This is a genomic window from uncultured Zoogloea sp., assembly GCF_937894855.1.
Classification (GTDB): domain Bacteria; phylum Pseudomonadota; class Gammaproteobacteria; order Burkholderiales; family Rhodocyclaceae; genus Zoogloea; species Zoogloea oryzae.
In genome coordinates this window covers 1-43,974 of the sequence record NZ_CALAYQ010000072.1, presented here as the reverse complement: position 1 = coordinate 43,974, position 43,974 = coordinate 1, and the positions used below count along the sequence as shown (strand labels likewise).

37 protein-coding genes are annotated in these 43,974 nt (G+C 68.3%); 16 read left to right on the top strand and 21 right to left on the bottom strand.

Annotated features, from left to right (window positions below; genetic code table 11):
* Positions 1 to 664 (bottom strand): PEP/pyruvate-binding domain-containing protein (locus Q0672_RS09450; RefSeq protein ID WP_298621743.1); only part of this gene is annotated, 664 nt, incomplete at its 3' end.
* Positions 665 to 892: 228 nt separating this feature from the next.
* Here Q0672_RS09450 and Q0672_RS09445 point away from each other — a divergent pair.
* The 3 genes from Q0672_RS09445 (at position 893) to msrB (ending at position 3,452) form a co-directional block, all read left to right on the top strand.
* On the top strand, positions 893 to 1,717 hold the full coding sequence (locus tag Q0672_RS09445; protein ID WP_153161601.1) for a pyruvate, water dikinase regulatory protein: 825 nt from the start codon (positions 893 to 895) through the stop codon (positions 1,715 to 1,717).
* 101 nt (positions 1,718 to 1,818) lie between these two features.
* Entirely contained in the window at positions 1,819 to 2,988 is a 1,170-nt protein-coding gene (locus Q0672_RS09440) for a DUF2863 family protein (protein WP_153161600.1), read from the top strand.
* Between the two features lie 59 nt (positions 2,989 to 3,047).
* Complete coding sequence (gene msrB, locus Q0672_RS09435) at positions 3,048 to 3,452, top strand: peptide-methionine (R)-S-oxide reductase MsrB (protein WP_298621742.1); 405 nt, start codon at positions 3,048 to 3,050, stop codon at positions 3,450 to 3,452.
* A 50-nt stretch (positions 3,453 to 3,502) separates the two neighbouring features.
* Here the strand turns inward: msrB and Q0672_RS09430 are convergent, their stop codons facing one another.
* Genes Q0672_RS09430 through Q0672_RS09420 form a run of 3 tightly spaced genes read right to left on the bottom strand, consistent with a single transcriptional unit; the run spans position 3,503 to position 7,540 of the window.
* Positions 3,503 to 4,189: a DUF599 domain-containing protein gene (locus tag Q0672_RS09430; RefSeq protein WP_284188723.1), complete on the bottom strand. Its 687-nt coding sequence runs from the start codon at positions 4,187 to 4,189 to the stop codon at positions 3,503 to 3,505.
* Complete coding sequence (locus tag Q0672_RS09425; protein WP_298621741.1) at positions 4,186 to 5,139, bottom strand: alpha/beta hydrolase; 954 nt, start codon at positions 5,137 to 5,139, stop codon at positions 4,186 to 4,188. The genes Q0672_RS09430 and Q0672_RS09425 overlap by 4 nt, the downstream gene beginning before the upstream one ends.
* 58 nt (positions 5,140 to 5,197) lie before the next feature.
* Positions 5,198 to 7,540 carry a DNA internalization-related competence protein ComEC/Rec2 gene (locus Q0672_RS09420; protein ID WP_298621740.1) on the bottom strand — a complete coding sequence of 781 codons (2,343 nt, stop codon included), beginning with the start codon at positions 7,538 to 7,540 and terminating at the stop codon, positions 5,198 to 5,200.
* 116 nt (positions 7,541 to 7,656) lie between these two features.
* Between Q0672_RS09420 and Q0672_RS09415 the strand changes: the two genes are divergently transcribed.
* Both Q0672_RS09415 and Q0672_RS09410 read left to right on the top strand, forming a co-directional pair.
* A complete protein-coding gene (locus Q0672_RS09415) occupies positions 7,657 to 8,196 on the top strand; it encodes a DUF2062 domain-containing protein (RefSeq protein WP_298621739.1) in 540 nt (179 codons plus the stop codon).
* The gene (locus Q0672_RS09410; protein ID WP_228111879.1) at positions 8,193 to 9,299 is read left to right on the top strand and encodes a TrkA family potassium uptake protein; all 1,107 of its coding nucleotides are present in this window, start codon (positions 8,193 to 8,195) and stop codon (positions 9,297 to 9,299) included. Before Q0672_RS09415 ends, Q0672_RS09410 begins: the two co-directional genes overlap by 4 nt.
* Before the next feature lie 79 nt (positions 9,300 to 9,378).
* Here the strand turns inward: Q0672_RS09410 and Q0672_RS09405 are convergent, their stop codons facing one another.
* The 3 genes from Q0672_RS09405 to Q0672_RS09395 all read right to left on the bottom strand — a co-directional run bounded on the left by Q0672_RS09405 (position 9,379) and on the right by Q0672_RS09395 (position 13,502).
* Complete coding sequence (locus tag Q0672_RS09405) at positions 9,379 to 11,400, bottom strand: methyl-accepting chemotaxis protein (protein ID WP_298621738.1); 2,022 nt, start codon at positions 11,398 to 11,400, stop codon at positions 9,379 to 9,381.
* A 172-nt stretch (positions 11,401 to 11,572) separates the two neighbouring features.
* The gene (lolD, locus tag Q0672_RS09400; protein ID WP_298621737.1) at positions 11,573 to 12,256 is read right to left on the bottom strand and encodes a lipoprotein-releasing ABC transporter ATP-binding protein LolD; all 684 of its coding nucleotides are present in this window, start codon (positions 12,254 to 12,256) and stop codon (positions 11,573 to 11,575) included.
* The gene (locus Q0672_RS09395) at positions 12,249 to 13,502 is read right to left on the bottom strand and encodes a lipoprotein-releasing ABC transporter permease subunit (protein WP_298621736.1); all 1,254 of its coding nucleotides are present in this window, start codon (positions 13,500 to 13,502) and stop codon (positions 12,249 to 12,251) included. The genes lolD and Q0672_RS09395 overlap by 8 nt, the downstream gene beginning before the upstream one ends.
* A gap of 188 nt (positions 13,503 to 13,690) precedes the next feature.
* On the opposite strand from Q0672_RS09395, the gene Q0672_RS09390 reads away from it, so the two are divergent.
* The 3 genes from Q0672_RS09390 to recJ all read left to right on the top strand — a co-directional run bounded on the left by Q0672_RS09390 (position 13,691) and on the right by recJ (position 18,026).
* Positions 13,691 to 15,136 carry an SH3 domain-containing protein gene (locus Q0672_RS09390; RefSeq protein WP_298621735.1) on the top strand — a complete coding sequence of 482 codons (1,446 nt, stop codon included), beginning with the start codon at positions 13,691 to 13,693 and terminating at the stop codon, positions 15,134 to 15,136.
* Between the two features lie 176 nt (positions 15,137 to 15,312).
* Positions 15,313 to 16,338, top strand: a complete 1,026-nt coding sequence (locus Q0672_RS09385) for a hypothetical protein (protein ID WP_298621734.1) — start codon at positions 15,313 to 15,315, stop codon at positions 16,336 to 16,338.
* On the top strand, positions 16,335 to 18,026 hold the full coding sequence (gene recJ / locus Q0672_RS09380; protein ID WP_153161587.1) for a single-stranded-DNA-specific exonuclease RecJ: 1,692 nt from the start codon (positions 16,335 to 16,337) through the stop codon (positions 18,024 to 18,026). Before Q0672_RS09385 ends, recJ begins: the two co-directional genes overlap by 4 nt.
* A gap of 79 nt (positions 18,027 to 18,105) precedes the next feature.
* On the opposite strand, the gene Q0672_RS09375 is transcribed toward recJ, so the two are convergent.
* From Q0672_RS09375 to Q0672_RS09350, 6 genes are all read right to left on the bottom strand, one after another.
* A complete protein-coding gene (locus tag Q0672_RS09375; protein ID WP_153161586.1) occupies positions 18,106 to 18,474 on the bottom strand; it encodes an RNA-binding protein in 369 nt (122 codons plus the stop codon).
* A 118-nt stretch (positions 18,475 to 18,592) separates the two neighbouring features.
* On the bottom strand, positions 18,593 to 18,862 hold the full coding sequence (locus Q0672_RS09370) for a cytochrome C oxidase subunit IV family protein (RefSeq protein WP_298621733.1): 270 nt from the start codon (positions 18,860 to 18,862) through the stop codon (positions 18,593 to 18,595).
* 5 nt (positions 18,863 to 18,867) lie between these two features.
* A complete protein-coding gene (locus Q0672_RS09365) occupies positions 18,868 to 19,464 on the bottom strand; it encodes a cytochrome c oxidase subunit 3 family protein (protein ID WP_298621732.1) in 597 nt (198 codons plus the stop codon).
* A gap of 179 nt (positions 19,465 to 19,643) precedes the next feature.
* On the bottom strand, positions 19,644 to 20,222 hold the full coding sequence (locus tag Q0672_RS09360; protein ID WP_298621731.1) for an antibiotic biosynthesis monooxygenase: 579 nt from the start codon (positions 20,220 to 20,222) through the stop codon (positions 19,644 to 19,646).
* A gap of 13 nt (positions 20,223 to 20,235) precedes the next feature.
* Positions 20,236 to 21,672: an NAD-dependent succinate-semialdehyde dehydrogenase gene (locus Q0672_RS09355; RefSeq protein WP_298621730.1), complete on the bottom strand. Its 1,437-nt coding sequence runs from the start codon at positions 21,670 to 21,672 to the stop codon at positions 20,236 to 20,238.
* Between the two features lie 25 nt (positions 21,673 to 21,697).
* A complete protein-coding gene (locus Q0672_RS09350; RefSeq protein WP_298621729.1) occupies positions 21,698 to 21,964 on the bottom strand; it encodes a hypothetical protein in 267 nt (88 codons plus the stop codon).
* A 129-nt stretch (positions 21,965 to 22,093) separates the two neighbouring features.
* Here Q0672_RS09350 and Q0672_RS09345 point away from each other — a divergent pair, with 129 nt between their 5' ends.
* Positions 22,094 to 23,011, top strand: a complete 918-nt coding sequence (locus Q0672_RS09345; protein WP_298621728.1) for a LysR family transcriptional regulator — start codon at positions 22,094 to 22,096, stop codon at positions 23,009 to 23,011.
* On the opposite strand, the gene Q0672_RS09340 is transcribed toward Q0672_RS09345, so the two are convergent.
* From Q0672_RS09340 to Q0672_RS09315, 6 genes are all read right to left on the bottom strand, one after another.
* Complete coding sequence (locus Q0672_RS09340) at positions 23,008 to 23,538, bottom strand: DUF6306 domain-containing protein (protein WP_298621727.1); 531 nt, start codon at positions 23,536 to 23,538, stop codon at positions 23,008 to 23,010. The genes Q0672_RS09345 and Q0672_RS09340 overlap by 4 nt on opposite strands.
* A 13-nt stretch (positions 23,539 to 23,551) precedes the next feature.
* Positions 23,552 to 24,163, bottom strand: coding sequence for a hypothetical protein (locus Q0672_RS09335; RefSeq protein WP_298621726.1), 612 nt, complete (start codon positions 24,161 to 24,163; stop codon positions 23,552 to 23,554).
* A 102-nt stretch (positions 24,164 to 24,265) separates the two neighbouring features.
* Positions 24,266 to 26,788 (bottom strand): hypothetical protein, encoded by a 2,523-nt coding sequence (locus tag Q0672_RS09330; protein ID WP_298621725.1) that lies wholly within the window; start codon positions 26,786 to 26,788, stop codon positions 24,266 to 24,268.
* A gap of 74 nt (positions 26,789 to 26,862) precedes the next feature.
* The gene (locus Q0672_RS09325; RefSeq protein WP_298621724.1) at positions 26,863 to 28,023 is read right to left on the bottom strand and encodes an NnrS family protein; all 1,161 of its coding nucleotides are present in this window, start codon (positions 28,021 to 28,023) and stop codon (positions 26,863 to 26,865) included.
* A 93-nt stretch (positions 28,024 to 28,116) separates the two neighbouring features.
* A complete protein-coding gene (locus Q0672_RS09320) occupies positions 28,117 to 28,644 on the bottom strand; it encodes a hypothetical protein (protein WP_298621723.1) in 528 nt (175 codons plus the stop codon).
* A gap of 149 nt (positions 28,645 to 28,793) precedes the next feature.
* Complete coding sequence (locus tag Q0672_RS09315; protein WP_298621722.1) at positions 28,794 to 30,788, bottom strand: diguanylate cyclase; 1,995 nt, start codon at positions 30,786 to 30,788, stop codon at positions 28,794 to 28,796.
* A 175-nt stretch (positions 30,789 to 30,963) separates the two neighbouring features.
* Between Q0672_RS09315 and Q0672_RS09310 the strand changes: the two genes are divergently transcribed.
* From Q0672_RS09310 to Q0672_RS09295, 4 genes are all read left to right on the top strand, one after another.
* Entirely contained in the window at positions 30,964 to 33,072 is a 2,109-nt protein-coding gene (locus Q0672_RS09310) for a TonB-dependent receptor (RefSeq protein ID WP_298621721.1), read from the top strand.
* A gap of 320 nt (positions 33,073 to 33,392) precedes the next feature.
* On the top strand, positions 33,393 to 35,672 hold the full coding sequence (locus Q0672_RS09305) for a TonB-dependent siderophore receptor (protein ID WP_298621720.1): 2,280 nt from the start codon (positions 33,393 to 33,395) through the stop codon (positions 35,670 to 35,672).
* Between the two features lie 89 nt (positions 35,673 to 35,761).
* On the top strand, positions 35,762 to 36,442 hold the full coding sequence (locus Q0672_RS09300; RefSeq protein WP_298621719.1) for a Fe2+-dependent dioxygenase: 681 nt from the start codon (positions 35,762 to 35,764) through the stop codon (positions 36,440 to 36,442).
* Between the two features lie 26 nt (positions 36,443 to 36,468).
* Positions 36,469 to 37,551 (top strand): alpha-hydroxy acid oxidase, encoded by a 1,083-nt coding sequence (locus tag Q0672_RS09295; RefSeq protein ID WP_298621718.1) that lies wholly within the window; start codon positions 36,469 to 36,471, stop codon positions 37,549 to 37,551.
* Between the two features lie 88 nt (positions 37,552 to 37,639).
* Here Q0672_RS09295 and Q0672_RS09290 read toward each other — a convergent pair whose 3' ends face one another.
* Positions 37,640 to 39,766, bottom strand: coding sequence for a methyl-accepting chemotaxis protein (locus Q0672_RS09290; RefSeq protein WP_298621717.1), 2,127 nt, complete (start codon positions 39,764 to 39,766; stop codon positions 37,640 to 37,642).
* Between the two features lie 229 nt (positions 39,767 to 39,995).
* On the opposite strand from Q0672_RS09290, the gene Q0672_RS09285 reads away from it, so the two are divergent.
* Positions 39,996 to 40,760 (top strand): sulfite exporter TauE/SafE family protein, encoded by a 765-nt coding sequence (locus tag Q0672_RS09285; protein WP_298621716.1) that lies wholly within the window; start codon positions 39,996 to 39,998, stop codon positions 40,758 to 40,760.
* Positions 40,761 to 40,801: 41 nt separating this feature from the next.
* On the opposite strand, the gene Q0672_RS09280 is transcribed toward Q0672_RS09285, so the two are convergent.
* Positions 40,802 to 41,851, bottom strand: coding sequence for a patatin-like phospholipase family protein (locus Q0672_RS09280; RefSeq protein WP_298621715.1), 1,050 nt, complete (start codon positions 41,849 to 41,851; stop codon positions 40,802 to 40,804).
* 220 nt (positions 41,852 to 42,071) lie between these two features.
* Here Q0672_RS09280 and Q0672_RS09275 point away from each other — a divergent pair, with 220 nt between their 5' ends.
* Entirely contained in the window at positions 42,072 to 43,463 is a 1,392-nt protein-coding gene (locus tag Q0672_RS09275) for a toll/interleukin-1 receptor domain-containing protein (protein ID WP_298621714.1), read from the top strand.
* Positions 43,460 to 43,974: WD40 repeat domain-containing protein (locus Q0672_RS09270; RefSeq protein WP_298621713.1), on the top strand; the 515-nt coding region annotated here is incomplete at its 3' end. The genes Q0672_RS09275 and Q0672_RS09270, both read left to right, overlap by 4 nt.

Sequence of the window (43,974 nt, the reverse complement as noted above, 5' to 3'; positions counted from 1 at the left end):
CGCCGAGGCCGTAGGAGGCGGTGATGAACACCACGCCGTCGAAGCCGGATTCGGTGTCCATCGTGAACATCACGCCGGAGGCGCCGATGTCGGAGCGGACCATGCGCTGAACGCCAGCAGACAGGGCGACTTCAGCGTGGGTGAAGCCCTTGTGCACGCGGTAGGCGATGGCGCGGTCGTTGTACAGCGACGCGAACACTTCCTTGATGGCGTGCAGGATGTTCTCGTAGCCGTGGATGTTCAGGAAGGATTCCTGCTGGCCGGCGAAGGACGCATCGGGCAGATCCTCGGCGGTGGCGGAGGAGCGCACGGCGAAGCTGCCATCACCTTCGGCGGTGAGCAGCTCGTAGGCGGCCTTGATCTCGGCTTCGAGTTCCGGCGGGAAGGGGGTGTCGACGATCCACTGGCGGATCTGGGCGCCGTTCTTGGCGAGGGCCACGACGTCATCCACGTCCAGGGTCGCCAGGGCGGCGCTGATGCGGTCGGCCAGGCCCTGATGGGACAGGAACTTGCGATAGGCGTCGGCGGTGGTGGCAAAGCCGCCGGGCACGCGCACGCTGGCGGGCAGCTGGCTGATCATCTCGCCGAGGGAGGCGTTCTTGCCGCCAACCTGCTCGACGTCGGTCATGCGGAGTTCTTGGAACGGAATGACGTTACGGGCCATGAAAAATCTTCCTGGGAGAAATTGAAAACAGATTTGGAATGCTTTTCTGCTGCGCATTGTATGAGGTTTGCTGCTGCGCCACATTGAGGGTTTATCCCAATGCGTGCAGCCTGCCACGCACCGATCCGGGGCGACTTCGCCGGCTTGCGGGGGCTGGAATGGGATAAGATGCTCCATTGCCCGGCACAGGCCGCGCGCGCGATTCCGTATATTTCTGCTGCCACATCCATGAGCCAGACCCGCCACGTTTTCTTCATCTCCGACGGCACCGGCATCACCGCCGAAACCCTCGGCCACAGCCTGCTTGCCCAGTTCCCCGACACCCGCTTCCGCAACCACCGCCTGCCGTTCATCGACAGCACCGACAAGGCCCGCGACTGCGTGCAGCGGATCAAGGACGCGGCCATCGAAAGCGGCATCCGCCCGATCGTCTTCAACACCCTGGTCGATCCGAGCGCCGTGGCCGCGCTGCGCGAGGCCGACGCCCTGTTCCTCGACCTGTTCGAGAAGTTCATCGAGCCCCTCGAGAACGAGCTGGGCCAGCGCTCCACCCACGCCGCCGGCCGCTTCCACGGCATCGCCGACAGTCAGGACTACAAGAAACGCATCGAGGCGATCAACTTCACCCTCGCCCACGACGACGGCGTCTCCCACGCCGATCTGGCCGAGGCCGACGTGATCCTGGTCGGCGTGTCCCGCTCCGGCAAGACGCCCACTAGCCTTTATCTGGCGATGCAGTTCGGCATCAAGGCCGCCAACTACCCGCTGATCCCCGAAGACTTCGAGCGCAACCGCCTGCCGGTCGAGCTCACCCGCTACCGCGGCAAGCTGTTCGGCCTCACCATCGGGCCGGATCGCCTCTCGCAGATCCGCCAGGAGCGCCGGCCCAACAGCCGCTATGCGTCCCTCGAAAACTGTCTGCACGAGATCGAATCCGCCCAGCGCATGATGAAGCGCGAAGGCATCAAGTGGCTCGACTCCACCGCCAAGTCCATCGAAGAAATCTCCACCATCATCCTGCAGGAAGTCCGACTCGACCCGCAGTCCTACTAAAAGGAAAGACCGCCGCGCGCCCCGCCCGGCCTGCCCGATGGCAGCCGGGGATCGTGGCGCCCGCGGCGCGGTCAAACCTCTGAATCAACAAGGAGAGCCCGATGAAACGTAACCGACTCGGTCGCCGTGGCGGACTGCCCCGCGACGCCGAACAACTCCTGTGGCTCGCCAACGGCCTGGCCGAATCCAGCAGCCGTGCCGAAGACCACTTCTGGGACCAGCGCCTCGCCGGTGCCGTGGATGCCCTGCTCCGTGCCGAGGACGAAGACGCCCTCAACACCGCGCTCGACCACCTCTCCACCGCCAGCGCCCACGCCTACGACGAGCTCGCCGACATGATCGAGTCCCGGGCCGAAGGCGCGCTGAAGTCCGACGACCAGCACGACGTGCTCCTCATCGCCTGCCCGGTGATGGCCTGGAGCCGCTACCGCATCCCCGCCACGCCCATCGCCGCCGCGGTGATGGCCAACCTGCGGGTGCATCTCAAGGCCCACATCCTGGCCAAGGACGTGAAGCTGGCGCTGGCCGACTTCCTGTTCAGCCCGGATCAGCTACCCCAGGGCTACTGCGCCACCGCCGACTTCGCCACCCACCTGGGCAAGGCCGCCGGCACCGACACCGACCTGCACATCAAGACCGACAACCTGCCCGAGACGGCCCAGTTCCTGTCCGACAACCGCTACCTGCTGGGCGCGGTGATCGTGCCCAAGGGTGCGCCGATCTTCCGGTGGCAGGAAGAAGACTGCACCCGCGAGCAGGCGCTGGACCAGTGGCGTGCCCAGGGCGGCGCGTGCGTCGCCCCGCTGCTCACCGGCTGCGCCTTCGAGGTCGTGCTGCCCAACGCCTACTTCGCCGCCAGCCGCGAGGCCGACAAGGCTTCTCGCCCGTACTCGATCCAGGCCTCGGTAGCCTTCCTGTCCACCACGCTGGATACGCCGGCGGCCGGCCTGCGGGCGGTGGTCGCCCCGTTCTTCGAGCGCCAGGTCGAGGAGTTCCGCATCGGCTTCACCCGCCGCGGCGGCAACGACGTGGTGCATGGCGTGGTGTGGCCTCTGCTGGGCGCCGAGGACGAGAGCAGCGAGACCCTCGCCGAGATCGAATCGACCCTGCGCAGCTGCGGTATCGCCGACATCCTGGTGCTCGACAACGAGTTTCCGATGGAATACTGCGACGACTGCGGCGCACCCATGTACCCCTCGCCCGAGGGCGAAGCGGTACATGCCGAACTGCCCGAAGAGCAGGCCGAGCAGATGCCCAAGCACCTGCACTGAGCATCAGCGGGCCGGCTTCAACCGGCCCGTTTCGTTTTCCCCCAACCCGAGAGACTGCCATGAGCCGAAAGATCGAAAAGACCGACGCCGAATGGCGCGCCCAGCTGAGCCCCGAAGAGTTCGAAGTGACCCGCAAGAAGGGTACCGAGCGGGCCTTCACCGGCCGCTACTGGGATTGCCACGAACAAGGGCAGTACCGCTGCGTGTGCTGCGGCGCCGACCTGTTCTCGTCCGAGCACAAGTTTGATTCGGGCTGCGGCTGGCCCAGCTTCTACGCCCCGGCCGCGCCCGAAAACGTCGAGGAAGCCGAGGACCGCAGCCACTTCATGCTCCGCACCGAGGTGCTGTGCCACGACTGCGGCGCCCACCTGGGCCACGTCTTCGAAGACGGCCCGGCCCCCACCGGGCTGCGCTACTGCATCAACTCGGCGGCGGTGAAGCTGGAGCAGGACGGCGACGACTGAATGATCGAAGCCCCAAAAGCCGAACAGCCCGCAAAGGGCTGTTCTGTTTTTCAGATGCGCATCGCGTCCAGCGTCTTCGAGCGGAAATCCCGCCGGTACAGCACCAGCACGATGCAGCTGGTGGTGGCAAAGAACAGCCACGGCTGAACGAACCACGACACCGCCGCCAGCCCGAAGTAATACGCCCGGATGCCCCGGTTGAACTCGTCGCCGGAGAGCGAGTTGATGCGGGCAAAGCGCTGGGCGAACTCCTCGGTGCCCTCCCCCGGCGGCGGCGCCGCGCCGATCAGGATCGACAGCATGTTGAACTGGCGCAGCGACCAGGTGAACTTGAAGTACGCCACGATGAAGATCGTCAGCAGCAGGAGCAGCTTCACCTCCCACACGTCCCGCGACACGTGGCGGGCAAAGGGCAGGTCGGCCGCCGCATCGATGAGCTTGTCCATCGCCCCGAGAAGCGCCAGCAGGCCGGCGATCACGTAGATGGTGGTGTTGGCGTAGAACGACACGCTCTGCATCAGGTTGCCGATCAGTGCCGAATCGGCCACCCGCACCTCACGCCGCAGCATCTGACGGCCCCACTCGAGGCGGAAATGGTGGCTCGCACCGAGCAGCCCCCGGGTGCTGCCGCCCTTCCCGTGCTCCACCACCCAGCCGTAGCCGATCCAGCACATCAGGAACCAGCCCAGCGCGATCCAGTCGGGCAACGAGAAGGCCGCGAGCCAGCCACCGCTCATGCGCGCCCCGCCAGCAGGAAATCACGGACCGGCGCGATCTGCGCCGGGTCCATCAGCGTGGGGGCGTGGCCGACATCCGGCACCTCGACGAGGCTCGCCTTCGGCCCACGGGTGCTCATCTGGCGGGCCGTATCGGCCAGCAGCAGATCGGATTCAGCCCCGCGCACCACCAGCGTCGGGCAGCTGATTGCTTCGTACACCGGCCACAGATCCACGTCCGCCAGCAGCGGCGTCTTGCGGAAGGGTTCGCCGATGCCCGGGTCGTAGCGCATCGCCCAGCCGCCCTCCACCGGCTTCACCGAGGTTTCGGAGAGATGCCGCCACTGGGCGTCGGTCAGCCGGCCGAAGGGCGCGCTCACCTCGCGGATGTAGGCCTCCGCCGCATCGAAGCTGGGGAACACCGGCGCGTTGCCCACGTACTGCCCGATGCGGCGCAGGGAGCTGACGGTGATCACCGGGCCCACGTCGTTGAGCACCAGCCGGCGGATCGGGTTCTCGGGCATGCTGGCGACGAGCATGCCGATCAGCCCGCCCATCGAAGTGCCCACCCAATGCACTGTCTCCACGTTCAGGCGGGCGATGAGGGTGATCATGTCGGCCACGTAGGTGGGCAGCTGGTAATCATCCTTCACCGCCAGCCAGCCACTCTGGCCGCGCCCCACCACGTCGGGGCAGACCACCCGGTAATACGGCGCCATCGCCCGGGCCAGGTCGTCGAAATCCCGCCCGTTGCGGGTGAGGCCATGAACGCACATCAGCACCCGCGGATTGGCCGGGTCGCCCCATTCGGTGTAGGCCATGCGGTGAAAACCGTGGGCGCCGATGCACTGCACGCTGCGCTGGCGCGGCTCGAACCAGGTTGGCGCAGGCGGTTCGGAGGTGGGTTCGATGGGCGCGGGTGGCGCGGGCTGAGCACTGAAAAGCTGGCGGAGGGCGGCGAGGAGGCTCATGGTCACTGAAGCAGATTCGAGACCACCAAGCATAGCACCTGCCGGCGGCGCGCCGGTTTCAGCGGCCGTGCCAGTAGCGCGGAGCAAGCGCCCGGGCGCCCACGGGTTGCGGCTCGGGCTCGCCCAGGGTGAACAGGATCGCGCCCCCTGCGTCGGTGCGCAGCATGCCCGCCCCCGACGCCGCCCACCGCGCCCACACCTCGCCGTTGGGATGGCGGAAGCGGTTGAGATAACCCACCGGAAAGATCGCCCAGCGCGGCCGGGTCGCCGCCACGAAGGCCGCGGTCGACGAAGTGCGGCTGCCGTGATGGGGCACCACCACCACGTCGCTGGCGAGGGCGTCGGCATCCCGGGCGAGCAGCGCCGCCTCGGAGACCGCCTCGATGTCGGAGGTGAGCAGCAGCTTGCGACCGCCCGCCTCCACCTGCAGCACGCAGGCGATGTCGTTGGTCTTCTTCGGCACCGCGTCGCTCGCCTCGGCCGGGTGGAGCACCCTGAAGCGCACGCCATCCCAATCCCAGCCCTGCCCGGCCGCGCAGGGCACATCCCGCGGGCCGGCGATCACCCGCGCCGGGTGGTTGGGCGGCAGCGAGCTGCGCACCTCGCCCACCGGCAGGCCGGTGAGCACTGCCTCAGCGCCACCGGCGTGGTCGTTGTCCTGATGGGTGACCACCAGCGTGTCGAGCCGGCGCACACCCAGCGCCCGCAGGTAGGGCAGCAGGATGCGCTCGCCGCTGTTGGCGTCGGCCGAAAACGCCGGGCCGGTGTCGAAGATCAGATCATGCCCGGCCGTCTGCACATGCACCGCCAGCCCCTGCCCCACATCCAGCACCGCCACCTTTGCCTCGCCCGGCGCCGGACGGGCCGGCGACCACAGCAGCAGCGGGACCAATGGCACCAGCCCCACCCAGCGGGCCGGCGTGCCGCGGGGCAGCAGCGCCCAAAGGCAGCCGAGCGCGGCCAGCACCGCCAGCGCCGGCGGTGGTGCCGCCTGCTGCCAGGCCGCCCACGGGAGATCAGCCAGCCAGCGCACCGGCACCATCGTCAGCGCGAAGGCACCATGGGCCAGGTCGGCGAACATCTGCAGCGGAAACACCGCATACGCCAGCGCCAGGGGCGTGACGACGAAGCTCACCAGCGGAATCGCGATCGCGTTGGCGAGCGGCGACACCACCGAAAACTGCTGGAAGAGCAGCAGCAAGGCCGGCAGCAGCCCCAGCGTGATCGCCCACTGGGCGCGCAGGGCGCCAAGGATGCGGCCATCCTGCCCCAGCCGCCCGCTGCTCACCAGGAACAGCAGCGCAACCGCCCCGAACGACAGCCAGAAACCCGCCGCCAGCACCGCCCACGGGTCGATCACCAGCACCACGCCAAGGGCCACCGCCAGCACCCGGCCGGGCGCCGTCTCGCGCCGCAGGCCGATCGCCAGCGCCACGCAGCCGAGCATGTAGAGCGTGCGCTGAGCCGGCACGCCCCAGCCGGCGAGCAGGCAATAACCCAGCGCCGCGATAAAACCCGCCGTCACCGCCGCCTGCTGGGCCGGCCAGCGCAGGGCCAGGGCCGGCGTGCGGCGCCAGATCGCCCCCACGCCGGCGGCAAACAGCGCCGCCACCATCGTCACGTGCAGCCCGCTGATCGCCACCAGATGGGAGATGCCGGTCGTCGCAAACACCTTCCATAACGCCGGCGGAATCGCGCGCTGATCGCCCACCGCCAGCGCCACCAGCACGCCAGCGTAGGGCGCATCCGGCAACGCGGCCTGGAAGCGCGCCCGCAAGCCTTCGCGCAGGCGCTCGACGCCATTCATCAGGCCTGGCACGAAGGCATCCACCCGCCGGTTGGTCTCGGCCGGGCGCACGCTGCCGGTGGCCCGGATGCCCTGCTGGAGCAGCCAGCCCTCGTAGTCGAAACCGTGGGGATTGACGTTGCCGTGGGGCCGCTTGAGGCGCACCGTGAGCTGCCAGCGCTCGCCGGCGTGGATCTCGGGCAGGCTGTGCAGCTCGTCGTCCCGATAACCCTTGTACCAAGCCAGCGAGATACGCCGCGGCACCGGCGCCGCACTCTCCTCCACCGCAAAGACGAAGCGCAGGCCGCGCTCGAAATCCTGGGGCAGACTGGCGATCACGCCGGTCATCTGCACATCGCGGCCTTCCAGTTCGCCGGGCAGCGCGTCGGCAAGCCGCAGCTCGGCCCGCCAGCCGGCGTAACTCCAACCGATCGCCGCGCCCGCCATCGCCAGCAACAGCCCACGAACGACGCCGCGCGCCGAAAGGCGCCACGCCAGCACGCCCAAAAGCAGGCCCACGCCCAGCGCGCTGCCCATTTCAAGCGGCGACGGCAGCGCCGCCCCGAGCTGGCACGCCAGAATGCCAGCCGCAAATGCCACAACGATAATTCCCATAACCCGGAATCTAGCCGAAAACGGGCGTGCCGTGCGGCCGACGCCAACTCGGGGCGAGTTGGTTAGAATCCCTGATGGAGACAAGGTCATCATCGTTCGGCGATGACCACAAAGACATGCGACGACTGCTCAAGCGCTACCTGCCGGACCACGAGACGCTCGCCGCCAACCGCTGGCTTGCGCCCTTTGGATCGACCCTGTTCCACCCCCGCCTGTGGCACCTCAACCGCCACTCCGCGGCGGGCGCGGTGGCGGTCGGCATGTTCTGCGGGCTGATTCCCGGCCCCTTCCAGATGCTCGGCGCGGCGCTGTGCTGCATGGTTTTTCGCGTCAATCTTCCGCTGGCGCTCTTCACAACCCTCTACACGAACCCGTTAACCATCCTGCCCCTTTACGTGGCGGCCTTTGCCATCGGCGAGTGGATTCTCGGGCCCGGTGCCGGCCACTTCACCGCGCCGCCCGAATGGGGCGCAGGCAGCTTGGCCAGCTGGCTCGACGCGCTGCTGGCGTGGGTCGCCGGGCTCGGCAAGCCGCTCTTTCTCGGGCTGGTGGTGCTGGCCTCGGGGCTGTCGCTCGCCGGCTACCTGCTGACCCGCGTCGCCTGGCGCAGTTATCTCATCCACCAGTGGCGCAAGCGCCGGAACAGTCTGACTTGAAGATCGCCTATCTCATCGCCCTGCTGCGCCGCCTGCTGCACCTCCGGCGGCGCCCGAAGGCCGTTGCAGTCACGCCCAACGGCCGGCGCACCAGCCAGCTGCCGCGCATCCTGCTGCGCATCTACTTCGCCGCCGGCTTCCTGGTCGCGCTGATGGCCGTCGGCACCGCCGGCTTCTATTACGCTGGCGGCGACAATGCGAGCTTCTCCGACGCCTTCTACATGACGATCATCACCGTCACCACGGTGGGCTATGGCGAAGTCGTGCAGATCGACGGCTTTGCCGAACGCCTTTTCGCCGGCCTCATCGCCCTGGCCGGCTTTGGCGCCGTGACCTTCCTCTTTACCAGCCTGACCGTTTTCTTCCTCGAAAGCGACCTCGATTACACCCTGCGGAGACGACGCATGGAAAAGCAGATTCGCAAGCTCCACGGCCACTACATCATCTGCGGTTTCGGCCGGGTCGGCCGCAACGTGGCCAACGAGCTCACCACCACCCATCGCCACTACGTGGCCATCGACGCCGACGAGGCGGCCATGGAAGCCCAGCGGGAACGTCTGCCCGGCCTGGTTTATCTGGGTGGCGACGCCAGCGACGACGATCTGCTGATATCGGCCGGCATCATGGATGCCCAGGGCGTATTTGCCGTCACCGGCGACGACAGCCGCAACCTGATGATCGTGTTCACCGCCAAGCAGCTCAACCCCAGCATCCGGATCGTTGCCCGCTGCCACGAGGTGCGCAACGCCGAGAAGCTCCGCAAGGCCGGCGCCGACAGCGTGATCTCGCCGGATTTCACCGGCGGCATGCGGATCGCTTCCAGCATGATCCGCCCCCACGTGGTGTCCTTCCTCGACGAAATGCTGCGCTCCGAACTCAAGCTGCGCCTGGAAGAGATCCGCGTGCCCGACAACTTCGAGCCCCGCGCGCTGGATACCCTGCGCCTGCGCAGCCCCAACTACGTGCTGCTGGCGGTGCGCAAGGATGGCGAAGTGGTCTTCAATCCGACCAAGGAATTCATGCTGGCTCCAGGCCAGCTGGTCATCGCGATGGCCTCACCGCTGGGCCGGCAGGAACTCGAAAGCGCGCTGCTGCCCGACTGAACCGGCCCCACAAACAGAAACGCCCCGGCATGCAGCGTCGCACACCGGGGCGTTTCCGTTTCGGGCCGAAGCCCGGCGATCAGATCTGGAAGTGAGACACCTCGGCCCGCAGCTGCTGGGCCAGCCCTTCCAGACGATGGGCGGTGTTGGCGGTATCGCGCACCGCGGCGCTGTTCTGCTCGGCCATCTGGGCGATGCGCTCCACGTTGCGGGCGATCTCGGTGCTCGCAGCCCCCTGTTCCCGCAGCGCGGCGGAGATGTCGGCGACCGCGCCCACCACCTGGGTGGCGCCGGCGTGGATCTGGTTCATTGCGTTACCGGCCTGACCGGCCAGCACGACGCCATCCTGCACCCGGGTCACGCCATCCTGCATGGTCGCCACGGCCTTTTCGGTGCCGTTCTGGATCGACACCACCATGCCGGTGATCTCGCCCGTGGCCTTGGCGGTACGCTCGGCCAGCTTGCGCACCTCGTCGGCCACCACCGCAAAGCCGCGGCCGCTCTCACCGGCCCGGGCCGCCTCGATGGCGGCGTTGAGGGCCAGCAGGTTGGTCTGGTCGGCGATTTCCTTGATCGAATTGACGATGGCCGAGATCTGGGTGGATTGGTCGCCGAGCTGCTGGATCACCTGGGCCGAATCGCGCACCGAACTGGCAATGCGCTCCATCTCGGTCACCGTCCGGGCAACCACCGCGCCGCCTTCCGACGACAGCCGGCCCGACGACGACGAGATGCCTTCGGCCTCGGATGCGCTGCTGGCGATCTCCTCGATCCCCACCGTCATCTCCTCGACCGCCGCCGCCATGCTGGAGGCCGCACTGCTCTGCTGCTCGGAGCCCGACGAAACCTGCGACGCCGAATGGGCCAGCACCTCGGCGGCCTTCGCCACATCGTTGGCGCCGCCCTGCACCTTGCCGATCACTACCGCCACCGCCTGGGCCATTTCGTTGAACTGGTCGGCCACCAGACGCAGTTCGTCCTGCGCGGAGAACTCGATGCGCGAGCGCAGATCGCAGTTGGCGAGCGCCTGGGCGCCGGACTTGAGCTCATTGACCGACTGCAACACCGCCACACAGAAGCCGGCGGACAGATAAAGCAGCAGCAGCAGGGCCGCCCCCGCGATGACCGCGTCGATGGTGAAGGCACGCTGGTGGGCGGCGATACGCGCCTTCAGCAGCGCATCCACCGACGGAATGAGCTCGTCGTAGGTCTTGGCGTAGGTCATGTCGATGGCCTGGGTGACGAGATCAAAATACGCCTTGGGCGCCATTTCGAAATCGCCCTTCAGGATGCGCTCCTGCAGCGCATTGATGACCTGCGAGGCGACGGCGTTGAACTCCTTGCCGAGCTTCTCGAGGGAGCCGCGGAGCGCCGGATTGGCCACCGCCGCCCGATCGAGGTTCTCGTTGAAATCCGCCAGGGTCATGTTCAGCTCGCCCAGCTGGGTGCTGATGTCGAAGCGCCGCTGATCGTCCAGGGCCTTCGCGGCGAGCACGCCGGTCCCCATCGCGCGCAGGCGGCCGAGGCGTTCCGAAACATCCGGCACCCGGCGGACCACGTTGTCGATCAGGTAGTAGGTGTCGGCCGACGGGTCGAGGGTCAGGTTGCCGTCGTCGCCCAGGTCATGCAGCGTGAGCATGACCTTGCGGATCAGGGCGGTGTGGGCAAGCAGGTTGTCCCGCGGCTTCATCTGCAGGCCGCCCGACTCCAGGGCCGACCAGTCCTTGCGCGCATCCGGCCAGCGTTTGACGGCCGATCGGGCCGACATGCCGGCAAAGGCTTCGTCTGCAGCCTTGAAGGCGGCCGCCACGTCGGCGGTCTTCTTCTGCAGCGGCGCGCGCATGTCTTCGTTGCCATTGAGCAGGCCGGAGGACAGCCCCCGGTGCTGCTGGCTCGTCTGAATCACCTTGAGCAGACGCGGTACCACTCCCAGCGCCTCGACCTCCCTCTCGGCGAAGTCGATGTTCTCGCGAAGGGTCAGGGCAAGCTGGGCCAGCAGGGTTCCAATCACCAGCAGCGCGATCACCCCGAGCAGGGCAAATTTCTTGGGGTAGCGCATGCGGTTGAGCAGAGCAACCGCGGGGGCGAATAGTGCGTTCATGGTGTCTCCGGTAAATCGCCGCCGGGACCACCACGGGCCCGGGTGCGCATATATCGACACCCCCGCCCGTAAACTTAAGAAACCCTAATTAAATAATGGTTATCTGAAAAACCATGCGCAGCCAGCCGGCGGGCTATCACGATTTCCACCTCGCATCCGACTGTCTCACCGGTCACGCACCGTATTCGAGCACCCCGTCCTGCAGACGCAGTACGCGGCTCGCCCGGGCAGCCAGTTGCGGATCATGGGTGACGATCACGAAGCCCGTGCCCTGCTGTTCGGCGAGCTCCAGCATCAGCGCAAACACCTTCTCGGCGGTCTGGCGATCCAGGTTGCCGGTGGGCTCGTCGGCCAGCACGCAGGCCGGCTTGGTCACCAGCGCCCGGGCGATGGCCGCCCGCTGGCGTTCACCGCCGGAGAGCTCGCCCGGCGTGTGATCGAGCCGATGCCCCAGGCCCACCGCCTTGAGGGTTTCGGCAGCCCGGGCCAGGGCCTCGTCCTTGGGCATGCGCCGCACGAAGAGCGGCATCGCCACGTTCTCGACGGCCGAGAACTCGGCCAACAGGTGATGAAACTGGTAGATGAAGCCCAGCGACTCGTTGCGCAGGCGACCGCGCTCAGCATCCGAGATCGTCGAGAAATCCCGCCCCAGCAGCTTCACCTCACCCGCCGACGGCACGTCCAGCCCGCCCAGCAGATGGAGCAGCGTGCTCTTGCCGGAGCCCGACGAACCCACCACCGCCACCCGCTCGCCCGGCGCCACCGACATGGTCACGCCGCGCAGCACCTCGACCGCGTCCACGCCTTCGCGGAAGGACTTGGACAGCCCACGGCATTCGATCACGGCATCACTCATAGCGCAGGGCCTCCGCAGGGTTGAGACGCGACGCCCGCCAGCTCGGGTAGAGCGTCGCCACGAGGGTCAGCACGAAGGACACCACGGTGATCGCGATCACGTCGGACCACAGCAGCTCGGACGGCAGGTCGGAGATGTAATAGACGTCCTTGGCCAGGAACTGCACGCCAAAGAACTGCTCGATGGCCGGCACCACCACGTCGATGTTGAGCGCCAGCGCCACACCAGCCGCCACACCCAGACCGAGCCCGATGAAGCCGATCAGCGCGCCCTGGATCACGAAGATGCCCATGATCGAACCCGGGCTCGCCCCCAGCGTGCGCAGGATGGCGATGTCGGCCTGCTTGTCCTGCACCGCCATCACCAGCGTCGACACGATGTTGAAGGCCGCCACCGCGACGATCAGCAGCAGGATGATGAACATCACGTTCTTCTCGATCTGCACCGCGCGGAAGAAGTTGGCGTGACTGCGCGTCCAGTCCGACACCATCGTGTCGGCGTCCAGATAGCGCGGCAGCTCCCGCGCCACCCGCGGCGCCTCGAAGAGATCGTCGAGCTTGAGACGCACGCCGCTCACCCGGTCTTCCATGCGGTACAGCGTCTGGGCGTCCTGCAGATGCACCAGCGCCAGGCTGGAGTCGTATTCGTACATCCCCACTTCAAAGATGCCCACCACCTTGAACTGCTTGACCCGCGGCAGGATCGCCGCCGGCGTCACCAGCCCCTGGGGCGCGATCAGCGTCACCTTCTCACCCGTGGACACCCGCAGCGCCCGGGCCAGATCCGCCCCCAGCACGATGCCGAACTCGCCGGCACGCAGGTCGTCGAGCTGGCCGAAGCGCATGTGCTTGGCAAACTCCGCCACCTTGTCCTCGGCGTCGGGCAGGATGCCGCGCACCAGCGTGCCGCGCACGGTCTGGTCGAAGGACAGCATGCCCTGGGCCTGCACGAAAGGCGCCACCGCCCGCACGCGCGGGTGCTTCGCCGCCTCGTCGGCGATGCGCTGCCAGTTGGCAAGCTCGCCGTCGTAGCCGCTCACCTGCACGTGGGACGCCACGCCCAGGATGCGCGTGCGCAGCTCGCGCTGGAAGCCGTTCATCACGGACAGCACGACGATCAACGCCGCCACGCCGAGGGCGATGCCCAGCATCGAGACCAGCGAAATGAAGGAGATAAATCGATTGCGGCCCTGCGCCCGCCGCTTGGAGCGGGTGTAGCGCAGGCCGACCAGGAATTCATAAGACATCGGCAATGGAACCAGAAACGCCGGCACCCGGCGCAGGGGCGCATTGTGCCGCAGATATCCGATTTGAACGAGAGGCGCCATCCGCCCCGCCACCGTGACGCCGTGCGCTGCCGCCCACCGGTCGCTTTTGCCAAGCCCTCGCCGACTGCCGTAAGCTCCCGTCAGCCCAACATCATCGGCCAGCCGCCATGCGCCTCAGCAAGCCCGCGATCTTCCTGTCCCTGTGTCTGGCCTCGATGGCGGGCCTTGCCGCCGACACGGCCACCCTCACCGCGCCCGAAAAGCTCCGCGCCGATCCAACCCCCTACGCGGCGGTCGTGGGCGCCGTCCATCGCCTTGCCACGGTGCGCATCGTCGACGAGCGCCGCGACTGGTATCGGGTCGAAGCCGACGGCGGCCGCAGCGGCTGGCTGCCCCGCCAGAGCCTGCAGCTCGACACGCCTGCGCCGGCCGCCGCCAGCGCCAGTCAGCCCAGCCCCGGCAGTGACGCCCGCCTCGTGCCCCGCAGCACGCCCCGCGCCTCCAATCACGCCCTGCTCCTCAGCCTCGATCCCGCCCGCGCCAGGGCCGACGGCGAAGCCGCTGCCGCCATCGCCCGGCTGATGGGCGTGCCGGACGCCAACCTCCAGCAGCCACCCGCCGCGCAGCTCGACGCCGACGGCCTGCGCCGCGCCCTGGCCGCCCTCGACGCACGCCTCGGCACCGACGACCGGGCCTTCATCCATCTCTCCGGCGCCGGCGGCAACCCACCCTGCGCCGACGCCATCCCCACCGCCGGCCGCGACGCGCTGCCCCTTTCCGAATTCAGCGGCTTCCTCTGCAACCTCGCCCGCAAGGCCGACAAGCTGGTGGTGGTGGCCGACGCCGGTGACAGCCGCTGCCCGGCCCCCGCCATCAACGCTGCAGCCACCGGCAACATCCTCACCCTCTCCGGCCCTCGCGGCACCACCCAGGCCCTCCGCGACTGCCTCGACGGCCGCACACCGCTCACCGCCAGCGCCGGCATCGCCACCGGCGAAGACTGGCGCCACTGCGCCCAGGCCGCCCTCGGCGCCGGACGCATCACCCTCGGCGGCAATCCGTCCCTCGCCCCCGCGCCCGGCCTCGTCGTGGCGACGCCGGCCTCGCCCCGCAAGCTGCTGCAGGCGATCCACGCCCAGCGCAGCGAGCGCCGCAACGTCACGATCGCCGGCCTGCGCGGCAGCTATCGCGCCGGCGAGACGATCCGCGTCTCGGTCAGCGGCCCCCAGGGCGGGCAGCTCTACCTGCTCGCCGCCCGGGACGACGGCTTCGTGCTGCTCCATCCCTCGCCCGCCGCCCCCGCCGAGCGCTTCACCGGCAGCCAGAGCCTGAGCCTTGCGGCCCGCGACATGGGCAGCGGCAACGTCCGCCTGCTGGCCCTCGTCAGCGACAGCCCGCGCAACTTCATGCGGGCCGGTTTCAGCGGCTCCGGCAACGTGGCGACGGCGCCGGCCGACGCCCGCAGCCTGCGCGACCTGCCCCTCGAAATCCTCGGCGGCGACACCAGTCTCACCTGCCAGCGGGCCGAAACCCGCAACCTCGGCGCAGCCCAGGCCCGCCAGTGCTCCACGGCCTTCGGCTCGACCATCGCCGACCTCACCATCAGCCCTTGAGTGCCCCAAGGGCCGGCTTCGCCCAGCCCACCCGCCATGAGGGCTCAAGGAAGCCTGGGACGGCCCGGCGCTTCCTTGAGGGCGGCGCGGGTGGCGGGCGGCCCGTGCTAGACTCGGCACCCGAATTTACATTCCCCGACCGGGCTCGCCAGCCCGGTCGCCACGCCGTCGCACCCATGCAGTTTCACCTTGTCCTGCCCGGCCTCGCCTGGCCCCGCAGCGGTGCCAGTCACGCCGCCGGAGACCTGTCGCTGCCTGCGCTGTCCGCGCTGCTGGGCCACGCCCACGCCAGCTGGCAACCCGCCGTCGCGCCCGAAACCTGGCTCGCCGCCCGCTTCGGCGCGGACGATGCCCGCCTGCCCTACGCCGCCCTGCGCCGCGCCGGCGAAACCCCGCCCGCGGCCGACGCCCACTGGCTGTGCTGCGACCCGGTGCACCTGCACTTTTCCCGCGACAAGCTCCTGCTGGCCGACGCCTCGGGCCTCGGCATCACCACCGACGAAACCGCCACGCTCATCGCCGGCCTCAACGACACCTTCGCCGACATCGGCCGCTTCGAGGCCCCCGCGCCGGATCGCTGGTACGTCGCCCTCGCCGACGAGCCGCGCCCGTTCTTCCACCCGCTGCCCGACGTCAATGGCCGGCCGGTGCAGCTGTTCATGCCCGAAGGCGAGGACATCGCCCGCTGGGCGCGCCTGTCGAACGAGCTGGAAGTGTGGCTCTACAACCACCCGGTCAACGCCGCCCGCGAAGCCGCCGGCCAGCGCGTGATCAACGGCGTGTGGCTGTGGGGCGCCGGCCCCGCGGATGTCCGCCTGCAGGCCCCCGCCCCGCGCATCCAGGCCGACGCGCCCTTCGCCCGCGGCCTCGCCCGCTTCGCCGGGGTTGATCCCGAGCCCACCGAGCGCTACCTCGACGGTACCGGCTTTGCGGTGGTGAGCAGCCTCCAGCGCCCGGCCCTGCATCTGGATGCAGCCGCCTGGCAGGCCGCCCTGCAGCAGCTCGAGCAGCACTGGTTCGCACCGCTCCTCGCCGCCCTCAAGGCCAAGCGCATCCGCACGCTCACCATCAGCGCCCCCAGCGACAAGCACTGCCTGGAGCTCGAGATCTCCGCCGGCAGCCTGTGGAAGTTCTGGCGCAAGCCCCAAACCCTCGCCGCCGTGCTCGCCACGGCGCCGCAACCCGCCTCCACCACGCCATGACCCGCATCCTGCCCCGCCCGGCCCCGGCCCGCGCCGTCACCCGCCTGATCGAAGCCGGCACGCACCCGCTGCTCGCCCGCATCTACGCCGCCCGCGGCATCCAGAGCAAGGACGAACTGGACTACAGCCTCAAGGCCATGCTCCCGCCGGCCCAGCTCAAGGGCGTGCGCGAGGCGGCCGAGCTCCTCGCCGACGCCATCGAGGCCGGCGCGCGGATGCTCATCGTGGCCGACTACGACTGCGACGGCGCCACCGCCTGCGCCGTGGGCATCCGGGCGCTGCGCATGTTCGGGGCCGAGGTCGGTTATCTGGTACCCAACCGCTTCGAATACGGCTACGGCCTCACGCCGGCCATCGTCGAGCTCGCCGCGCCCATGGCGCCGGACGTGCTCATCACCGTGGATAACGGCATCGCCAGTGTCGATGGCGTCGCCGCCGCCCGCGAGCACGGCATCGCCACCGTGATCACCGACCACCACCTGCCCGGCGACGAGCTCCCCGAGGCCGACGTGATCGTCAATCCCAACCAGCCCGGCTGCGAATTCCCCAGCAAGAGCCTGGCCGGCGTGGGCGTGATGTTCTACACCATGCTCGCGCTGCGGGCCGAGCTGCGCGACCGGGGCGCTTTCGAGGGCAAGGCCGAGCCCAACCTGGCCGATCTCCTCGACCTCGTGGCGCTGGGCACCGTCGCCGACGTGGTCAAGCTCGACCACAACAACCGCATCCTGGTCGCCCAGGGCCTCCAGCGCATCCGCGCCGACCGCATGCAGCCGGGCATCCGCGCGCTGTTTGCCGCCGCCGGCCGCGACGCTGCCCGCGCCACCACTTTCGACATGGGCTTCGCCCTCGGCCCGCGCCTCAACGCCGCCGGCCGGCTGGCCGACATGTCGCTGGGCATCGAGTGCCTCATCACCGATGACATGGGCCGCGCCCTCAACATCGCCCAGGAGCTCGACAAGCTCAACCGCGAGCGCCGCGCCATCGAGGCCGAGATGCAGGAAGGCGCGATGGCCAACCTCGACGCCATCGACCCGGGCGCCCGCTCCAGCCTCGTGCTCTTCGAGCCCGACTGGCACCAGGGCGTGATCGGCATCCTCGCCGGGCGCATCAAGGAGAAATTCCACCGCCCGACCATCGCCTTCGCCCGGGGCAACCCCGGCGAGCTCAAGGGCTCCGGCCGCTCGATCCCCGGCCTGCACCTGCGCGACGCGCTGGACCTCGTCACAAAGCAGGCGCCGGGGCTGGTGCTCAAGTTCGGTGGCCACGCGATGGCCGCCGGCCTCACCATCCGCGAAGACGACCTGCCGCGCTTCGAGCAGCTTTTCGAGGGCATCGTGACCAGCCTCATCGACCCGGCCAACCTCACCCGCAGCCTCGAGACTGACGGCGCGCTGGAAGACAGCCTCTACAACCTCGAAACCGCCCGCCTGCTGGAGCGCGAGATCTGGGGCCAGGGCTTTGCCGCGCCGGTCTTCGACGACGTCTTCCGGGTCGAGAACCAGCGCGTTCTGAAGGACAAGCACCTCAAACTGCAGCTCAAGAAGGGCAACACCCGGCTCGAGGCGATCCAGTTCAACCACGCCGACGCCGCCGCGCCGTCGATCCACGCGGCCTTCCGGCTGGCGGTGAATGAATACAACGGGGTGTCGAGCATCCAGCTGATGCTCGAGCATTTCGAGGCCGCGTAAATCATGGCCGCGTAAACGCACAAAACCCCGCCGGAGCGGGGTTTGTTGATTGTTCGATCAGCCGATCGAAGCGACCTGATCAGTAACGGCCACCGCCGCCACCGCCATAGCCACCACCACCGGGGCCACGACGGCCACCGCCGCCAGGACCACCGCTGCCCGGACCACGCCGCGGACCGCCGAAGCCGCCGGTACGGGGCTCCTGCGGGCGGGCTTCATTGACGGTCAGATTGCGGCCGTCGATGTTCTTGCCGTTCAGACCGGAAATCGCGCCCTGGGCTTCCTGATCCGACCCCATCTCAATGAAACCAAAGCCTTTTGAGCGGCCGGTTTCACGATCCATGATCACCTGAGCAGAGGTCACGTTGCCGTACTCGCCAAACAGTTCTTCGAGACGGGCCTTGTCGACGCTGTAAGGCAGATTGCCTACGTAAAGCTTGGTACCCAATTGACGCGCTCCATGAGAGAAAGGCGGCCCGGAAGATGGTCGCTCACTCACACAATAGCAAGGCATTCCAGTCGCGTCGAATATTTTTGTAATGCGGCAACAAGGCCTGACGCGCAGCTCAGGCGAGGCTGCCGGCAAGCAGGATCAACGCCGGCACCACCACGAAGTACAGCCGCATCACCAGACGCAGCCGCGAGCCGACCTCGGTGAGCCCCATGTAGTGACGGATCACCAGCAGGCCCTTCACCGCCACGATGCCGGCCACCACCGCGGCCAGCACCATCGCCGAGGCCGCGCTCTCGCCCAGCCAGGCGCTGCCGAGGGTGAGCGCCACCAGGCCCAGCCACACCCGCGTGGCCTGCCGTTCGGGGGATGTACGCGTCGTCATCGCCTTCACCTCAGCACGTAGAGCAGCGGAAAGATCACGATCCACGCCAGATCGGTGGCGTGCCAGTAGAGCGTGGCCGCCTCCAGGCCTTCGTGGTCATCCACGCTGTAGGCGCCGAATCGGCAGCGCAGGATCGCCCAGATCAGCCCCAGGCAGCCCCACACCACATGCACCAGGTGGTTGAAGGTGAGGTAGTAGTACATCGCCACGAAGCTGTTGCCGGTGCCCACCACGCCGTGCTCGATGTTCCAGTTGAACTCCCAGGCCTTGATGAGCAGAAAACCGATGCCGCCCAGGAGCGTGCCGAGCAGCCAGTTGCTGGCCACGCGGGATTCGCCCCGGCGGATCGCCAGCAGCGCGCGCACCGCGAAGTAGCCGCTGGTGAGCATCACCACCGTGTTGGCGATGCCGGCGCTGGTAAGGAGCATCGCCGAGCCGGCGCGGAAATCCTCCGGATGGTTGAACCGGAACCACGCCCAGGCCACGAACATCAGTGCAAACTCGGTCAGTTCGCACAGGATGCCGACCCAGATACCCCGGTTGCCCGGCACCGAGCCCGCCAGCATCGACCGCCCGGCCGGGGGTGCTACTGCGAGTTCCATCGACTGCTCCCAAGAAGATTCCGGGCCCCACTTTATCCCGCTGCCAGCAGGACCGACCGGCACAGTTTTGCACCGATCCGGGCGGATCAGTTTTTATTTTTCCCTTGCGTTTCATCAATGAAAACGGGCCATCCGCAGCGCTGCGGATGGCCCGTCGGCAAGCCGGAAACCCGGCTCGGCTACTGCTTGAGATGCGGGTTGAGAAAGCCCCGCATCAGCTTGGTGAGGCGCGGCATCACCACCCAGGTCATGGTCGCCACGATCAGCCCGGTGAGCAGCGCCACCTTGGGCAGGAAGGGCAGATAAGGGCGCACCAGCGGCTCGATCAGCCACAGCACCAGCGACACCGTCGGGAAGATACCCATCCACGTGACCAGCGCCATGCGCGCCCGCGGCGGGTGCATCGACGCCGGCACCACCGCCGGGGCGAACCACGCCTCAAGGCCCGACAGGCTGCGGTATTCCGGCTCGGCGTCGGCCACCTCGCGCAGGCGCCGGTGCATCTCGGCCCGGCCCGGGCAGGCATCCCAGGCAGCCAGCGCAGCCTCGGAGGCGAAATGGACTACCACCTGATACTCCTCCCCCGGCGTGTGAGGCGGGATCATCTCGGCACCCAGGAAGCCCGGGGTCTTCTGCATGTACTGAAACATCTCGCGCACGGTGGCTTCGTACTCCCGCTCCTTGCCCGGCTGGGCACGGCGGCGGGCGATGCGGGTGACGTGGCCGGGCTGGGCGGCGGCGGGGGTTCTGGCGTCCATGGCTGTCTCTGGGTCAGGCGTTGAGGATCGACACCGCGCGGGTGTTGAGATAGGGCTCGAGGGCTTCACTGCCGCCTTCAGAACCATAGCCTGAATCCTTCAGGCCGCCAAAAGGCATCTCGACCCACGGGGCCGCCGGCTGGTTGATCCACAACATGCCCACCTCGACCCGCCGGGCGAGCTGGTGGGCATGCTTGAGCGAGGTGGTGAAAGCGTAACCGGCGAGGCCGTAGGGCAGCCGGTTGGCCTCCAGGATGGCTTCGTCGAGGGTGTTGAAGCCGCGCACCGCCGCCACCGGGCCGAAAGGCTCATCGTTGAAGACCTTGGCGTCCAGCGGCACGTCGGCCAGCACGGTCGGGGCGAAGAAGTTGCCGGTTTCGCCGATCCGCGCGCCACCAGCGGCGACGGTGACGCCCCGGGCCACCGCGTCGCCGATGAAGTCGGCCATCGCCGCCACCCGGCGCGGGTTGGCCAGCGGCCCCATCTGAGTGCCTTCGGCGAGGCCGTCGCCCACCTTGAGCGACGCCGCGTGGGCGGCCAGCCGGGTGGTGAACTCGGCGCGCACGCGCTCGTGCACCAGAAAGCGCGTCGGCGAGATGCACACCTGACCGGCGTTGCGGAACTTGGCGCCACCGGCCACCGTGACCGCCAGATCGAGATCGGCGTCGTCGGCGACGATCACCGGCGCGTGGCCGCCCAGTTCCATCGTCACCCGCTTCATGTGCTGGCCGGCGAGCGCCGCCAGCTGCTTGCCAACCACCGTCGAGCCGGTGAAGCTGATCTTGCGGATCACCGGATGAGGTATCAGGTAGGCCGATACCTCCGCGGGGTTGCCATAGACGAGGCCGATGACACCTGCCGGCACGCCCGCATCCACGAAAGCGCGGATCAGCTCGGCCGGCGCGGCCGGGGTTTCCTCGGCGGCCTTGACGATGATCGAGCAGCCGGTGGCGAGCGCCGCCGACACCTTGCGCACCGCCTGGTTGATCGGAAAGTTCCACGGCGTGAAGGCCGCCACCGGGCCGACCGGGCCCTTCAGCACCAGCTGGCGCACCGCCAGGTTGCGGGCCGGGACCACTCGGCCATAGACGCGCATCCCCTCGTCGGCGAACCACTCGATGATGTCGGCGGCGGCGAGGGTCTCGATCTTCGCCTCGGCCAGCGGCTTGCCGTTCTCCAGGGTGAGGATCGTGGCGATGGCGTCGGCCCGCTCGCGCAGCAGCACGGCGGCGCGGCGCATGGTCTTCTGGCGTTCGTTGGCGGGCACGTCGCGCCACAGTTCGAAGCCCTTCTGGGCGGCGGCGAGGGCGCGGTCCAGGTCAGCGATGCCGGCGTGGGCGACGCGGCCTATCTCGGCGCCGGTGGCGGGGTTTGCCACGGGCAGCGTGCGGCCGTCGGCGGCGTCCTGCCACTGACCGTCGATCAGCAGTTGGGTGTTCGGGTAGCGCATGGGGGTTCCTCGTAGGCGCGGCGGATCAGGCCGCCAGGCGCGGGTGGGTTTCGATGTAGCGGGCTTCGGCCTTCGCGGCCTCGGCCAGGGCCTGCTGCAGACCGGCGATGATCTGGGCCAGTTCCCGATGGCGGGCATGCCAGATCGGCGCGCCGGCCATGGCGATGTCGGCGCAGGCCATCGCGGTGCGAAGGATCTCGTTCTCGGCGCGCAGGCGTTCGATCTCGTGGGCGGCCTGGTCGTGCAGGTCGCGGTTCGCGGGGATCGCCCGCAGGGTTTCGACGATGTCCATCTGGCACTCCTTTCGATGCTGCCCGTGGCAGCGGATGCCTTGCAGTGTAGGGGCCGGGGACATATATTTGAAATCGATTGTCGATATTCGACCCATAACCGTAGCCGATACCTCCGAGCCGATAACCCGATGGACCTGCGCCAGATCGACCTCAAACTCCTCGTGTCCCTCGACGCGCTCCTCGCCGAGTGCAACGTGACCCGCGCCGCGCGCCGCCTGCACATGAGCCAGCCGTCCCTGTCGGCGCATCTGGCGCGGCTGCGCCAGCTGTTTGGCGATCCGCTGCTGCTGCCCGCCGAGACCGGCCGCGGCATGACGCCCACCGCGCGGGCGCTGGCCCTGGGCCCGGCGCTGCATTCCGCGCTGAAGGATCTGGAATCGGTGGTGAGCCACCAGCCCAGCTTCGACCCGAAAAAGGACGAGCGCACCTTCCAGATCGCCGCCAACGACACGGCGATGGTGGTGCTGGGCCTGCCGCTGATCGAACGCATCTCGGCGCTGGCCGGGCCCGCGCTGAAGCTCACCTTCCGCAACCCAGACGTGGGGCTGATCGCACCGCAGATGGAGCGCGGCGAGGTGGATCTGCTGCTGGCGTCCGACCGCCTGCTGCCGCCGTCGATGAAGACCCGCCCGCTGCTCCACGGGCGCTTCGTGATGGCCCAGCGCAAGGCCCACCCGCGGGGCGTGGGGCCGGTGGATCTGGACGCCTACTGCCAGCTTTCGCACGTACTGGTCACCGAGATCGGCGGCAGCGTGCGCGGCTATGTGGACGAGACGCTGGCCGCGCTGGGGCGCCAGCGCAGCGTGGTGGTGTCGGTGGAGAAGTTCATGCTGGTGCCCGAGATCCTGCGCTACTCGGATTACGTGTGCACCCTGCCGTCGATGCTGATGAGCCGCTTCGCCAACGTGCTCGACATGTTCGAGCTGCCCTTCGACGACGGCGGCTTTGGCCTGCGCATGGCGTGGCACCCGCGCAACCACGTGGACCCGGCGGTCAGCTGGCTGCGCGAGCAGGTGGTCGGGCTGGTTCCCGGTCAGCCAGCTTAGTCGGCCAGGCCTTCCAGCAGCAGCGCCCCGCAGGCGGCGATGTTGTCGATGTGGGACTGGCGCATCTCGTCGAGCATCGCCCGGGCGACCTCGTCCGGCACCATCGGCAGCACCTCCTCGATCTTGCGCACCACCCAGGCCTGGCCTTTGTTCACAAACTGCAGCCGCGCCGCGAGTCCGTCGATGGCCAGCGTCTTCTGGACGAAGGCGCCGGTGTCGTGGGACGCCACGCCGCCCAGGCGCTGAATGGTCTTGTAGAGCACCACCGCGTTGACGCCTTCGTCCTTCTGCAGACGCTCGAGGACGGCGCGAACGGGGCTGCGGCTGTCGAGGCCGTCGCGCAGGATGGCCAGCACCCGGGCGCCGGCGCGCTCCGCTTCGAGCAGCGCGTTGAGGCGTTCAATGGTTTCGGGATCGGGCCCCTCGGCGGTCTCGCCGAAGTAGCCGGGAAACTCCGCCGCGTAGCACGGCGGCGAGGATAGCGCCGGGGTTTCCGGCTCGTCGGGGCGGCGGGGGCTGTCAGTCATCGCAGGCTCCTTGTCACTCGGCCGGACGGATCACGAACACCGCCGGATCGTCACCGTGATCCAGCAGCACGCTGCGCACCCGGGCCTGCCACAAGGCGCGGAAATCCTTCGCCTCTTCCGGGCTGGCCACGCCCGTCAGGCAGCGCTGCATCAGCGGCGCCATGCGGTGATCGGCGGGCACGTGGCGCAGGTGGGCCTCGGCATCCACCGTGCGGCCGGTATCAACGCGGGTGAAACGCAGGTCGAGGGGCTGGCTTACATCGAAGGCCATCAGGTTGCGGCGGTCGAAGCGCCCGGCGAGGCCCTTGAAGCCGCTGTCGGTAGTGCTGCCGGTGAGCATCGAAACCACATTGGCGATCACCCCGGTGACACCTTCGCTGCGCCCTTCGCGGAAGCTCGCCTTCACCGCGCCACGCTCGGGCACCGCGTCGCCGTACAGGGCCATCAACGCCTGGCGGGTGAGCCAGTAGGCGCTCGCCACCGTCGGGCACGAATGCCCGGCCAGCTTGACGGCGTCCAGGTAGCCGTATTCGACGAGACCGCCGTCGAAGGCGCCGAGAAACTCGGCCAGGGGGTCGCGCAGGCGCAGACGGGGTACGAGATCGAAAAACGGCGGGTAAGGCATTGCGACGCTCCACTCAAAACGGGAATCGCCGGCCGGAAACCAGCGCGGCGATTCAGGCTAGCGTCACCCGCCGGGGCTCGCCTTGACCGATGACAGGCCGACTCAAAAAGCCTTGGGCACCCGATCGCCCACCGTGAGCGGCGCAAAGAGCGGCAGGCCGAGGGTCGAACAGCCGGCGAACGGCAGATCGCGGCGGTAACGGGCTGCGTCCCGCTCGGCGCGGGTCCATTTTTCTAGGGCGAACTCGTAGTCCGGCAGCGAAAGGCCCAGGGTCTTGTCGGCCATCGCGGCCGGGATCGGGTGGGCCGCCTGGTGGCACAGCAGCGCGGCGAAGCGCGGGCTGCCCGCCCCTTCGGCGCGCACCTTGTCCAGCTCGCCGGTGGCGATCGCGGTGTAGTGGCGGCCCAGCTCCCGGTAGGCGCCCACCAGATCGGCGTAGGAGTTGATGGTCATCGACACCGTGGAATCCTGCGGGAAGATCGGCGTGAGGAGGTTGTCGTCGATCGCCCCCTTGCCGGCCAGCAGGCGCGCCAGAAAGGCGGACGATTCGCAGGGCAGCGTGTCGTCCTCGCCGCATCGGGTCAGCACCCGGTCGTCGGCGCTGCGCTCCGCGGTCTGGCGCCGCCGCCAGTCGGGGTAATCGAAGGCCGGCTTGATGATCCACAGGCGGGTCCGGGGCGCGGTCAGACAACTGTCGGGGTTCGCGTCGCGGCTTACGCAGCCGGCCAGGAAGGGATAGGGCCAGCCCCAGATCGGGTACGAACGGACCCGCGGCTCCCCGTGGGCGTCCATCGCGTCGCCCACCCCCTCCAGCGCGGCCTGGGCATCTCTGGCAGCCTGGGTGGTGCCGGCCATGCGGCGGCTGGAGCGGCGCAGCACCAGATCGTCGTAGCAGCCCCGCGGCCAGCCGGCGAGGCCCGGCACGTGCAGGTGCAGGCCTTTGCGGATCAGCAGCTCGTTGCGCAGCAGGCACAGGTCGCCCATCGAACCGCCTTTGTCCTCGGCGTGATCGGAGACGATCACGTCCTTCACGCCCTCGACGATGGGGGCGTAGGCGCCCAGGTTGTCGGACGAGCCGCCATCGACCAGGCGCACGTAGACCGGATCGTGGTCGGTCACGTAAGCCGCATAGGATTCGCCCAGGTAGAGCGGCGCCGGCAGGGCCAGGTGAATGGCCCGGCGGGCGTCGCTGGCCTTGGGCACCCCGGCCTCGTCGATGTTGCGCAGGTCGAGCCCCCAGTTGAGGTTGAGGACGTGCTGCGCCAGCGCCGCGCTGAAGCGCACCGGCTGGCCATACACCCGCTGGTTGGCGTCGAAGAACGCGGCCGAGGCATTGACCGCCGTGAGCAGGGAAGCATTGCGACGCCCTTTTTCAAAGCTGCGGTCGTGGTTCTCGACGTCGGGCAAGGCCAGGTCCACGTTGATCGCGCCCACGCCACCCGCGCATTGCTGATCGGCGGTCATGTGGAAGATGTCGCGGTCAAAGTTGGTGTCGTTGCGGCCGGTCCAGCCGAGGATCGAGCGGCTCGGCGCCGCGGTGGCGTTGATCACCCAGCGCGGTGGCGACTGGCGTCCGTCGGCGTAGAGGCTGGCGAGCCCGGCAAAAGTCATCCGCGCCGGATCGGGGCGGATCCGGACGTCGTCGCCGCGATCGAGCAGCCCGGCTTCGGCGCTGTCACGCGGCGTGTGGTTGGCAAAGCTCGTCTTGCCCCGATCCTGGCCCTGATCGATCACAAAGTGCCTGACCGCCCCCACCTGCGCGGCATCGCTGATGTCCCGCTCCAGGGCGCGGGCGTCGACGGGTTCCAGGCCGTAGCTGATGCCGATGCCTTCGCGATAGACGATGCGCGACGGCGAGAGATTGATCGGCCAGTCGAAAATGGTGTTGGCAACCCACGCCATCGGCAGCGATAGCAACGACACGCCCACCAGGGCACCGTAAGTCGTGTTGCTGCGGATGCGGGCGCCGACCGAGTTGCCGAATTCGCAGCGCTGCCAGGTGAGGATGTCGGCGTGGCAGCGGACGAACTGCTGGTGCACGGTGTCGCGCCGCAGCCCCTCCCCGTTCCAGTACGCGCGGGCGGCCGCCAGGGCCTCGGGATCGGTGCGGCTGCCCGCGCCGACCGGCGTCGGGCAGAAAAGGTCCTGTTCGGGCATGCCGCGGCGGGCGGCTTCGGCGGTGATCAGCTCCGGAGAGAAACGCGACTTCAGGCCAGCCGGAATGCAGTCGCGAAAATAGCGCTGCAGATTCTTGTCGGCGGGCTGCGGCGCACCGGTCTCGGGCCGGTTGCGGATCAGCCGCGAGTAGGCGTAGAAGGCCGCGTAACTTCCGCCCGACACCGACGACACCGCATCGGACTGCCAGAACAGGGAGCCGTCGAAGCGGGTGGGATCGCGGCTCAGTGAAAGCTGGCTGGTGACCGACGCCGCCAGCACGCCCATCGCAAACGACGAGGCCTTGGTGCCACCGCCGGCCAGGGTGATCGCGATGCCCGCATCCGCATCGTGCGGCACCACCGGGCGACAGGCCTGATCCTCGGCGCCCGGCGGCGTCATCGCAGCGACGACGGGGGATAGCGCAAATGCGGCGGCGCCCAGCCAACCGCCCAGATTGGGGAAACGCATGATCCTCTCCTCGTCTGCCCGCCACCGCAAATGCGGACCGGATTATGACAAGTTAGACCATCGCGCCCCGCGACTCAATGCTCCTTGCCGTCGATGCGCGGGCTCAGCAGCCGCGGCAGCATCCGCCCACCGAGGATCGCGAAGCACAGGAACCAGCACGTCGCCGCCAGATGCACCCACGCCATGTAGGCGCCGGGCGCCAGCTGGGGCAGCACCACGCGCACCACCAGCCCCGCCAGCATGATCCAGATCAGCAGCTTGTCACCGGCGTCGAAGGCCACCTTGCGGCCGGTGTGGCCCTTGGAGATGCGCACCAGCATCGGCGGGATGATCAGCCCCATCACCCCGAAGGTGAACAGGTGGATCGACACGCTGCCGGTCCAGCCGTGGGCGCCGAGGAGCCCGGCCAGTTCGACCAGCAGCTGGAGGGCGATGGCCAGGTAGCCGAGGTACATCACCGCCAGGTCGATGCGGGTCATCGCCAGGCCCGGCTTCCAGCGGGTGAAGCGCGCGAGCAGCAGCGCCGCGCAGGCAAGCAGCAGCCCGCCGGCCAGCCAGATCGGTAGCCAGGGCTCGAAGACCAGCGCCAGCGCCGAGAACTTGATCGCCCCATCGAGGCGCGGGCTCCGCAGGATCTCCACCTGGAACACGCCCTTCATGAACTGGGTGAGCGTGCGCTCCAGCATTACCAGAAAAGCCACCCGGAACAGCCCGACAGCCATCACGGCGCCGGCATGGAAGTGCGTCGCATCCAGCACCAGCAGCTTGGCCGCGAGGAAGGTGGGCAGGATGAGGAGGAAGAAATAATTGTCACGGAAGCTGTCCTGCTGGCGATGGCGCAGCAGCGTGGCGAGCAGCATGCCGACAATGGTGCCGAGGAAGGCCAGGTTCGACACCCAGAACAGCCACGCCGGCCAGCCACCGCCAAAGGCCATGCCGACCCGCTCGAAGCACCACGCCGCCACCAGCACCACGAGCGGCGCGCCGTGGTAGCCGCGCACCTGCACCCAGTTCTTGGTGGCGGTGAGCAGGAAGCCGCCCATCACCGCCCAGCCAAAGCCGAAGAACATCTCGTGGGCGTGCCATTGGACAGCAGCGACAGGCGCGGCCGGCAGCGCCAGATGACCGGTGAACATGAGTGCCCACAGCACCGGCAGGGCCAGGCCGGCCAGGCAGGCGAGGAGGAAGAACGGCCGGAAGCCGACGAGCCAGAGGGGTTGGGTGGCGAGTTTCATGGGCGCAGCAGGAGAAGAGGTTCGGCCCTGAAGGCCGGAGCCCCAACGCTATCCCGCACCGCCCGCCGGCGCCTTGATCAGGAACAGGCTGGATCAGTCACGGCCGCGACCATGCCCATGCCCATGACCGTGCCCCGGCCCGCCCCGCTCGTCGAAACGCTCGGCGCGCCGGTCTTCGCGGCGATCCTCACGGCGGTCGCGGCGGTCGTCGAAGCGGTCTTCGCGGCGATCCCGGCGATCGTCAAAGCGATCGTCCCGGCGCTCGTCGCGGCGGTCGTAATGGCCACCGTATTCGGCCCGGTAGCGCGGGGCATAGACGTTGCGATACCAGCCGTCCTGCACGAAATAGACCGGCACGCCGCAGGCATCGTAGCGCCTGCAGTGACGGCGCCAGTCGCGGGCATGGCCGGGGGGCACGCGCAGGTAGAGGGGCGCGGCGGCATACGGCGCGGGCCTGATCACCACCGGATTGGGATACATCAGCACCGGCCGGGGAAAATTGCCGATGTCGATGCGCCCGTAGAAGTTGGGATCACCGATGCCGATCGACACCCCCAGATCGGTGGCCATTGCGCCCTGGGCAGCCGCGGCGAGGAGCGCCGCGCTCAAGATTCGCTTCATGGAAAACATGCGTGGGTTTCCTGTTCGTTTTTGCACATCGGGCAAGGATCGGCCGGATGCCTGCAAGGCAATATCGGCCACCGTGCCCACTTGTAGAAGCGCAAGAACGGCAAGGCAGTAAGAAACTGTAAGGGATTGCGACGGGTGTCTCAGTCGGCGCCGAACACTGCCACCCGGTTGCGGCCACCGTGCTTGGCGGCGTACATGGCGCCATCGGCGTGGAGCAGCAGGCTCACGTCGTCGGTGCCGTGTTCGGGATACACGGCGATGCCGATGCTGGACGACACGTCGAGCCGCAGGCCGTCGATCTGGAAGGATTCGGCGAGGGCCACGCGGATCTTCTCGGCCACCAGCTCGGCGTCGTGCCCGGAGTCGATGTGGGGCAGGAGCACCACAAATTCGTCGCCACCAAAGCGCCCGACGGTGTCGGATTCGCGCACGCACATGCGCATCCGCACCGCCGCCTCGCGCAGCAGCTGGTCGCCCACCGCGTGGCCGTAGGCGTCGTTCACCGGCTTGAAGCGGTCCAGGTCGATGTACAGCAGCGCCACCCGGTGCCGGTTGCGGCGGGCGGCCGCCAGCGCCTGGCGCAGACGGTCGGTGACCAGGGTGCGGTTGGGCAGGTCGGTGAGCATATCGTGCTCGGCCATGTAGGCGATGCGCGCCTGGCTGGCCCGGCGTTCGGAGATGTCGCGGCTCACCCCATGCAGCTCGACCTTGCCGGTGCGCGGGTTGCGGCAGTAGGTGGTGACCACCTCGATCCACACCGTGCTGCCGTCCTTGCGGGGCTGCTCCACCTCGTCGGTGTAGAAGCGCGGCTGGGCGTCGGGGTTGTCGAGGAAGCTGCGCGCCCGCTGGCGCACCAGGGCGCGCATCTCGTCGGCGTCGCGGGGCAGGAAAGTGGCCTCGAAGGGCATCGCGAGGGCCTCGTCGACGGTGTAGCCGCGCAGGCGCTCGACCGACGGGCTCACGTAGATGAAGCGCAGGGTGTCGGTGTCCAGCGTCCACACCACGTCCTTCATCGTCTCGGTGAGGAGCCGGTATTTCTCTTCGCTGGCTTCCAGCCGTTCGGCCGCCCGGCGGGTTTCGGCCACGCTGCGGTGCAGGCGCCGGTTGATGTGGTGGATGTAGGCCGCCACCAGGGTGATCAGCCCGATGACGCCCAGCGCCGCGCCCAGGTAGGTGCGCAGGCCGTTGAGGTCATCCCGCACGGGCTCGTACAGAAAGCCCTTGAAGTCGAAACCCCGGGGCAGCATGCCGATCTCGGCGTAGACCTCGGCGATGTGCTTCCAGCGGCCGGTGCTCATGTAGCCCACATCCACCAGATCAGGCCGCACCAGCGGAATCGTCTGGTGCGCCTCGAAGAGGAAGAACTCGAGGGGCAGCTTGCTCTCGTAGCGGCTGTGGATCAGCCGGGCGATCTCGTCCGGATGGTCGAGGGCGTAGCGCCAGCCGCGCAGGCTCGCCTCGCGAAAGGCCTGGACGGTCTCGGGGCTGCGGCGGAGCAGGCCTTCGGTGGTGAACAGGTTGTCGCCGTAGAAGTCGATCCCCGCCGAACGGGGCGTGTAGACCTGATAGTCGATCCCCGCCGCCTCGAGGAAATACGGCTCGTTGGAGGAATAGGCGCTGATCGCGTCCACCTCGCCGTTGATGAGCGACTGGGGGTTGTAGGTGTGCTCCACAAACTTGAGCCGCTCGACCGGAATGCGCTCCTTGCGCAGGTAGGCGAGCAGCTCGTCGGCGCCGGGCTCCAGCATCACCCGCTTGCCGATCAGGTCATGGACAGACGGCACCGCCTGCTCCCGGCGGGCCAACAGCACCAGCGGCGAATGCTGGAAGATCGTGGCCACCACCACCACCGGCTTGCCGGCAAGGCGGTCGATCAGGAGACCGCTGTTGCCCACGCCAAAGTCGGCCCGGCCGGACACGACCTCGTCCACCACGTCCAGCCCCGGCCGGGCATCCTTGAGCTGCACCGCCAGCCCGGCCTCCTCGTAGTAACCCTTCTCGACCGCCGCGTAATAGCCCGCAAACTGGAAGGCGTGATGCCAGCGCAGCTGCACGGTCACGGAGGTCTGCGCCCACACTGCCTGCCCGCAGCCAAACAGCAGCCAAAGCATCGCGGCGCGGCGGGCGGCGTTCAAGGTCCGGCAAAGCGGAGGCATGGCTTATGTCGTTAACATGAATTCGCCGAAGTATAGCGAGCGCCACCCGGCACCGTCTGTTACAGGGTGCCCAAATCACGATTTTCATGATGCGCGCCGGTCGCCGGCACGCTATGTTTCGCAAAAAAGCCACTGTCGCCCACGGAGACACCGAATGCCCCCCCGTTTCACCCTTGCCCCCATCGTCCTCGCCCTGACTTCCGCCCTTGCCGGCATCGCCCACGCAGCCGACGACAGCACGTCGCTCGTCCTCAACCCGGTGGTCGTCACCGGCAGCCGCGCTGAAGCAGCCAGCTTCGACATGCCCGCCGCCATCGACGTGCTCGACCGCGACCAGATCACCGCCGGCCAGCCGCGCATCAACGCATCCGAAGCCCTCGTGGCCGTGCCCGGCGTTATCGCCAACAACCGCCAGAACTACGCCCAGGATCTGCAGATCTCCACCCGCGGCTTCGGCGCCCGCTCGGCCTTCGGCGTGCGCGGCGTGAAGCTCATCGCCGATGGCATCCCCGCCTCGATGCCCGACGGCCAGGGCCAGGCCGCCACCTTCAACCTCGACATGGCCGAGCGCATGGAAGTGCTGCGCGGCCCCTACTCGGCGATCTACGGCAACCACTCCGGCGGCGTGATCCAGCTGTTCACCCGCGAACCCACCGGCCGGCCCAGCATTGAAGGCGGCTTTGCCGCTGGCAGCTACGGCACCACCAAGGCCGAGATCAACGCCCAGGGCCAGCTCGAAGGCCTCGGCTACGTGATCGACGCCACCCGCCTCAAGACCGACGGCTACCGCGACCACAGCGCCGCCACCCGCGAGCAGGCCTTCGCCAAGATCACCACCAAGCCGGACGACGTGAGCAAGCTCACCTTCGTCGTCAATGGCTTCTGGCAGCGGGCGGACGATCCGCTGGGCGTCACCTGGGCGAGCTACAAGAACAATCCCCGCGCCATCGACCCGGGCACCGGGAGCAGCCCCACCCCCGCCACCACCTACAACACCCGCAAGAGCATCGACCACCTGCAGGGCGGCGTGACCTACGAACGCCGCTTTGGCCCCGACACCCTGCAGCTCTCGGCCTACAGCGGCCAGCGCAGCGTGATCCAGTACCAGGCCATCCCCCCCTCGTCGGCCACCGCCATCACCCGCGGCTCCGGCGGCGTGGTGGACTTCGACCGCGACTTCTACGGCGTCGGCGGCCGCTGGATCGCTGTGCGCCAGGCCGGCGGTGGCAAGCTGACCACCACCTTCGGCGCCGACTACGACGTGAGCAAGGACAACCGCAGCGGCTACGACAACCGCAGCGGCGTGAAGAGCACCCTGCGCCGCAAGGAAGTGGACAACGTCGAGAGCACCGGCACCTACATCCAGAGCGAGTGGCAGCGTGGCGACTGGATCGTGAGCGGCGGCCTGCGCTACAGCGCCGTCAAGTTCTCGGTGGACGACAAGTACATCGTCGGCATCAACGGCGACGACAGCGGCAGCCGCAACTACAGCAAGACCACGCCGGTGCTGGGCGTGGTCTACAAGCTCAACCCGGCGGTCAATCTCTACGCCAGCGCCGCCCGCGGCTTCGAGACGCCGACGCTGAACGAAATGTTCTACGCGACGCCCACCACCGGCTTCAACTTCGGCCTCAGCCCGGCCAGAAGCGAGCACCTGGAAACCGGCGTGAAGGCCCTGGTCGGCAACAGCAGCCGGGTCAATCTCGCCCTCTTCCAGGTCAAGACCGACGACGAACTGGTCGTCCTCGCCTCCAGCGGTGGCCGCACCAGCTACCAGAACGCCGGCAAGACCCTGCGCCAGGGCGTCGAGCTGGCCTTCGACACCGCCTGGCGTCGCGACCTCACCAGCCGCTTCGCCTTCACCATGCTGCGGGCGATCTACGACGAAGGCTTTGCCAGCACCACCCCGGTGGATGCCGGCAACACCATGCCCGGCATCCCGCGCACCTCGGCCTTCGGCGATCTGGCCTGGAAGCCCGCGCCCGGCGTCACCGCCGCCATCGAAGGCATCTACCGCAGCCGCACCTACGTGAACGATGCCAACACCGCCACCCCGGCGCCGTCCTACGCAATCGCCAACGTGCGCGTGAGCGCCGAGCAGAAGGCCGGCCCGTGGCGCTTCACCGAGTTCGCCCGCATCGACAACCTGTTCGACCGCAACTACATCGGCTCGGTGATCGTCGGTGACGGCAACGGCCGCTACTACGAGCCCGCCCCGGGCCGTAACGGCATGGTCGGGGTGAACGCCCGCTACACCTGGTAAGCCGGCCGGCGGCGCCCGCCGCCTGACTGCAAGCCAGCCCGGACGGGGGTGATGCACGCGCATCGCCCCCGTCTGCCGTTTACGCCCGCCGTACGCCACATCGCCCGCGGCTTTCACCAGCGCCGCGCGGCAAGCGGCACTTTTTCACTTCCTTGCGCCAGATTCTTTATTGCGAATCATTCGTATTTGCAATACCATTGTTACCAGATCTTTCGGGCAAGCCAGCCGTTGCCGCTTCGCGCGCTTCCAACTCCTAGCCAGCCAGCCTCAGGTCATGAACCCCAACGCCCTTCCTGGGCGCTTCATCTCCGGAGGCCGACATGGCTAACAAAAAAATCCGCCGCCCCGCGCCGGCACCCCGACCGCAGTCTTCCCCCAACACCAATCCGGCCACCCTGCCCCTGGGCGCGCTGATGTTTGCTGCCTCGATGAGCGGCTGGGCGCAGGGCGCGCCCGCGGCGACCGACGACGACGCCAAGACCCTCAAGCCGGTGGTCGTGAAAGCCGCCGCCGAAGCCGAGCCCCAGGGCAAGGACAGCCTGCGCACCACCACCACCCGCATCGGCAAGGGCAAGCAGGAACTGCGCGACATTCCCCAGTCGATCACCGTCGTCACCGAGAAGCTGATGGACGACCGCAAGATCGACACCATCAAGGAAGCCCTCAAGATGACCTCGGGCGTCACCTTCCTGGCGGCCGAAGGCGGCGAGGAAGACATCCGCCTGCGTGGTTTCCCGCTCAACACCACGGGCGACATCTTCATCGACGGCATGCGCGACCCGGGCTTCTACGACCGCGACACCTTCAACATGGAGCGCGTCGAAGTGCTGCGCGGCTCCGCGTCGATGCTGTTCGGCCGCGGCTCCACCGGCGGCGCGGTCAACCAGGTCAACAAGCAGGCCCGGCTGATCGACGAGAACCAGATCGACGTCACCGTCGGCAGTCACAGCTACCACCGCGTGGTGGCCGACATCAACGTCAAGACCGACGACGACGCCGCGCTGCGCATCAACGCCATGCGCACCAAGGCCGACAACAACGGCGCCGGCACCAGCCTCGACAAGCAGGGCGTGGCCGCCGACTACCGCTGGGGCATCGGCGGACGCGACGAGTTCGAGGTCGGCCTGTTCCGCCTCGAGAACAACAACGGCATCAACTATGGCCTGCCGTGGATCCGCAAGTACGCTGGCGCGCCGGTATCCCAAACCACCATGCTGCCGGTCGATCCGAAGAACTACTACGGCATGGCCAGCGACCGCAACTACGGCACCGCCACCTACGGCACGCTGATGCACACCCACCGCTTCTCCCAGGACACCGAGCTCGTCACCAAGGTGCGCAAGGGCGACTTCACCCGCGACCAGCGCGCCAGCACCGTGCGCCTGGGCGGCGCCAGCCTGCAACCGGGCGGCGTGGCCGCCACGCTCGACACCTTCAGCGACGCCACCGTGCTCACCCGCGGCTTCCAGCCCAAGATGCAGAGCTACGAGAACCTGCTGGCCCAGAGCGATCTGTCCAGCAAGTTCGAAGCCTGGGGCATGAAGCACAACGCCCAGGCCGGCGTCGACTTCGCGTGGGAGAAGAAGCGCGTCTTTGGCGCCCGCACCGCAGCCCAGGGCGGCGTGGACATCACCAAGCCGACCATCACCGTCGGCAATCCCGACAACGGCGTGGGCGTGCCCGAGAGCACCCGCGTGCCGGGCAAGACCTCCGAGTTCGAGAGCTTCGCCGGCGGCATTTACGCCCAGGATCTGATCGAATTCATCCCCCACTGGAAGTTCCTCGCCGGCCTGCGCTACGACGCCATGTCGGGCCAGTTCGACCAGTTCAACCTCACCACCGGCGCCGTCACCCACTACCAGCAGGCCATCTACAAGCCCAGCCAGCGCGTGGGCCTGCTCTACCAGCCGAGCGAGCGCGAGTCCTACCACCTGTCCTACGCCACCTCCTTCAACACCTCGGGCGACACCTACTCGTACAGCGCCGCGACGGTGAACGTGCCGCCGGAGAAAGCCATCAACGTCGAACTGGGCGGCCGCATCGAGAACGCCAGCCGCACCATGAGCACCCGCATGGCGCTGTTCCGTGGCGTCAAGCTCAACGAGCGCAACACCGACCCGCTGGTGCCCAGCATCATCACCCTGTCGGGCAAGCGCCACGCCACCGGCCTCGACATGGACGTGGCCGGCAAGATCACCCCGCGCTGGGAGATCTTCGGTTCCTACACCTGGATCTGGGACGCCGAGATCGACGTGAAGAGCCCCACCAACAACGACGAGCAACAAGGCCAGCGCCCGTCGCTGATCCCCAAGCACCAGGGCACCCTGTGGAACAGCTACCAGTTCACCGAGAAGCTGCGCGCCGGCGTGGGCATCAACGCCCGCACCAAGCTCACGCCCAACCGCAACCCGGGCTTCTACTCCCAGGGCTACGTGACGGCTGACCTGATGGCCGAATACGAAGCCATCGCCGACAAGCTGATGCTCAAGGCCAACCTCAACAACGTGACCAACAAGCTGTACGCCGACGCCTTCTACACCGGCCACTACGTGCCGGGCTTCGGCCGCACCTTCTACCTCACCGCCAACCTGAAGTTCTGACGCCACGCCGGCAGGGGCCGTGAGCCCCTGCCCCCCCACTACCCACTACCCACTACCCATTTCCCAATCCCCACTTCCCCCCAACGCCGATGCTCCTGCAGATTCCCGACCTCCTCACCACCGACGAAGTCCGCGAAGCCCGCCGCCTGCTCGCCGATGCCCCCTGGGCTGACGGCCGCGAGAGCGCCGGCCCCCAGGCCCGCACGGTCAAGCTCAACCAGCAGCTGCCCCACGACTGCCTGGCCGCACGCAGCATCCGCGCCACGGTGCTCGGCGCCATCGAGCGCAACCCCCTGGTCCTCACCGCCGCCCTGCCCAAGAAGATCTTCACCCCGCGGGTCAACCGCTACGGCGGCGACACGCCCTTCTACGGCGAGCACGTGGATAACGCCATCCGCTTTACCGGCGACGGCGTGCGGGTACGCACCGATGTCTCGTGCACGGTGTTCCTGGCCGATCCCGACGAATACGAAGGCGGCGAGCTGATGGTGCAGGACACCTACGGCAACCGCGGCGTCAAGCTGCCCGCCGGCCACGCCGTGCTCTACCCCGGCACCAGCATCCACCAGGTCACCCCGGTGACGCGGGGATACCGGCTGGCGTGCTTCCTGTGGATCGAGAGCATGGTGCGCAGCGACGAACAACGCCGCCTGCTGTTTGATCTGGACATGGCCCTCATGCGCCTGCGCGAAGCCCACGGCGAGACCGACGAGACCGTCGCCCTCACCGGCACTTATCACAATCTCCTGCGCATGTGGGCCGACACCTGAGCCCGCCCTGCCCGGAAAGCACCTCGATGTCCGCCCCGATCTCCCTCGACGACCACGAAGCCCTGGCGCGCACGGTACTGGACGACAACGCCTGGGCCTACTTTGCCGGCGGTGCGGCCGACGAGCGCTGCATGGCCGCCAACCGGGACGCCTGGAACGCCCTGCGCCTGCTGCCCCGCGTGCTGCGCCCCATTGCCGGCGGCCACACCCGGGTCGAGCTCCTCGGGCGCACCCTGGCCCATCCCATCCTCCTCGCCCCTGTGGCCTACCAGCGCATGGCCCACCCGGACGGCGAGCTCGCCACCGCGGTCGCCGCCTCGGCCCAGGAGGCCGGCTTTGTACTCAGCACCCAGTCCAGCCTGCTCCTCGAAACCGTCGCCCGCGCCGTGCGCGACGACGCCGACCGGGGCCCCATGTGGATGCAGCTCTACCTGCAGCACGACACCGGCTTCAACCGCGAGCTCGTCCAGCGCGCCGAAGCCGCCGGCTACGAAGCCCTCGTACTCACCGTCGACGCCCCCTGCCACGGCGCCCGCGACCGGGAGCGCCGGGCCGGTTTCCACCTGCCGCCGGGCATCTCGGCGGTCAACCTGGCAACCCTGCCGCCGCGCCCGAACATCGCCTTGCAGCCCGGCCAGAGCGCCCTCTTCGACGATCTCCTCCACATCGCCCCCACCTGGGACGACATCGCCCGGCTGCAGGCCGAAACCCGGCTGCCCGTCATCCTGAAAGGCATCCTCCACCCGGACGACGCCCGCCAGGCGGCCCACCTGCAGGTGGGCGGCATCATCGTCTCCAACCACGGCGGGCGCACCCTCGACAGCGCACCCGCCACCGCCGAAATGCTGCCGCGCATCGCCGACGTCCTCGCCGGCCACCTGCCGATGCTGGTGGATGGCGGCATCCGCCGCGGCACCGACGTGCTCAAGGCGATGGCGCTCGGCGCCAGCGCCGTGCTCGTCGGCCGGCCCTATATCTTCGGCCTCGCCAACGCCGGCGCCCAGGGCGTCGCCCATGTGATCCGCCTGCTGCGGGATGAGCTGGAGATCGCCATGGCCCTGTGCGGCGTGGCCACCCTCGACGACCTTCCGGACGACCTCCTGATCTGACCACCCGGCGCAAAGCCGCCGCCAGCCAGCCAGAAAAAAGGGCCCGCATCTGCGGGCCCTTTCTCGTCCGATCCGGCTGCGCGATCAATCATGCGCGGCGCCGCTGCGCCGACGGTGGATTGCCGACCCCCGCATCCGGGCTGGCCGCCGGGCCAGGCAGCAGCTTGAAGCGCTCCACGATCTGCGTCAGCCCCTGGGCCTGCCGCTCCAGGCTCTCAGCAGCGGCGGAGGCTTCCTCCACCAGGGCCGCGTTGTGCTGGGTCACTTCATCCATCTTGCTGATGGCCTGCGCCACCTGGCTGATGCCGGCGCTCTGTTCGCGGCTGGCGCCGCTGATCTCGGTTACCAGCTTGGCCACCTGCCCGAAGGCGGCGACCACCTCTTCCATCGCGGCGCCGGCCTCGTCCACCTGGGCTGCGCCGCCTTCCACCTTATCCACCGACACCGCGATGAGCTCCTTGATCTCCCGGGCGGCCACGGCGCTGCGCTGGGCCAGCGCCCGCACCTCGTTGGCCACCACTGCAAAACCGCGCCCCTGCTCGCCGGCCCGCGCCGCCTCGACGGCAGCGTTGAGGGCCAGGATGTTGGTCTGGAAGGCGATGCCGTCGATCACACCGATGATCTCGGCGATCTTGCGCGAGCTGTCGCGGATGTCGGCCATGGTCGTCACCACCCGATTCACGGCCGCGCCGCCCTGCAGCACCGCCTCGTTGGACTGGCTGGCCAGCACACTGGTGCGCTGGGCGTTGTCGGCGTTCTGCTGAACGGTGGTGTTGAGCTCATCCATCGAGCTGGCGGTTTCTTCGAGGCTGGCCGCCTGCTGCTCGGTTCGCCGCGACAGGTCGGCGTTGCCGGTGGCGATCTCGAGGGCTGCGCTGTTGATGGCCGTCGCGCTGCGCTTCAGCCCGCCGATCACCTCGCGCAGCTGCGCCACGGTGGTGTTCGTGCTGTCCCGCAGCTGGGCGAAGGCACCCTGGAAATCCCCTTCGATCTGCTGGGTGAGATCGCCCGTGGCCAGGGCGTCGAGCACCCTCGAGACCTCGCCAAGCCCCAGGTCGCTCACCGCCATCAGCCGGTTGAGGCCCTCGATCATCCGCCGGAACTCATGCTGGAAGGCGTCCGCGTCGCCCCGGGCATGGAAGTCGCCGCTCGCCGCCGCATCCACCAGCGACTGGATCTGGGTATTCACGCGCAGCATCGACGCCTTGACGCCATCCACCGCCGCCGTGATCTGGGCCTGCTGGCCGGGCAGACGCTCCATGTCCACCGTCAGGTCACCCACCGCGTAGTGCTCGACCACGTCGACCACCCGCTGACTCACCGCGATGTGGGTGCGGACCAGCGCGTTGATCGAGGCGGCCATCTTTCCGTAGACGCCGGGGAAACGGTCGGCGTCGATCCGGTGTTCGATCATCCCCTTGCCATGCTGCTCGGCGTTCTCCGCCTGGGCGTCGGCAAAGCCGCGGAAGGTATCGACCATGCGCTTCATGGCGGTGAGCAGCTGGCCCGTCTCGTCGTTGCTGGTCACCTCGATCTGCTCGGGCAGGTTGCCCCGCGCCACCGCCTGGCTGATCTCGACGGCCTGGGCCAGCGGCCGGGTCACGCTGCGGCTGATCAGCCACGCCGCCAGGGCGCCGGCCAGCAGCATCACCAGGGTGACGACGCCGACCTCCTCGACGGTCCGCTTGACGCTGGCGTCGAAGGCCTCCTGGGCCGCGTGGGATTCGGCCGACTGGCGCTCCAGCAGCCGCGCAAAGGCCGCACCGATGGGCTTGTCGGCGCCGCTGATGGCCTTGTCGATCTCGGTGATGCTGGCCCCGTTGCCGCGCATCTCCACCACCTGGGCAATCACCGACCGGTATTTACGGCTGCCCGCGGTAATGTCCTCCAGCGCCTGAGCGGCATCCGGATGGACGTCACCGAGGGCGCGGTAGTCTTCGACGACGCGGTCGATGGCGTCCATGCTCGCGGCAAACTTGCCCGGGTAGTCGCCCCCGCGCAGCACCGTGTTCTTGAAGTAGTGAATTCCGTTGCCCAGCTCAACCTGGCCACGGTAGACGAGCCGCTCCCGCGCCACGATCCGGCTCTCGAACTCGCCAAACTGCTGGCGCAGCTCGACGAGGTTGTAGATCGCCACCGCGACAACGAACAGCCCCAGCGCCAGCACAAACCCAAACCCAAACGCAAGACGCCTGCCGATCGTCAGTTGATTCATTGCTCACACCCCAGCTGGTTCTAACAGTCACGCCAGCCCGCCGGCGGCGTGAAGATGGATGGTGCGCACCGGCGCACCGTCGGAGGCTGTGTTAACGGTAATCACGACAAAAAACTAAACCGCAGCGCACCAACTCCCCTGGGCGGGCGGCCTTCTGTCGGTTATCCCGCATCGACGTGAGCGGCCGGATGGCTATCATGGGTCACCCGTCCTGCCGGTATCGCCAACCATGCTGCTTCATGTTCTGCCCGCCCTCGTCGTGGGCGCCGGCCTGGGTTTCTTTGGCGGCCTGTTCGGGATTGGCGGCGGGATCATCGCGGTGCCGCTGTTCGTGATCGGCTACGGCATGGCGCAGCCCATGGCCCAGGGCACCGCGCTGGTGCTGATGGTGCCCAACCTGCTGGTGGGCTGGTGGCGCTACAACCAGCGCCACCCGGTGCCCGCCCGCCAGGCGCTGACCATCGGCGTGATCTCGATGGCTGCCACCTGGGGCGTCGCGCACTTTGCCAATGCCCTCAACCCGGCCGTCCTGAAGGTGGTCTTCAGCGTCTTCCTGCTGGGGGTGGCGCTGCGCATGCTGGCCCGCCGCAAGGGCGCGGCCGAATCAAAACCGAAGATCGCGCCCCGCTACCTGCCGCTGGTGGGCGTGGTGGGCGGCAGCTGCATGGGCCTGCTGGGCGTGGGTGGCGGGCTGGTGGCCACGCCGCTCATCACCGGCTTATTCGGGCAGAAGCAGACGGTGGCCCAGAGCCTGTCGCTGGCGCTGGTGGCGCCCAGCTCGGTGGTGGCACTGGCAGTGTATGGCGCTGCCGGGCAGGTGGATTGGAAGATCGGCCTGCCCATGGCGGCGAGCGGGCTGCTCACGGTGTCGGCCGGGGTCAGCCTGGCCCATCGCCTGCCGGAAAGGCAGATGCGCACGGCCTTCGCGGCAATGCTGCTGCTCACCGCCCTGTGGCTGCTTGTAAGTCCGCTGGTGATGGCCCGGCTGGGATGAACGACTGAACCCGCCGGTTCAGCGCGTGCGCGGGCAGGAGATCAGGAAAACACCTCGGCCAGATCCACGGTGCCCCGCTGCCCCACGTAGCGGCGCTGGGTGCGGATCCACCGGGCGGCCCGGGCCCGGCCCAGGTCGCGCAGATCGTGCAGGAAAGCCCGGGCGGCGTTCATCTTGCTGCCCTTGCCGGCTTCCAGCAGCTCTTCCGCCTCGATGAGATGGAAGCGCAGGTTCATCAGCTTGCGTTCGAAGCGCCCCAGGGGCATCCAGCTGCGGCTCTCGTCGATGTAGCTGCGGGCGTGGGCGATCATCCGCATCTCACGCAGGAAGGTGGTCGAGAAGCCCAGTTCCATGGTGCGGGCCGCAATCTCGTCGGCGGTGCGCGGCGGCTCTGGCCGCGACAGCGGGTTGAGGATCACCAGCAGGATGTCCGGGGTGGAACATTCGTAGATCAGCGGGTAGATCCCCGGGTTGGCGGTGAAGCCGCCGTCCCAGTAGTCCTCGCCGTCGATCTCGACCGCGTGGTGGAGCGTGGGCAGACAGGCCGAAGCGAGCACCGCCTCCTCGGTGAGTTCATCAGTGCGGAACAGGCGCACCTTGCCGGTCTTCACCCGGGTGGCAGCGATGAACAGCTTGAGCCGGCAATCCTTGCGGATGCGCTCGAAGTCGAACTGGGCGCGCACCACGTCGCGCAGGGGGTTGAGTTCGTAGGGGTTGAACTCGTAGGGCGAAAAGAGATGGGTGAGGCCCAGCATCATGCTCATCGGCCCGGGCAGCGAGCCCATGCCGGCGGGGTTGAGGCTGTGCAGCAGGTCGAGCTCCCGCGGCGCGCTGTCGGCCACCGCTTCCCAGAAGGCGGAGAGGCTCTCCCGCGCGCCTTCGGCGCCTCCGGTCGTCCAGCCCTGGGCCAGGGCCACCGCGTTCATCGCCCCGGCGCTGGTGCCGCTGATGCCTTCCAGCGCCCAGCCGTCTTCCAGCAGCCGGTCAAGCACGCCCCAGGTGTAGGCACCGTGGGCGCCACCGCCCTGCAAGGCCAGACTCAGGCCCGGCGCAGCACTGCTTTCACCCTTCCACCATCGCTTTCGGAACATGCTCGACTCCTTCATTCTTCGTGCAGACACAGGATTGTGCACTGCACCATACTCCTAGTATGGATGAAGGAAAGTGACGAAGGTTCAAGTAATCGACCAACTGCCATTGATGATTTCCAAACGGCAGCACCACACGCGCACTCACCACACTTCCATATGTGCTAGAAAGAATGAAACGTGGCGTTGCCGCCCAAAACAAAATCAGGGATGAACTTCAACCATGACCCAGCCTGGCTACGACGTCTTCATCAGTCACAAGAGCGAGTACAAGCCGTGGGTCATCTGGCTGGCCGAGGCCTTGCAGGCCAGCGGGCGCAGCGTGTTCCTCGACATCTGGAACCTGATTCCGGGTGAGAACTGGCTGGAGGGCCTGCACCGGGGTGTTCAGCAATGCCGCGCCGCGGTGCTCGTCGCCACCCCGGAGGTCGTCAATTCCGGTTGGGTCCGCGACGAATACAACGCCCTCAAATCACGTCGCGAGAACGAACCCGGCTTCAGGCTCATCCCCATCGTGTTCGGCGAGCTGCCCGATCTTCCCTTTCTTGGAAACCTGCAGGCCGTCGACTTCCGCGACACCACCCGCTTTCGGGAATCCCTCCACAAGCTGATATGCGGGCTCGAAGGCCGGGAGCCCGGCAAGTCACCCCAGCTGAACTTCGACCCGCCGCCACCCCCGACCATCACGCTGAGCGCCACCGCCCAGCCCGTGCCCAGCGAGCAGCAGTTCGTCGAGCGGGTCATGGGCAAGCTGCGCCCCAGCGGCTCGCCGCCGGTGATGGTCGCCTCCCGCGGGCAACGCCACCAGGGCAAGGTCATCGCCCGGCTGCTCAACCGGGCGCGGCAGGAATACGGCGAGCGCAACGTGATCCGGCTGACCCCGCCCTTCGCCCCCAATGCCGCCGCCGACGCCTTCTTTGGCGAACTCGGCCGTCAGTGCGGGGCACCCGCGCAAACGCCCGACAGCACCGCCTTCATGGCGGCCATCGAGCACCATCTCGGCACAAACGGCAACGTCTTTCTACAGATCACCGGGTTCGAGAGCGCCACCGTCCACCACCGCATCGAACTCGCCAGCGCCCTGCGCAGCCTGTGCGAACGGCAGCCCGATCAGCTACGCATCGTCCTGGTCGGCGGCGCGCGGCTGGTGGAGCAGAAATTCGGCCAGAATCACCTGTCGGCCCTCAACATCGCGGAGTTGCTCGAGTGGCCCGATCCGACCGCCGGCGACGTGGCAGCCTGGAGCCAGGACAATCCGGCAGGCGGGCCCCTCGGGCCCGACGAGATCCAGCCCCTCCTCGACGCCACCGGCGGCCACGCCGGCCTTGTTCGTCATTGCCTCGAACAGCGGGCCCTGAACGGCAAACCGGCCTGCTGGGACGCGTGGAGCTACAACTGCCCCGAAGTGTGGGAAACCTGGAATCACCTGGCCGGCGCGGATGCCGAAGCCCTCAAGGCCAGCCTGGATCGGGACAGCTTCGGCCCCCTCTTGCCGTGGCCCCTCAGCCCCGCGGCGCGGCGCCTGTACTGGGCCGACCTGCTGAAGCCGAACAAGGGGCAGTTGGTCTGGCGTACGGCCCAGCTCCGCCAGATCGGCCGCGAGGTGCTGGCGTGATCGCGCGCCTGCGCGCGCTCTTCGCGCTCGTTGCCGTCTCCATCGTCCTGCTGGCCGGCGCAGCCCCCCCCGCCCCGCCCCCAGCGCCTGCGGCGAACCCCGCACTGGAAGTGCTCGTCCCCCAAGGCGAGCCCTACGCCATCATCCGGCCGCTGATCGATCCGCTGACGAGAACATCGTCTTTCAACGCCGTTGCCTTCAGCCCGGACGGCAAGACCCTCGCTTCCGCATCCTCCGACAAATCCGTCCGCCTGTGGGATGCCGACACCGGACGGGAGCGCGCTCGGCTCAAAGGACATCAGCACACCGTCAGGTCCGTCGCCTTCAGCCCGGACGGCAAGACCCTCGCTTCAGCTTCCGGCGACAACTCCATCCGCCTGTGGGACGCTGCCACCGGACGGGAGCGCGCGCGGCTCGACGGGCATCAGGACGTCGTCACCTCCGTCGCCTTCAGCCCGGACGGCAAGACCCTCGCTTCCGCTTCCGGCGACAACTCCGTCCGCCTGTGGGA

Bases quoted from the DNA above. Each gene is read 5' to 3' on its own strand.
- Q0672_RS09405 (WP_298621738.1), bottom strand. From the start codon at position 11,400: ATGAACGCACTATTCGCCCCCGCGGTTGCTCTGCTCAACCGCATGCGC.
- Q0672_RS09340 (WP_298621727.1), bottom strand. From the start codon at position 23,538: ATGACTGACAGCCCCCGCCGCCCCGACGAGCCGGAAACCCCGGCGCTA.
- Q0672_RS09385 (WP_298621734.1), top strand. From the start codon at position 15,313: ATGCAGTTTCACCTTGTCCTGCCCGGCCTCGCCTGGCCCCGCAGCGGT.
- Q0672_RS09430 (WP_284188723.1), bottom strand. From the start codon at position 4,189: ATGAGCGGTGGCTGGCTCGCGGCCTTCTCGTTGCCCGACTGGATCGCG.
- Q0672_RS09420 (WP_298621740.1), bottom strand. From the start codon at position 7,540: ATGGGAATTATCGTTGTGGCATTTGCGGCTGGCATTCTGGCGTGCCAG.
- Q0672_RS09280 (WP_298621715.1), bottom strand. From the start codon at position 41,851: ATGTTCCGAAAGCGATGGTGGAAGGGTGAAAGCAGTGCTGCGCCGGGC.
- Q0672_RS09425 (WP_298621741.1), bottom strand. From the start codon at position 5,139: ATGAGCCTCCTCGCCGCCCTCCGCCAGCTTTTCAGTGCTCAGCCCGCG.
- Q0672_RS09360 (WP_298621731.1), bottom strand. From the start codon at position 20,222: ATGGACGCCAGAACCCCCGCCGCCGCCCAGCCCGGCCACGTCACCCGC.
- Q0672_RS09300 (WP_298621719.1), top strand. From the start codon at position 35,762: ATGCTCCTGCAGATTCCCGACCTCCTCACCACCGACGAAGTCCGCGAA.
- Q0672_RS09335 (WP_298621726.1), bottom strand. From the start codon at position 24,163: ATGCCTTACCCGCCGTTTTTCGATCTCGTACCCCGTCTGCGCCTGCGC.
- Q0672_RS09350 (WP_298621729.1), bottom strand. From the start codon at position 21,964: ATGGACATCGTCGAAACCCTGCGGGCGATCCCCGCGAACCGCGACCTG.
- Q0672_RS09295 (WP_298621718.1), top strand. From the start codon at position 36,469: ATGTCCGCCCCGATCTCCCTCGACGACCACGAAGCCCTGGCGCGCACG.
- recJ (WP_153161587.1), top strand. From the start codon at position 16,335: ATGACCCGCATCCTGCCCCGCCCGGCCCCGGCCCGCGCCGTCACCCGC.
- Q0672_RS09305 (WP_298621720.1), top strand. From the start codon at position 33,393: ATGGCTAACAAAAAAATCCGCCGCCCCGCGCCGGCACCCCGACCGCAG.
- Q0672_RS09365 (WP_298621732.1), bottom strand. From the start codon at position 19,464: ATGGAACTCGCAGTAGCACCCCCGGCCGGGCGGTCGATGCTGGCGGGC.
- Q0672_RS09275 (WP_298621714.1), top strand. From the start codon at position 42,072: ATGACCCAGCCTGGCTACGACGTCTTCATCAGTCACAAGAGCGAGTAC.
- Q0672_RS09290 (WP_298621717.1), bottom strand. From the start codon at position 39,766: ATGAATCAACTGACGATCGGCAGGCGTCTTGCGTTTGGGTTTGGGTTT.
- Q0672_RS09370 (WP_298621733.1), bottom strand. From the start codon at position 18,862: ATGACGACGCGTACATCCCCCGAACGGCAGGCCACGCGGGTGTGGCTG.
- Q0672_RS09440 (WP_153161600.1), top strand. From the start codon at position 1,819: ATGAAACGTAACCGACTCGGTCGCCGTGGCGGACTGCCCCGCGACGCC.
- Q0672_RS09445 (WP_153161601.1), top strand. From the start codon at position 893: ATGAGCCAGACCCGCCACGTTTTCTTCATCTCCGACGGCACCGGCATC.
- msrB (WP_298621742.1), top strand. From the start codon at position 3,048: ATGAGCCGAAAGATCGAAAAGACCGACGCCGAATGGCGCGCCCAGCTG.
- Q0672_RS09345 (WP_298621728.1), top strand. From the start codon at position 22,094: ATGGACCTGCGCCAGATCGACCTCAAACTCCTCGTGTCCCTCGACGCG.
- Q0672_RS09395 (WP_298621736.1), bottom strand. From the start codon at position 13,502: ATGTCTTATGAATTCCTGGTCGGCCTGCGCTACACCCGCTCCAAGCGG.
- Q0672_RS09310 (WP_298621721.1), top strand. From the start codon at position 30,964: ATGCCCCCCCGTTTCACCCTTGCCCCCATCGTCCTCGCCCTGACTTCC.
- Q0672_RS09355 (WP_298621730.1), bottom strand. From the start codon at position 21,672: ATGCGCTACCCGAACACCCAACTGCTGATCGACGGTCAGTGGCAGGAC.
- Q0672_RS09320 (WP_298621723.1), bottom strand. From the start codon at position 28,644: ATGAAGCGAATCTTGAGCGCGGCGCTCCTCGCCGCGGCTGCCCAGGGC.
- Q0672_RS09330 (WP_298621725.1), bottom strand. From the start codon at position 26,788: ATGCGTTTCCCCAATCTGGGCGGTTGGCTGGGCGCCGCCGCATTTGCG.
- Q0672_RS09415 (WP_298621739.1), top strand. From the start codon at position 7,657: ATGCGACGACTGCTCAAGCGCTACCTGCCGGACCACGAGACGCTCGCC.
- Q0672_RS09390 (WP_298621735.1), top strand. From the start codon at position 13,691: ATGCGCCTCAGCAAGCCCGCGATCTTCCTGTCCCTGTGTCTGGCCTCG.
- lolD (WP_298621737.1), bottom strand. From the start codon at position 12,256: ATGAGTGATGCCGTGATCGAATGCCGTGGGCTGTCCAAGTCCTTCCGC.
- Q0672_RS09325 (WP_298621724.1), bottom strand. From the start codon at position 28,023: ATGAAACTCGCCACCCAACCCCTCTGGCTCGTCGGCTTCCGGCCGTTC.
- Q0672_RS09285 (WP_298621716.1), top strand. From the start codon at position 39,996: ATGCTGCTTCATGTTCTGCCCGCCCTCGTCGTGGGCGCCGGCCTGGGT.